We start from the raw sequence: 55,093 nt of genomic DNA, 5'->3' as shown, positions 1-55,093 counted from the left end.
CGGGTGCGCGCGCTTGAAGTCGCGCCACGCGGCGTCGCGGCGGTCGAGCGGCGCAAAACCGGCAACGTAGACGTACCCGGCCGAAAACGCGTCGCCGTTGTCCCTGACGGCCTGCCCGAGCAGCAGGTTCGCGAGGTCGCGATCGTTCTGCTCGATCTGCGGCACCTTCGGGTTGCCGAGATCGACGTCGAACGCGACGACCTTGATGCCCTTGTCCAGCGCACGCTGCACGACGTCCTTCAGCGACTCCGGCAGGCCGTGATTGACGATGATCGCGGACACCCCGACGCTGATCGCCTGCTGGATCTGCTCGCGCTGCTCGGCCGCATCCTGCCGGCCCTCGTAGATGCGCAGGTCGATGCCGAGCGCACGCGCCTGCTTCTGCGCGCCGGCCTCGTACGCCTGGAAGAAGTCGCCGGTGGACAGATAGTTGACCAGCGCGATCTTCACGCCGCCCTTGTCGAACGGCGCGGGCGCCCCCTTGAGCGGACCGGCCTGCACGGCGGGTACGCCCAGCGCAGTCGCGAAACACAGCACGAGCGCACCGATCTTCAGATCGACGCGCGATTTCCGGCGAAGCAACGAGCGCATGGCGAGCCTGTCTCCACATTGGACAATATCGGCTCAATCTATCAGCGCCGCATGCAAACTCAAACCGAGCGATTCGAAAATGGATATCACTTCGGATGGCAAACCGTTACCGTTCCGCGAGCCGGCCGATCCATGCGAGCCGCTGCGACGCATGACGGCACGTGCGTCACGCGCGCGCATCCGTCCGACGCCCGATGCCGAACGTGAACGCCAGCGCGAGCACGAGCAGCGCCCCCTTGATGAAATCCTGCATGTAGTACGGGGCATTCAGCATCGTCAGCCCGTTGAGCAGCACACCGACGAATACCGCGCCGACGACGGTCCCGAACACGTTGGGCCGCTTCGCGCCCCATACCGCGTAGCCGATCAGCGCGGCGGCCACCGCATCGAGCAGCAGCGAGTGGCCAGCGCTCACGTCGCCTCGACCGACCCGCGCGGCGATCAATACGCCGCCCAGCGACGCGATCGCACCCGATACGACATACGCGGCCACGCGGTAGCGCGCGGCGGGCGCACCGGCAAGCCGCGCGGCCGTTTCGTTGCCGCCGATCGCATAGATCACGCGGCCCCATCGGGTCGCCTCCATCGCGACACATGCGACTGCCGTGATAGCGACGAGCAGCAGCACCGGCAACGGCACCACGTCGAACACGCGCAACCGGCCGAGCGCGAGAAACGCGTCGGGGAACACGCCGGTCGCATCCGTACCGTCGGGCAGCACCGAGCCGGTCGCGAGCGAACGGCCACCGGTCGGAATCAATTGCAGGCCGGCCATCAGGAACAAGGTGCCGAGCGTCGCGAGCTGGTCGGGCACGCGCAGGCGCGTGATCAACACGCCGTTGAACCACCCGGCGGCCATGCCGAGCGTCACGCAGGCGATGACCGCCGCCAGCGTGCCGCCGTGCCACACGACCAGCACATAGCTGGCGGCCATCTGCGCGGTCGCGGCCACGCTGCCGACCGACAGGTCGAAACCGCCGGCCGCGAGCGTGATCGTCACGCCGACGCCGAGCAACGCGACGATCGACACCGACTGCAGGATACTGAACAGATTGTCGACGTTCAGGAACGCGGGTTCCCTGAGCGCGAAGCCGATCACCAGCAGGACCAGCACGAGCAGGATGCCGGTGCGCTCGAGGGCGTCGCGGATGCGGGCCGGCGCGGCGCGCGGCCGTTCGACGGGTGCGGCATCGTGCTCGGTGGAAGAAGTCACGGTTTTCATCAGGGGGCGCTCAGGGTGGAGGATGTCGAAGGCAGGTCATCGAGCGTCGCGCGATCGAACCGCACGATACGGTCGGCGATCTCGGCAGCTTCTTCCACATCGCTGACGAACACGATCGTCGCACGGGCATGCGCGTGACGCCGCAGCGTATCGACGATATCGGCCCGCGCGCCGGCATCGATGCCCTGAAACGGCTCGTCGAGCAGCAACAGCCGCGCGGGTTCGGCATGCCAGCGTGCGAGCACGACCTTCTGCTGATTGCCGCCCGACAGGCGGACCACGCGATCGTCCGGGCCGGTGCAGCGGATGCCGAACCGTGCGATCGCCTCCGCGGCGGCCGCGCGTTCACGCGCCCTGCCCACCGGGCCGCGCGCGAACCAGCGCGCCAGAAACGGAAAACCGATCGTGCCCGCGATCGACGCGAACGGCACGCTGTCGGGAAACAGCGACGTGCGCCAACGGTCCTCGCCGGCCAGGAAGACGCCGGCGCGAATCGCATCGGCCGGCGAACGCGGGCGCCACGGGCGGCCGTCGAGCGTCATGTCGCCGGACACCGCCCGCGCGGCGCCGAAGATCGTACTGGCAAGACGCGACTTGCCGCCGCCGACCGGGCCCGCGATCGCGACGATCTCGCCGTGCCGGACATCGAGGTCGAACGGCATGCTGGCCGGCGTCAGCCGAATACGCCGCATGCTGAACGTGGCGTCCGACTCGCGCGCCGCGGCGCGGGCCGGTGCCGGCTCACGCGTTTTCGGCAACGGCCGTCCGATCATCGTTTCCACCGCCGCATCGAAATCGACGGGCGCGGGCAAATCCGCGACGATCCGGCCATCGCGGACAATCGCCACGCGGTCGGCCATGCGGCGCAAATCGCCGAGCCGATGCGACACCAGCAGGATCGCCACGCCATCGCGGCGCAACGCGTCAAGCAGCGCGAAGAGCCGCTCGGCCTCCGGTTCGGACAAGCTGGCGGTCGGCTCGTCGAGTATCAGCAGCGATGGCTGTCCGCCAAGCGCGCGCGCCAGCGTCACACGCTGCTGGTCCGCCAGCGACAGCGACGCCAGCGGCGCGGCCAGGTCGACGTCGAGCCCGACCCGCTCGGCGAGCGGTCGCGCCGCGGCACGCCGTGCGGCCGGCGTCGCACGCCACGGTGACGCCCGATCGCACAGCCGGTCGAGCAGCAGGTTGTCGGCGATCGACAGCGTCGGCACGACCGCGTCGACGACCGACTGGTGGACGGTCGCGACACCGAGCCGCTTGGCGGCGTGCGGCGACGCCGGTCGATACGGTTCGCCGCGCAGTGTCAGCGTGCCGCCGTCCGGGCGCAGCGCGCCGCTCAGGATCTTGACGAAGGTCGACTTGCCCGCGCCGTTCGCGCCCATCAGCGCGACGACTTCGCCCGCGTCGATCGACAGATTCAACGCCGACAGCGCGACGGTCGCGTCGAAACGCTTCGCGATGCCAGCCGCGCGCAGGACCGGCGGCGATGCCGATCGATGTGATCGACTTTCGCGCGTCGCACCGGCAATCCCGTTTGCCGTCGCATTCATGCCGGATACCCCTGTCGGGCACGGCGTGGTTGAAACCGGAACAGCACGTCGTGATTCACGTCACGTACCTCCCCTGGTAGCAGCTCGGTATCGCCCGGCTCGTCACCGTTCGTCGGATGCGGATTGCCGGAACGACGCGCCATGCGCGGTGTCCGGCAGACGGTCGCGGCCGCTCAGCCGCGAGCGGAAGGTACCGGCCGGCGAAGTCGTCCGGTATAGGCCGCGCTTTTTCAGTTCCGGCACGATCAGTTCGGCGAAATCGTCCAGCGTGCCCGGGCTGATCAGCGGATTGAGCATGTAGCCGCTCGTGGTCGACTGCCGTGCATGCTCGGCGAGCTGATCCGCGACTTCGTCCGGCGCGCCGACGAGGATCAGGTCGGTGCCGCGCGTGACGCTCGCGAACTTGCGCCGCACGTCGCCGGCCGTGAGCGGCTTGCCGCCGCCGTCGGGCCGCACGACGTAGGACGTGAGCCCTTCCGTGCGCGTCGTCAGCGGTTCGTCGTCCGCGTAGCGGTCGATGTCGATACCGGTGTCGCCCGCATAGCTGACGAGTTGTGCGTGCTGATGGTAGTGCTGCTGCAGCGTGTGGTATTTCTCCTTCGCGTCGCTCGACGAGCGCGCGGTCACGATCCGCAGCACGGTCAGCGACTTCACGTCGTCCGCCGCCCGGCCGCGTTCGGCCGCCAGCCGGCGAATCTCGTCGAGGCCGGCGCGGATCTCGTGCGGATTCGACTTCGCGACGAATACCACCTCCGCGTGCTTCGCCGCGAACTCGCGCCCGCGCCCGGACCAGCCGGCCTGGATCAGCACGGGCGAGCGCTGCGGCGACGGCGCACAGACGTGCGGCCCCTGCACGCGATAGTGCGTGCCCTCGTGCGCGATCGGCCGCACGCGGTCGCCACGCGCATAGCGCGGCGCATGCTTGTCGGCCACGACCGCGTCGTCCGCCCAGCTCCCTTCCCACAGTTTGTACACGACGTCGAGAAATTCCTCCGCGCGCGCGTAGCGTTCGTCGTGGCCGACCATCCGGTCGAGCCCGAAGTTGCGCGCCGCACTCGTCAGGTAGGACGTCACGATGTTCCAGCCGATCCGGCCGTTGCTCAGATGATCGAGCGTGCTGAAGCGGCGCGCGAGCGCGAACGGATGCTCGTAGGTCGTGCTCGCCGTCACGCCGAACGCGAGCCGCTCGGTCTGCGCGACAAGTGCCGGAATCAGCATCATCGGATCGTTCGCGGGCGCCTCGACCGCCCATCGCAGTGCCGCGTCGGCCGACCCGCCATAGACGTCGTACAGGCCGAGCACGTCCGCGAAGAACAGCATGTCGAGATCGGCCTGCTCGGCCGTGCGTGCGAGATCCGACCAGAACGCGAGCGTATTCGCGCGCAGCCGTTCGTCGGCCGGATGGGTCCACAGGCTCGGCGCGCCGCCGCAGCCGACGCTGGCTTGTTCGTACAGGGAAAACAGCAAGGGGCGAGGATCGGACATCGTGGGGTTCGTTACCAGGGCAGGAATCAGTTGGGTGCCGCCCACGCGTTGGGCGACGCGCGGCGACGGCGTGCAGGCACGCGAGCGTGGGGGGCGCGCGCCAGATGGCGATTGACATGCCTCTCGAGACGAGAGGCCGGAATGGTGAGGAGCGCGACCAGCACGACATAGACGACGGCCGCGCCGGCCAGCGGCTCGTAGACGCGCAACGTCTCGAAGCGCAGCGTATTGGCCGTTCCCATCACGTCGAACACCGTCACGGTCGACGCGAGGACGGTCGATTTCAGCAGCAGGATCGCCTCGCCGATGAGCGCGGGCAGCGCGAGCCGCCACGCGCGCGGGCCGACGATGCGGCGCAGCACCTGCACGCGCGTCATGCCGTATGCGTACCCGGCTTCGATCTCGCCGGCCGGCACGCCGGCGATCGCGCCGCGCAGAATCGTCGCGACATACGCGCTCTCGTTCACGCTCAACGCGACGATTGCATACCAGAACGCGTCGCGCAGCAGCGGCGATGCCCAGCTGTCGCGCATCCATTCGCGCGGGACGATCTGCCCGAATCCGTAGTACAGCAAATACAGCTGAACGAGCAGCGGCGTGCCGCGAACGAGCATGATCCAGCCGCGCGCGGACCAGCGCAGCGGCGCATGGCGCGCACCAGCGGCGAGCGCGAGCGGCACGCCGAGCAGCACGCTGGCCGTGCCCGACAGCAGCGTCAGCGCGAGCGTCGTCGGCACCGCGGCGAGCAGCTTCGGCATCACCGTATCGAACAGGAACGGCAGCGAGAAGATCATGCGGTCGCGCGCCTCGTGCCACGGTTCGCGTGCCGCTCGAGCACCGCGAAGATGCCCGTCGACGCGATGCTCAGCAGCAGGAACAACGCGGCCGTGACGAGATAGAAGAATACGTAGTGACGGGTCGCGCCGGCCGCGAGCTGGCTCGCCTTCAGCAAGTCCGTGAACGAGCCGAGCACGCTGATGAACGACGCGTCCTTGGTCGCGTTCAGCCACACGTTGCCGACGCCCGGCAATGCGAGCCGCGCGGCGGCCGGCAGCCGGATGCGCGTGAACGTCTGCCATGGCGTCATCCCGTATGCATGCGCGGCTTCGATCTCCCCGATCGGCACGTTGACGAGCGCCGCGCGGAAAATGTCGGTCAGATACGCGCCCTGGATGAAACCGAGCGACAGCGCAGCAACGAGGAACGGCGGGAACGCGAAGCCGTCGGGCACCAGGCCGCCGCGGTGCAGCGCGACCTCGACGGCAGGCGCGAGCGCGTAGAACGCGAGCAGCAGGCACAACAGCTCGGGCAGCGCACGCACCAGCGTCGTGTAGAGCCGCGCGAGCCATGCGAGCGGCGCGTGGCGCGACAGCTTGCCGAGCGCGCCGGCGATGCCGAGCAGCACGCCGGTGCAGAACGACGCCGCCGCGACGCCGAACGTCAGCGCGAACGCGCCCGCGAACACGTGGCCATATCCACCGTCGTCGAATGCAAGCAGCGCGAGCAGCGAGTCGTCCGCGGCCATCGGGTCAGCGGCCCTTCTCGATCGTGCCCTTCAGGTTCGGATAGCGGGCGGTGATCGCATCCCACGTACCGTCCTGCTGCAGCTGCGCGATCGCGGTCGACAGCTTGCCGCGCAGTGCATCGCCACGGCGCACGCCCGCGCCGACCCCGAGGCCCAGCAGCGGATTGTCCGCGCAGGTCGCCTTGACCTCGAAGTCCTTGCCGTCGCGCGACGCGAGGAAGGCCGTGAACAGCCCCTTGCCTTCCTGCACGTAGTCGACACGGCCGGACACCAGATCCGCGAGCGCGTTGTCGAACTTGTCGAATGCCTTGATCTGCGCGTCCTGCTTGAAGCGGGCATCGAGGAACGCCGAGAAGTTCGTGCCGGCCTCGACACCGATCACGCTGCCCTTGACGCTCGCGGGCACCGCGCAGTCGACGCGGCGCCGGTCGCTTTTCGCGCCGACGAACACCGTCGGCGATTCGTAATAGGCACGGCTGAAATCGATCGCTTTCTGCCGCTCGCCGGTGATCGTCATCGATGACCAGATCACGTCGATCTTGCGGTTCTGCAGTGCCGGAATCAGGCCGTCCCACGCGATGTCGGTGAGCTCGCACCGCACGTTCAGTTTGCCGCACGCGGCATCGAGCACGTCGATTTCCCAGCCCTTCCACTTGCCGCCCGCGTCCTTCGAAAAGAACGGCGGATACGACTCGGCGTCGATGCCGACGCGCAACGTCGGCTGGGCCGCATGGGAAGCCGGCACGAGGCCGAGCACGAACAGCGCGGCCGCGGCACGGCGGACCCTGGAACGCATCAAACGATTCATGTGGCGAATTTCTGAAATAACGTCGGAACGACCGGCGTCGCGGCCGGCAGGAGGCGAGACTGTAATGCGTGCCGACGCGTGTACCAAATGGTTATTTTTTCGATGAATATCTGATCGCGCGATATGGCGGAACGGCGCACCGTCGAACGCGACGCACGGTGCATCGTTCGCCCGCTCACGCCTCCGCTGTTTCGCGCCGCAGCGCCGGCAGCTCCAGATTCGCGCGGAAATCGCCGCCCACGTAGTCGGTATCGAGCAGGCCGCGACGCCGCAATTCAGGCAGCAGGCCGTTGAGCAGCAGGTCTTCCTGGTCCGGCTGGCCGAGCCCGTGCAGCGACAGCACGTCGACGAGCCCCTCGCGATAGCGCGCCTCGATCGCATCGGCGAGCTGCTCGGGCGTACCGGCGACGAACCAGTGGCCGGTCTCCTGTGCGCGGATGATCAGTTCGCGCAGCGTCAGCCGCTGGCGCGCATAGGCGACGAAGATGGCGACACGCCCTCGCCGGCGATGGACGCTGTCGATAGCAGGCAGCAACGCCGCCGGCAGCGGCTGATCGAGCGGCAGGTCGCGCAAGTCGACGCTGCCGCCGAGCATGTCGGCGAGCTTCAGCCTGCCTTGTTCGTAATCGATGCGCTCATGCTTGTCGCGCAATCGTCGCGCGACGTCGGCATCGGACTCGCCGATCACCGAATGAAACGAGTTCATCACGAGCGGCGGCCGGTCGCCGCGACCGAAGACGGCGGCCTGCCGGCGCAGCTCGGCGACGAACGCGCGCGCATCGTCCTGCGTCGGCTGAGACGTGTAGACGACCTCCGCGTACCTCGCGCCGAGCGATACGCCGCTGGCCGACTGCCCGGCCTGAAACAGCACCGGCCGGCGCTGCGGCGACGGCGGCACGTTCAGCGGCCCCCGCACCTGGAAGTGCTCGCCGTGGTAGTCGATCGCACCGAGCTTGCGCGGGTCGACCGAGAGGCCGCCGCCCTGCGCGCGCCGCGTCGCACGCGGATCGTTCGCATCGAACAGCGCGTTGACGACTTCGACGAATTCGGCCGCACGGGCATAACGCCGTTCGGGGTCGGGCAACGCCGCGTCGCCGAAATTCTCCTCGCCGACCGACGACGTGACCGCATTCCACGCGGCCCGCCCGCCGCTGACGTGATCGAGCGTGCCGATCAGCCGCGCGAGGTTGTACGGATGGTGATACGTGGTCGACACCGTCGCGACGAGCCCGATCGACGAGGTCGCCTGGCTCAATGCCGCCAGCGCGACGATCGGCTCCTGGCTGCCCGTGGTGCCGGCCAGGCCAGCCGCGTCGGCCTGCAGCAGGTCGGCGGTAAAGAGGCCGGTGATCTTCTCGGCTTCCGCCTTGCGTGCGAGCGACGCCGCGCGGCGCACACCGTGCACGACGTCCGGGTCGCCGGGCGCGTACAGCACGCTCGCCGCACCGACGAGCGTCTTCAGTCGTCTGCGCGCGCCGCTCATGACGCGGCTCCGTTCGTCGCGCCACGGCGTGCGCTGCGCGTCGCGTATCGTTCGCGTGGATCGTTCATCTGCATTCCTCGTGATTCCGTTCGATCGGTGGCAGCATGCCGGCATCGCGACGGCGAGCACGCGCGCGCCGGGCCGTCCTGCATGCGCCGGGAACGCGCCGCGGGGGGCGCAACCACTGACCATAACGCAAGCGCCCGGGGCGGCAGGAACGAATATTTTCGGCTTTCGATATTCTTCTTGATTGTTTGACCGTGCGAACGGCGCCGCAAAATAATTCGGCATGCAAAACCCGTTGATCAGGCCGCCTCGACCCGCGCCGATCGCCTCATCATGACGTTCGACGCCATCCGCTCCCACTCCGATTTGTCTGCGCTACCGTTCCGCTTGAGCGTGCTCGACAAGAGCCCGGTAGCATCGGGGGACACGCCCGCCGACGCGCTGGCGCACCCGTACACCGCGTCGCTGCTCGATGCGCTGCCGGCGCTGCCTGGCGTGCATGCCGCGGCGCCGCCCGCCGTGCCGGCATGAACCTCGACCGTTCTCATTGAAGCGCCGCCATGAGACGGCGGCAGTGCCGAACCGGCAGCGTCAGCTTTCCCCGCGAACGCCGCCGCGTTCACTGCCGATGTTTTCGGCAGCCGTTCGAGCGATATGACGATAGGCCGTCGGCGCATGTCCGGACATGCGCTTGAACGCGTTACTGAATGCGCTTTCGGACGAATAGCCGAGCGACTGCGCAAGCAGGGCGACCGGGATGCTCTCGTCGCGCAAACGGCGTTCCGCAACCCGCATGCGCCACTGGCCGAGATAGGTCAGCGGCGCGACGCCAGCGCTCGCCCTGAAGTGCGCAGCGAACGTGGTTCGTGACATCGCGCACGCGGCGGCAAGCTCGTCCAGATGCCACGCGCGTGCGGGATCACCGTGCATCAATCGCAGTGCCGGTGCGATGCGTGGGTTGCTCAACGCACGCAACCATCCCGCCAACGGCGCGGACGCGTTCAGATGGGCGCGCAGTATCTGAATGAAAAGCAGTTGCGAGAGCTGGGCCGATACGAGCTGCGCGCCGGGCAGATCGGCCGCACGCTCTTCCACGAGTTGCTCGAGAAGCCAGCGCACCCTCACTGCCTGCGGCGATGCGGCCGGTACGTGAATCCAGGGCGGCAGTACGTCCGACAGCAAGTTGCCGGTTACCGGATCGAGCAGGACGTGTCCTCCGATGTGGGCGAAATCATCGCCGTTGCCCAGTTTCGCCGACGACTTGCCGGCGCCCGAGAACAACGCCATCGCATCGACGGGTGGAACGCCAGGATCACTGGCGAGGACAAAGGATCGTTTTGCCGTCAGCAGACCGACATCACCGCTTTCAAAGCGGATCGGCGTTTCCTCTTCGTCGATGCAAACCCAGCACGTGCCCTTCACCACCGCAAAGAATTTGATCTTGTCGGGTGCCGGAAAGCGAATGGCCCAGGCGCCGCCGGCCGAGAAGCCTCCCGTTGCCAGCGATTCGGCGTTCGCGAGTCTCAGGATGTCGGAGAAGGGATCGTCGCTCATCATCGTACTGTCGCGCAAGTAAATCGCACTATAAAGCATTAACAAGCGGCAGACCGGCCCTTAACCTTCCGGTTCTTCATCCCTGACATTCAACGACATGAACAGCAATACCAGCCTCGAATCGGTTCTCGTAACGGGCGGCACCGGCTTCATTGCACAACACTGCATCCTGGCGCTGCTGCATCGCGGCTATCAGGTACGAACCACCGTCCGCTCGCTCGCGCGCGAAACGCAGGTGCGCGCCCAGCTCGAAAGAGGCGGCGCGGAACCCGGAGATCGTCTGTCATTCGTCGAGGCGGATCTCCTCGCCGACGACGGCTGGCAACGGGCAACCGCCGGCTGCGCCTACGTCGTGCATGGCGCGTCGCCCACGCCCACCGGCACGCAGACGAGTGAAGACGATTGGGTCAAGCCCGCCGTGGCAGGCACGCTGCGCGTGCTGCGTGCGGCGCGGGACGCGGGTGTCCGGCGCGTCGTGCTGACCTCCGCTTTCGGTGCGATTTGCGCCGGACACGGGCCAATGAACCGCCCCTTCGACGAAACCGACTGGAGCAACCTGACGGCCGCCGATGTCTGGCCTTATCAGAAGTCGAAGACGTTGTCGGAACGCGCGGCATGGGACTTCATCGCGCGAGAAGGGCACGGCATGCAACTGTCCGCGATCAACCCGGTGACGGTTGTCGGGCCCGTGCTCGGCGACGACTATTCGCACTCCATCCGCCTGATCAGGGGCATGCTGAACGGCCAGCCCGGCAATCCGCGCATCAATTCCGGTTTCGTCGACGCGCGCGACGTCGCCGACCTGCATGTGCGGGCGATGACCCACGACACCGCGAACGGAGAGCGCTTCATTGCCATTGCCGGCGAAAGCATGTGGCTCGCCGAAGTCGCGCAGGTGCTCAAGACGCGCATGGGCGATGCCGCGCGCCATGTGTCCACCCGGGTGCTGCCCGACTGGCTGGTGCGCATCGGCGCGCTCAGGGATCCGGCGCTGCGAGGATCGTTGCCGCTGCTCGGCCGCAACCTGAACGCCACCAGCCAGAAGGCCATCGGCTTGCTCGGCTGGTCGCCCCGCCCGCGCGAGGACGCCCTTGTTGCTACCGCCGAAAGCCTCGCGCGCCTCGGACTGCTGCGCGATGCAGGCCAGCGATAACGACAGCGGATTTCATCGCCCTTCGTCGAATGACTGCTCAGTCTTGCGACGAGCGCATCGACACGTCGCCGATCTGCACGCCTCTCAACCCTTCTCGCAACGCCGTCACATTGGCCACACCGTTCAGTTGCTCGAACTCCCGTTGCGCTTCCTGCCAGAGCGGGGAGGCTCTTTCGTGCAGGCGCCGTCCCTCCTCGGTAAGTTCAACGAGGCGGCTGCGGCCGTCGGTGGGCGACGGCTTGATCGTGACGAAGCCGTCGCGCTCCAGGAAGCCAACCATCTTCCCCATCGCCGTTCGTTCGATATCGAGCCGTTCGGCAAGGGCGTTGACCGGCGTACTTCCCACTTCGCGCAGGGCGGCCAGCGTGAGGAATTGCGTGATGCGCAAGCCCGAGGGCTCGAGATGACTATCGTAGAGTCGGGAGATCTGCCTGCTCGCCTTCCTTACGGTGAAGCAGTTGCATTGATCGATGCCAAGCGGCTGGTTGACGGGCAACATCGGGTTCACTCCTGATTTCGGTTCCTTGCGCGAGCGCGACGCACACGTCGCGCAAGGGTATGGTCGTATCCATCGATGATAGCCGGGAGCGACAACGCTGGCGCACGATCCGCGCACCTCGTGTCTCGCCGCCCAATCCGGCCCGTGTCGACCGCGGTGTTCAAAGCCCTGCCGGCGGCGTGATGTAGCCGGGTATCTCGGCCGCGAGCGTGCTCTTCAGCACCGCGGTCCCCTCGTCGGCCATGACCTCGCTCTTGCCGGCGGCGAGCGCGTCGTAGGTCCGTCGTACGACGTCGCCGGGACTGGCTTTGGGCACGTCGATGCCGTTGGTCAGATCGGTATCCACGAACCCGACGTGCAGGCCGAGAACCTGGATGCCGCGCTCGCGCAGGTGAAAGCGAAGCTGGTTCGTGTAGCTCCAGGCGGCGGCTTTCGACGCGGCATACGGCGTCAGATAGGGCCGAGGGAGCCACACGATATCGGAGAGCACGTTGATGATCGCGGCATGCGGCTGGGCCGCGAGGATCTGTTCGAAGGCCTGTGTGACGCGCACCACGCCGTAGTAGTTGGTATCGAACAAGCGGGCGGACTGCGCTTGCATGTCGGCCGCCAAAGGCCCGTCGATCAGCGCGGCGATGCCCGCGTTGTTGATCAGCAGCGTCGTGTCGGCCGCCCGTTTCGCGGCCTCGGCGATCGACGCCGGATCCGTGACATCGATCCTGACCGGCACGATGCCCGGCTCGTCGAAACCGCTCGTGTTGCGCATACCGGCGTACACTTTCGCCGCCCCGCGCCGCAGCGCCTCGCGTGCAAAAGCGAGGCCCAGGCCGCGATTGGCGCCGGTGATGAAGACGGTGGCGTTCTTGATATCCATGACAAGCTCCTGTTTCAAAAGCCGCGTGCCGGGGGCGTGTCGACGCCCGCCACGAGCACGCGGGTGCCTGGCTCAGAGAAAGACGTGTTCCGGCAACTGTTTCGAAAGCGACTCCCGCAGATGGGTCGCGAGAGTCAGTACGGCGCCAAGCGGGCTCATTCGCACGCTGACTCGCGGCACCGAGCCGTCGGCGTTGCGATCGACGACCACGACCGCGCTCAGCATCTCGCCGCTCGTCAGTACGGCCTCGTATTCGAGAAAGAGCCGCGAGCCGACGGCCTGAACGAACGTGGGCGTCTGCGAAACGTAAAAGGTCCCGACGGCGTCGACGGCGAGCCGGATTTCGTCGCGCCCGGTCACGGGCGTGCGCAACACCGAGCTGACCAGTTCGGCATCGGCCGTCAGATCATCGAGAAACGGGTGACGATCAGGCTGGATGGGTGACATGTTCAAACCCCTCGATTCGTTTCAGGGACGTGTTCACACGAATGCGGCCCGATATTTCTCGACGAACTGCTGGACCGACAGCGGCGGCGTTCCGGTGATCTTCTCGACGGCGTCGTTGGTGCCCGAGAAGATGCCGTCTCGGTAGTTCTGCGCGACTTCGACCAGATGCTGCGTGAGGAACGGCGGAAACTTGTAAAGGGTCTCCATCTTGATTCGGAATGCCTCGATGGAAATCGGCGCGTATTCGATCCGGGCGCCGAGAACCTCGCTCATCGCGTCCGCGATCTCGACGTGGTTCATCTCGACGGGGCCGTGCAGCGTGTAGGTCTTGCCCCCGTGGCCTTCGGGTTTGGCGAGGAGGTGGGCGATCACGCGTCCCTGGTCGTCGCTGGAGATGGGCGCGTGACGGCCGTTGCCAAACGGAAATTCGATCTTCTTCGTGGCCCATATCTCCCGCGCAAAATGCGGATAGACGAGCCAGTCGGCAAAGAACGTCGGGCGCAAATGCATCGTCGCGACGCCCGACCAATCGAAGACCTGCTCGGAGACCCAGTGATCCTGTGCCGCGTGGCTCAGCGACGCCCGGCGCGCGGAAATCTGCGACATGTTGACGATCGCCGTGACCCCCGCCTCCTTTGCCGCCTGTGCGAAATAGGCTGCGGCCCCGATGATCCCCGGCGCGATCGGATGAAGGAAATACGCCGATCGGATGCCTTCCATCGCTGCCCGAATGTCGTCGATGCCGGTGAAGTCGCCGACCGCGACATCGACACCGCGCCGCCTCAGGGCTGCCGCCCGATCGTCATCGGTGCGCACGTAGGCACGCACGCGTTTGTGCATCTTGAGCAGTTCGTCAATCGCCATACCTCCGGTGCGACCGGTTGCACCGCTCACAAGAATCTCAGGCTCGTTCATCGCTTCGCTCCGTTCGAAAATGAGAGCATATGCTCCCTTGAGACAAAGAATAGGAGCATATGCTCTCACAGTCAAGATTTTTGGTTGGCGGGGCGACGGCGCTGGAGTTCATCAGTCAGGAGCCCGAGTATTCGACCTGCCCGCCGATTCGGCCGGGCTGCAAACCGCAAATCGCCGTTCGCGCTGGCCCTCGCCAACGATTCGCTCAGCGACGATGCGACTCATCAGCGGGATGGCCAAGGGATCGCACCATCTCTGGAGCCGACAGTTGAGTGCGCATCCGGCGGGCGCGAGCGAACAAATGAAAATGGCAGGAATCAACCGACAGCCGCCCTCCGACTGGCGACTTTCGATTGCGAATTCAACCCGTCAGCGGCCGCACGTTACGTCGACTTCCCTCTTCCCGCCTTTTGTGGCGCCCGATTGCCGAGCAGTTCGACCAGCCGCGCCTCGCATCCGGAAAGCGCGTACCCGCGCCGCTGCGAGATCATGAACGTCAGGGGACGCATGTGCCAGGCACGCCGCTTGAGCTCGACAAGGGCGCCGTTGGCGAGGTCCGCCTCGACCATGTGGCGCGGCATGTGCCCCCAGCACAGGCTGCCTTTGAGCAAGTCGTGCTTCGCGCCGAGGTCGTTTACCCACCATTGGCGTTCACTGGCGACTCCCTGCTGGGTCTTTTCCGCATCGGGCTGGTTGTCGGTGACGACGAGCTGGATGTGCCGGCCGAATTCTTCCCGCGGGATCGGCATCGCCATCGCGGCCAGCGGGTGCGATGGCCCGCAGACGGTCACCATCTGCGCATCGCATAAATGATGCCGTTCCACGGTGCCCGGGCTCAGCTCGGGCACGTCCGTGATCGTGACTGCCAATGCGCACGTCCCGTCGAGAACCAGACGCTCGCCGCCCTGCATGGTTGTCATGCGCAGATTGATTGCAACCGTCGGAAAGTCCGCCTGCACGGTGTGCAGGCATTCAATCAGGTGCGCCCGCGAAAAATAGGTGTCCACGGCGATCGAGACCTGCGGGACGCCGGTCTCGGCAATCGCCACCGCACGCATCTTCATTTCCTCGGTGCGCGAGATCACCCCGCGTGCATCAGGCAGGAGGCTGCGGCCCGCGGCCGTGAGCGTCGCTTTGCGCGTGTTGCGCTCGAACAGCACCACGTCGAACGCGCTCTCGAGCGCGCTGATCGCATGACTGACCGCCGACTGTGCACGCCTCAGCTCCCTCGCGGCGCCGGAAAAGCTTCCCTGGTCACACACGGCAACGAACGCCCGAAGTTGATTGATGGTGACGTTGTCCAGCATATCTATCTATAAAGTAGATGGTACTTATAGATATTCAGTCAATTGGCTTCATGAATCAAGTGCTCCAGAATCGGCGTGTCACTTTTGTTTCGAAGGATGCACGACATGAACAGACTGAATGGCAAGACTGCCGTGATCACCGGCGGCGCAACCGGCATCGGCCGCGCCGCGGCGCAGCGCTTCATCGAGGAAGGCGCTTTCGTCTACCTGTTCGGCCGCCGGCAGGCGGCACTCGACGCCGCGGTGGCCGAGCTGGGGCCCAATGCCCGCGCGGTGAAGGGCTCGGTCGCCGATCCGGCCGACCTCGACCGGCTCTACGCGGCGGTCAAGGCGGAGCGCGGCACCCTCGACATCGTCTTTGCCAACGCCGGAGCGGGAAGCCCGCTTCCGCTCGGCCAGCTCACCGCCGAGCACATCGACGAAATCTTCGACACCAACGTGAAGGGTTCGATCTTCACGGTCCAGAAGGCGCTGCCGCTGATGGGCCAGGGTGGTTCGATCATCCTGACCGGATCGAGCGCCGGCACCACGGGAGCCCCGGGATTCACGGCCTACAGCGCGAGCAAGGCCGCGGTGCGCAACCTCGCGCGGACCTGGGCGGCGGACCTGAAGGGCACCGGCATCCGGGTCAACGTGCTGTCGCCCGGGGCGACGGCGACCGAACTCGCCAAGGAGGCGCTGGGCGAAGCGGGCCAGAAGGCCTACGGCGCGCTGACGCCGCTCCAGCGTATGGCCGATCCGGCCGAGATCGGCGCGGTGGCGGCCTTTCTTGCGTCGTCGGACAGCAGCTTCATGACCGCCAGCGAGGTCGCCGTTGACGGCGGCCTGGCACAGCTCTGAGGAGAAAAACAGATGACGCAATCACTGAAGGGCAAGACCGCGCTCGTGACCGGGGCATCACGAGGCATTGGCCGCGCCATCGCCGAACGTCTGGCAAAGGACGGGGCGACCGTCGCACTGACCTACAACGCCAGCAAATCCGGCGCGGACGAAACGATCGTGGCCATCGAGAAAGCGGGAGGCAAGGCGTTCGCCGTCCACGCCGATCTCGTTGATCCGACGACCGTCCCGGCATTGTTCGAAAGACTCGACGACGAGTTCACGAGGCGGAACGGAAGCAAGACTCTCGACATTCTGGTCAACAACGCCGGCAATTCCGGCTGGCTCGGCTTCAAGGAAGCGACGCCGGAGAGTTGGGACACCCTGATGGCGGTCTACGCCCGCGCGCCCTTCTTCATCATTCAAGCCGCACTGGATCGCCTCGCCGACGGCGGACGCATCATCAACATATCTTCCGCGGCCGCCACGAAGCCCGTGACGGCCGCGCCCGTCTACTCGATGGCGAAAGCAGCCATCAATACCCTGACCCATACGCTCGCAATCGAGCTGGGGCCGCGTGGCATCACCGCGAACGCCGTGGCGCCGGGCTTCACGCGAACGGATGCGAACGCCGCCTTTCGGGAGAATCCCGAACTCGTCAAGGCGGCCGAGGCCCAGATCGCGCTGGGCCGCTTCGGCGAGCCTGCGGAAATCGCCGCTGTCGTGGCGTTCCTGGCGTCCGATGAGGGCCATTGGGTCACCGGCCAAACGATTGAAGCGAGCGGCGGTTACAAGCTCTGAGCACACCGGGAAACGAAGGAGAAACCCATGCGTTACGCAATCGTCGGCTTCGGCAAGATCGGCCACGCACTGGCCAGGGCGTTCGCCCGCAACGGCATCGACGTGGCCGTTGCAAGCACGCGCGATCCGGCAAGCTTCGCGTCCGATGCGGCAGCGATCGGGCGCTCGATCATTCCCGCCACGCTGGCGGAAGCGGTCAAGGCGGACATCATCTTTCTGGCGGTCCGTTTCGAGTCGCACCCGGCGGTCGCGAAAGCGCTGCCGGACTGGACGGGCAAGATCATCGTCGACGTGACGAACACCTTCGCCCCGCCCGAGGAACTGGACGGTCTTCCCTCCTCTGCGTTCGTCGCGCACGCGTTCACCGGAGCCAGGCTGGTGAAAGGCTTCAATCATCTGGCGGCGGCCATTCTCGGCCAGGACCCGGCCGTACAAGGCGGCAGGAGAGTCGTGTTCCTCGCGAGCGATGATGACGGTGCCGCGGCGGAGATCGGCGCGCTTGCGGAAAAACTGGGTTTCGCGCCGATATCACTCGGCGGACTTTCGGACGGTGGACTGCTTGTTCACGCGCGCGGAAACAACTGGGGAAAACTGATCTTCAAGGACTTGATCACGTTTGACTGACGGTCAACGGTTTCCGGATGTTCCCTGAGCCGACGAGTCGGAGGGCGCCCACGACCGAAGTATTTTGATTCGCATGACGAATCACCTCCTCCACCGATTCCAGGTCGACGACGCCGTTTCGCCGGTCGTCGTCGACCCAGGGAAGTGAAACTACCGCGAGTTCAAACGGTTGTCCGCCACACGCTCGAGTCGTCTTCCAGCGGGCATCGCCCCGAGCCTCGCGGCCGCATGCGCGTGCGTGATCGCTGGCGCCGCGCCGCATGGCGCGGCCAGCCGACCGGTTCGCGCAGATCCGTTCAGCATCCGCCCGCGCGAGCCCTCCGCTAAACCGCCATTTTGGCCGCTAAAACGTCGCGTTCCTCTGCGTAAATCGGAGGATCAGATAACGGTATGAGAATTTGTTGGTTCTTGGATGCGTTCCCCATCCCGAGAATACAGGCTCCCGACAACCGGGCGCGCGACGCTCCGCCCCGCGTCGCTCCAACAACGTTCCTCTTTCCCATGTTCAGCAGATCGTTTCGCACTACGTCGGGCCACGCGCTTTTCCTCGCCGCCCTCCTTTCCGCTTTTTCCGGTGTCGCTCGCGCGGACAGCACGCTCGATCGCATCCATCAACGTCACAAGATCTCGATCGGCGTGATCCTGTCGGGCCCGCCGTTCGGCTCGCTCGATCCCGCGACGCAAAAACCGGTCGGCTTCAACGTCGATCTGGCGAACGACGTCGCGAAGCGGCTCGGTGTCGACGCCGAGCTGACACCGGTGCAGCCGTCGAACCGCGTGCAGTTCCTGCAGCAGGGCAAGGTCGACGCGCTGATCGCCAACATGGAGCTGACGACGGAGCGCGCGGAGATACTGTCGTATGCGCCGACGCCGTTCGAATCCATCGGCGGCGCGCTGATCGCGCGCAAGGACAGCGGTATCAAGTCCTGGGCCGACTTGCGCGGCAAGCCGGTCTGCGTGTCGCAAGGCAGCAACTACACGAAGCCGCTCGCGACGGAATACGGCGCGCAGGTGAAGGCCTTCCGCGGTCAGCCGGAATCGCTGCTCGCACTGCGCGGCAACAACTGCGTGGCCGCCGTGCACGTCGCACCGACGTTGCGCATGCTCGTCGCGCGCAACCCCGACTGGAAGGACTATACGACCCCGCTGTCGAGCGACCTGATTCCGTCGCCGGCCGTGATTTGGGTCCGCAAGGGCGAGACCGATACCCAAAACGCGCTCGACCGGATCGTCCAGGACTGGCACCGCAGCGGCTGGCTGCTCGACGTCGAGCGGAAGAACGGAATGACGCCGTCGCAAGCCGTGCTCGACCTGCACGCGAAGCTCAAGGCGCAGCGCACATGACGGTGGCCGCCGCCGTCGATGCACTCCGCACGTTCGGCCTCGATTACAGCTTCGTGCTCGCCCCGGACGAACGCGCGTCGTTCGTGCACGGGATGGGCGTGACGCTCGAACTGTCGATCGCGACCGCGTTCGGCAGCCTCGCCTGCGGCATCGTGCTCGCCGCGCTGCTGGTGTCGCCGAGCGCGGCGCTCGCGCGCCCTGCGCGTGCCTTCGTCGAAGTCACCCGCAACACACCGACGCTCGTGCAATTGTTCTGCGCATTCCTCGTCGTCAACATGCTGATCAGCGCCGCACTGCGCGATCTGGGCGGCAATCCGCTGACGCCGTTCCTCTGGAGCGTCATCGTGATCTCGCTGCACAAGGGCGCGTTCCATGCTGAAGCGCTGCGCGCCGGCCTCGAAGCGGTCCCGCGCGCAACGCTCGAGGCAGCGCAATCGCTCGGCTACAGCCGCCGCCAGCGGCTCTGGCACGTGCAACTGCCGCTCGCGGTGCGCTTCGCGCTGCCCGCGCTCGTCAACAACCTGGTCGACCTCGTGAAGATGACGACGGTCGCCTCGGCGATCGCCGTCGGCGACGTCACCTATGCGTCGATCATGATCTGGACGCAGCGCGACAATGTGCTCGAGCTGATGATCCTGATCCTGCTCTTCTTCGGCGCGCTCACGTTCGCGGTCAACCTCGCGGGACGCTGGCTGGAACACCGCCTGAGGATACCCGGCTATGGCCATTGACTTGCGCGCACAGCCCGTGCGCGTCGTGCGATGGCCCGCCGTCGCGGCGACACTGGCCGCACTGGCCGTCGTCGCGCTGGCCGTCGCGGCCCGCCATCACCCGACCCTCGTCGCGCTCGCCACGTGGCTGCCGGCGCTCGGCAAGGCGATGCTGGTCAACATCGGCATCAGCGCGATCGCGATCGCGATCGGCACGCTCGCCGGCCTCGTGCTCGGCCCGCTGACGCTGTCGCGGCTCGGCATCGCACGCGTCATGGCGCGCGCGTACGTGCAAGTGTTCCGCAACGCGCCGCTTCTCGTGCTGATTTATTTTTCGACCTACGTATTCCCATTCGAGATCAGGTTCGGCCATGCGGCGCTGCCGTTTCCGGACTGGTTCAAGGTGACGCTCGGCCTCGCGCTGCCCGCGAGCGCGAACTTCGCGGAAATCTTCCGCGGCGCGATCCAGTCGATTCCGCATGCGCAGTGGGACGCCGCCCGCTCGCTCGCGTTCAGCCGCGTGCAGGTGTTCCGCTGGATCATCCTGCCGCAATGCGTACGCCGCATGCTGCCGCCGTGGATGAACCTGTATGCGAGCATTGCGATGGCGACCGCGCTCGCGTCGCTGGTCGGCGTGCACGACCTCCTCGACACCGCGCAGGTCGCGAGCAACACCGTCGCGCGTGCCGACTTCACCGTCGTCGTCTATTTCACGGTACTCGGCCTGTTTTTCGCGTACTGCTACCCGATCGCCCGTTTCACCCGCCTTCTCGAACGACGTCATGCATTCCACTGAAACTCCGCGCGGCGCGGACGAGCCGCTCGTCCGCCTGCGCGACGTGCATCTGTCCTACGGTACGACGCCCGTGCTGCGCGGCATCGATCTCGACGTGCATCGCGGTCAGGCCGTGTCCATCATCGGTCCGTCCGGCTCCGGCAAATCCACGATCCTGCGTTGCATCACCGGGCTGTTGCGGCCGCAGCGCGGCCTGATCGACGTCGACGGCACGCGCGTCGACCGGCTCGCATCGGAGCGCGACGAAATCGCGCTGCGCAAGCGGGTCGGTTTCGTGTTCCAGCAATACAACCTGTTTCCGCACCTGAGCGTGATCGACAATCTCGTCGTCGCGCCGGTACGGATTCTCGGCCGCGATCGCACCGACGCGGTGCGCACCGCACACGCACTGCTCGAACGCGTGCGTCTCGCGGACAAGGCGCATGCCTACCCCGGCGAGCTGTCGGGCGGCCAGCAGCAGCGCGTCGCGATCGCCCGCGCGCTCGCGATGCAGCCCGACCTGATCCTGTTCGACGAGGTGACGTCCGCGCTCGATCCGGAAACCGTCGGCGACGTGCTGGCGGTGATTCGCGATCTCGTGCGCGACGGCATGACCTGCGTGCTCGTCACGCACGAGATGCGGTTCGCCGAGGAAATCAGCGACGTCGTCTATTTCACCGAGGCGGGCGTGATCGTCGAGCACGGGCCGGCCGCGCAACTGTTCCGCGCGCCGCAAAGCCCGCGCACGCGGGCCTTCCTCGCCCATGCGCTCGGCCCGACCGGCCGCGCCCACGCAAGCCGCGACGACGCGCCGATCGCCCTGGACCTGACGCGCTTCGCGGTCTGACTCAACGCGCGGCGTAGCGGCTCGGCGGGCGCGCGAGCCCGAGATGGTCGCGCAGCGTCGTGCCCTCGTATTCGGTGCGGAACAGGCCGCGTCGTTGCAGTTCCGGCACGACCTGCTCGACGAAATCGTCGAGTCCGCCCGGGAAATAGGGCGGCATGATGTTGAAGCCGTCTGCGGCGCCGCCATCGAACCACTCCTCGAGCGCGTCCGCGACCTGCGTCGGCGAGCCCCACACGATCCGATGCCCGCGTGCGCCGGCGACGAGATAATAGAGTTCGCGCAGCGTGAGGTTCTCGCGGCGCGCGAGATCGGTCAGCAGCTTCGCGCGGCTCTTCAACTGGTCGGATTCGGGCAGGTCGGGCAGCGGGCCGTCGAGCGGATACTTCGACACGTCGTGGCCAAGACGGTCCGACAGCAGCGTCAGCGCGCCGGACGTATCGGTCCATTGCTGGAGCTGCGCATATTTGTCCTTGGCCTCCTGCTCGGTGCGGCCGATCACCGGGAATACGCCCGGCATCACGGCAATTGCGTCCCGGGCGCGGCCGTATGCCGCGAGCCGCCCCTTCAGGTCGCGATAGAAAGCCTGCGCTTCCTCGAGCGTCTGCTGCGCGGTGAACACGACTTCCGCGGTGCGCGCGGCTAGCTCCTGGCCGGGACCCGACGAGCCGGCCTGGATCACGACCGGATGGCCCTGTGGCGGACGCGAAGCGTTGAGCGGCCCCTTCACGTTGAAGAAGTGTCCGGCGTGATCGAGCGTGTGCACCTTCGCCGGGTCGAAATACACACCGCGCGCCTTGTCCCTGACAACCGCGTCATCGTCCCAGCTGTCCCACAGCCCCTTCACGACATCGACGAATTCGCCGGCCATCTCGTAGCGCTGCGCGTGATCCGGATGATTGCCGCGCGTGAAATTCGCGGCGGTGCGGTCGTATGACGTCGTCACGACGTTCCATGCCGCGCGCCCGCCGCTCAGGTGGTCGAGCGAGGCGAACACGCGCGCGATATGGTAAGGCTCGCTGTACGTCGTCGACGCGGTCGCCGCCAGGCCGATGCGCCGCGTATGCATCGCGAGCGCCGACAGCAGGCTCAGCGGCTCGAAGCGCATGGCCATCGACGGATGCGCGTCGGGGCCGCTCGTCAGGCCGTCGGCCAGGAAGACCATGTCGAACTTCGCGCGCTCGGCGGTCTGCACGACGCGGCGCATGAGATCGAAGTTCTCGCTGCCGGATTCGGCATCGGGGTGGCGCCAACCGGCGACGTGGTGTCCAGCGCCCTGGAGGAACAACCCGAGACGCATCTGGCGGCGGGAAAGTGTGCTGCGATCGGTGCTCATGATTGAAGCGGCGTAAAGGTGTGGAAAAGCCGGGCGAGATCGGCCGTGCTTCGCATCGTGTCGATCAGTGCCGGGACGAACGCGAGTGCGGGATCGTGAGCGGTCGCGTCCGCGAACTTCGCGGCAAGGTTATCGGCACCGACGAGGCGTTCGGTGCGTTGCCGCAGCGTGTCGCCGTTGCGCAGCGCAATCTCGACGACCGAGAAACGCGTCGCTGGATCGGTCGACGCGCGCGGCGCCGCGGCATCGTGGCGCCGCGTCACGCGTGCGGCGAGCGCGATCAGGTCGCCGCGCACGGGCACGTCGGCGAACGTCGCGACACCGGGCGGCCCCTCCGTCAGTGCGGCGGCCACCGCGTATTCCACGCTGAAGCGCGCTTCGAGGCCGGTGGCCGGCAGTCGGTTCGACAGCGGCGTATCGCCGCCGGGCGGGAACGTGACCGCGATGCCGTCGATGTCCGCCGGCGCGATGCGATGGCGGGCGCGCAAATCGAGCGCGGCCTGCACGGCGTAATGAGTTGCCGTGCAGCACGGCCACGGCTTGAAGTACAGCCCCGGCGCCACGATCTGCCACGGCGCGCCCCAGTCGGCCAGCACGCGCGCCGGTTGCGACGCGCCGCCGCCGAACACGGCGAAGAATCCCTCCGGGCCGTCGAGTGCGCCCGGTGCGCCGGCCAGGCCGGCCTCGGCGAGTTCCGCGGCGAGCAGCCCCGCGCGTGCCGCCAGGCCCGCGTGCAACGGCTTGACCTCGCTACCGAACTGCAGCCGCAGCCCGGCCGATTGCGTCGCGGCGATGCCGAGCGCGTTTTCGGTGGCCGCCGCATCGAGCCCGAGCAGACGTGCGGCGGCCGCCGCCGCGCCGAGCGTGCCGAGCGTCGCGGTGTTGTGGAAGCCGAGTTCGTAGTGGCGGCTGCCGAGCGCGAGACCGATTCGCGCCATCGTCTCGACGCCGACGACGTATGCATCGAGCAGTTCGAGCGCGCTGCGGGCGCGCACCTGCGCGAGCGCGAGCAGCGCCGGCAGCAGCACGGTGCCTGGATGGCCGCGCACGCTGCTGTGCACGTCGTCGTAGTCGAGCGCGTGGCCAGCATAACCGTTGAGCAGCGCGGCATGTTGCGACGATGCCGGAATCGCACTGCCGATCACCGCTGCCGCGCCGGTCGATTCTCGAGCGCACACCGCCAGCAGCTTGCGGTAACCGTTGTCGCGAGCGCCGGCGAACGCGGCGGCAAGAAAGTCGAGCAGGCCGCGCCGCGCGGCAGCGATCGCGGACGGATCACGCGCGGGTTCGGCGCACGCGATCGCCTCGGCCAGCCGGCGCGTGATGTCGCCGGCCGTGCCGTCGGGAATCAAGTGGGAAGACATGTCGGCAGTTGGAAAGTCGCGAATCGCCGCAACGGGCGGCGCAACCGGGAACCGTCCGGTTCCCGCTCGAATGGGAGCGTTGGATACTAGCGAAGCATCCGTGCGCGCCCAACCAAGTATTCGAGCTTTCTATATCGCGTAATCAGCGTTGCCTGGACGGAGGCAGGCTGTCGCAAAACGCGCGATCGCATCCGTCCGGGCTTCCCCAAGCGGGTCAGTTGGCCCGGATATCGAACGCGCCACCGGTGAGCGTCCGATCGCGCAACGTGACCGGTGTTTTGCCGGGCAGCAGCGGAAACACCAATTCCGCGAAACGAATCGCCTCTTCCAGATGCGGATAGCCGGACAACACGAAACTGTCCACACCGAGGTCCGCATACTCGCTGAGTCGCGCGACCACCTCTTCCGCGCTTCCGACCAGCGCCGTGCCCGCCCCTCCGCGCACGAGGCCGACGCCGGCCCACAAATTGGGACCGACCACCAGTGTTTCACGGCTGCCGCCGTGCAACGCCGCCATCCGTTTCTGCCCGACTGAATCCATGCTCGCATAGTTGCGCTGTGCCGCCGCGATTTCCTCGTCGGTCAGGTGACTGATCAGTCGATCTGCGTCCGCCCATGCCTCCTCGCTGGTTTCGCGCACGATGACATGCAGCCGCACGCCAAAACGAATCTCGCGACCATACTGCCGGGCGCGCCGACGCACGTCGGCGATCTTCTCCGCCACGGCATCGGGCGGTTCACCCCAGGTCAAATAGGCATCGACATGCTTCGCGGCCAACTCGTGCGCCGCTGGCGAGGAGCCGCCGAAATACAACGGCGGATAAGGCTGGCTCGCCGGTGGGAAGAAGTTCTGCGCGCCCTGCACCTTCAGGTGCTTGCCGTCGAAATCGACTTTCTCGCCCAGCAACAGACGACGCCAGATCGTGAGAAATTCGTCGCTGGCCTCGTATCGCTCGTCGTGGCTGTAAAACACGCCATCGGCAGCAAGCTCGGTTGCGTCGCCGCCCGGCACGACATTCAGCAACAGCCGCCCCGCGCCGAGGGCCTGGTCCAGCGAGGCCGCCTGGCGTGCGGATGCCGTCGGATTGCCAAGTGATGTCCGCAGCGCCACCAGCAGCTTGATACGCTGCGTGACCGGAATGAGGCTGGCCGCCGTCACCCACGGATCGAGACAGGAAGCGCCCGTCGGAATCAGCAGACCGTCGTAACCGAGTTCGTCGGCCGTAACCGCAATCCTGCGCAGGTAAGCGTTCGTTGCCTGACGGCCGAAATCCGATCTGCCGAGATAGCGCGTATCGCCCGAAGTGGGCAGAAACCAGAAAATATCGAGACTCATCATGTATTCGTGAAATCATCATCCGCAGCGCGCGCGGGTCGATGCCATGCCGGGTTCTCGCACGATCGGCGCCACGGCTGTCGAAACGCGGCAAGCAGGAGCGACGACGGCGAGCTCGGGACATCGCTCGGCCCGATGCTGTCGATTGCGCATCCTGTCCGACTTCCGAACGGCGGCCCCGTCATGCCGAAGTCGTCACCAACGTCCGTTGTGCCCGTCTGGCCGCATATTCGACCGGCGTACCGCCAAGATAGGCATCCCGTAAAGCATCGAGCTCCCTGAGTTCCGCCGACGTGCCATGCGCGACGACTCGACCGCTTTCCAGCACGTAGCCATAACCGGCAAAGCGCAACGCAATCGACGCGTTCTGCTCGGCGAGCAGGAAACTCACGCCCTCGTCACGGTTGAGCGTCGCGACGACCTCGAAAATCTCCTCGACAACCAGCGGCGCAAGTCCCATCGACGGCTCGTCCAGCAACACGAGTGACGGGTGCGCCATCAGCGCCCGGCCAATCGCGAGCATCTGCTGTTCGCCGCCCGACGTATAGCCGGCCAAGGCTTTCCGCTTCAACTTCAGGCGTGGAAAGATCGTGTAGATCCGCTCCAGATCCGTGTCGATCCCGATCCGCTTCGAGCGCCGCGCGAAAGAACCGATCCGCAGGTTCTCCTCGACCGACAGGTGTCCGAAACAGCGACGCCCTTCGAGTACCTGGACCAGACCACGCTCGACCAGCGTCCACGGCTCGACACGCGTGACGTCCTCGCCGCGATAGACGACGCGGCCGCTCGTCAATTCGCCGCGCTCGGCATGCACCAGGCTCGACAGTGCCTTGAGCGTCGTGGTCTTGCCCGCCCCGTTGCCGCCGAGCAGCGCAACGATCGCGCCCTCGGGGACCGTCAGCGACACCCCGCGCAACGCGGGAATGATCTGGCTGTAAGTTACGGCAATCTCGTCGACCTGCAGGATCGGGGCGCTCATGCTCACGGCTCCTTGCTGCAATCGCGCGGCGTGATGCCCTTTTCCTTCGCATAGGCAAGCGCCGACTTCTCGATAATCGGGCGCAGCAGCGCGCGATCGGCCTGCACCCAATCGCTGATCACGTGCCACTTGGCACCATCCCATTGCTGAAAACGCACCGCGCCGCCCCCTTCGTGGTCCGCGCAGGACAGCTTGAGCGGCTGCACGAGACCGAGCGCGCCGAGCTGCTTGAGCCGGGCGTCGTCGAGATTCAGATGCTCGAAGCCCCAGCGCACCTGCTCGCCCGTCAGCGGCTTGTTGCCGTACTTGCGCTGCGCGACGCGCACCGCCTCGACATTCAGGATGCCGTTCACCACGCCGAGGTTGTAGTACACGGTGCCGAAGCGCGCGGGATCCTTGAGGTTGCCGTTACCCGGTTTGATCACGAACTGGTTGATCGCCTGCAGCACCGGGTAATCCGTTCCCGACGGGTGCGTGGTGATCGAGATGAAGCCCTTGGCCGCATCGCCGGCCGGGCGCACGTCCTCCTCCGAATTGCTCCAGATGTTGCCGATGATGTGGTCGACCGGATACCCGACCTTCTGTGCGGTCTTGATCGCCACCGGGTTCATCACGCCCCAGCCGCGCAGGATCACCCAGTCGGGATTGATCTGGTGAATCTTCAGCCACTGCGAACCCTGCTCGTTACCCGGGTGCGGAACCTCGATCTGGGTCACGATGAAGCCGTATTTCTTCGCCAGCAGATCGACCACGGGAATCGTCTCGCGGCCATACGGCGAGCCGTGATAGAGCACGACGATCTTCTTCCCCTTCAGGCTCGCCAGTCCGCCCGAGCGCTGCCCGACGTAGTTGACGATCGCCGACACCTCGCTGTACGGATTCAGCTGCAGCGGAAACACGTACGGGAACACGGAACCGTCCGTGGAGTCGGTACGTCCGTGGTTGATCGTAATGAGCGGGATCCTGTCGGCCGTGGAACGGTCGAGCGTCGCATACGCGATACCGACCGACAGCGGATTGGTGGCCGCGGCCGGAGCGCCGTCGGGGCCGCTGTTCTTCAGGCGTTCGTAGCACTCGACGCCCTTTTCCACGACGTATTCGGTCTCGCACTCCTTCCACACCAGCTTGACACCATTGACGCCGCCGTCGCGCGCGTTGATCAGCTGCAGGTAGTCGATAAAGCCGCCGAAGAAGCCGCTGCCGCCCGCCGCGTACGGACCGACGCGGTAACTTTGCAGCGGGAAGTATTCCGCGCCCGCCGCGCGCGCCTGCGGCACGACCGCCGGAGAGAGCGCAAGCACGGCGGCAAAGGCGCCAACCCATTTTCTCCACGCCAACCCTGAAAATCGTTTTCGAACATTTCTCATATTCTTAGCATTCCTTGTTGATATAACTAAAAAAATTCCCCGTCGACACGGCTTCATTTCCTGTGCAGGAATCGCTCCCACGCCACCTGGACCAATCGTACGAGCCCGTCCGGTTCCTTGATCAGAAACACGATGACAAGGCTGCCGAATACGATCTTCTGCAGGTTCTGCAACTGTTCGCCGCCGATTCCGACTCGCGCGAGCTCGCCGCCCGCGTTCGACAGCAGGATCGGGAGCAGCACGATGAAGGCGGCGCCGAGGAAGTTTCCGCCGATGCTGCCCATGCCGCCGATGATGATGATGAACAGGATCTGGAACGACAGGTTGAGGCTGAAGCCGTCCGGTTCAATCGTGCCGAGGTAAGCGAAGGCCCAGAGTGCGCCGGCAATCCCCAGCACGAAGGAACTCAGCGCAAACGCGAGCAGTTTGGTCCGGCCGATCGGAATGCCGATCACGCGCGCCGCCGTATCCATGTCGCGCACCGCCATCCAGCGCCGCCCCAGCTCGCTTTTCACGACGCTCGCTCCCAGTGCGAATAGCACCGTCGCGACGCCGAGCACCAACAGATAGCGCGACGCCGGCTTGTCGATGTGCCAGCGACCGATCTCAAGCAGCGGCGCGCTCAGCACACCCGACGTATCGTTGTTCGAAAACCAGCTCACGCGGGTAAACAGCCAGACCACGAAAAATTGCGCGGCCAACGTGGAGACGATCAGATAGAAACCCTTGATGCGCAGGCTGGGCAACCCGAATAGCACGCCGACCGCGGCACTCACGCCCCCGCCAAGCAGCAGACTCGCCGGCAACGGCAGCGCCGGCACGCGCACGAGCAGGTTGTAGCTCGCGTAGGCCCCGATCGACATGAATGCCGCCGAACCCAGCGAAAGCTGCCCCGCATAGCCGGTCAAGAGGTTGAGGCCGAGTCCCGCGATCGACAGGATCAGAAACGGCACCAGAATCGCATTGAGCCAGTAATCGTTCGCCCACAGCGGCACGCCAACGAACGCGACGAGCGCAAGCACACCCGGCGCGATCCACCGGCGCGGGTTCACGCGACGCGATACGGGGACCGAAGCGGTATTCGTCAATTCCATGTGACTTCCCTCAGACACGCTCGACGGGCGGCTCGCCGAACAGGCCGTACGGCCGCGCCAGCAGGAACAGCATCGCCATCAGATAGGGGAACCAGTTCTCGATGCCGTCGCCGATCAGCCCACCCGCGTAAACCTCGGCCAGCTTCTCGGTGGCACCGACCAGCAGCCCTCCCGCGATCGCGCCGCCGATCGACGAAAAGCCGCCGATGATCAGCACCGGCAGCGCCTTGAGCACGACCAGCGAAAGCGAAAACTGCACGCCGAGCCGAGCGCCCCACAATAGCCCGGCGACGAGACTCGTGAACCCCGCCAGCGCCCAGACGACCGCCCATACGCGCGGCAGACGCACGCCAACCGCCAGTGCGGCAAGCGGATCGTCGGCCACCGCACGCAGCGACAGGCCAAGGCGGGTTCCTCGCGCGAACAGCGACAGTCCAAGCACCAGCGCGCCCGCCGTCGCAGCCGCGAACAGATCGAACTGGCTGACCATGACGCCGGCCAGATGCAGCGGCTTGTCGTCGATGCCGAGTTCGAGACCGTGCACCTGCGCGCCCCAGAGCAGTTGCGCCCCGCCCTCGAGCACTAGGCTCAGGCCAAGCGTCGCCATGAACAGCACGATGGGCGGCCGGTTCACGAGCGGACGCAACACCAACCTCCCCGTCAGGATCGCGATCACGACCAGCGCGCCGAGCGTGGCGACAAACGCGAGCCATCCGCTCCAGCCGCGCTCGACAAGGCTCACGTAGGTCAGCGCGCCGAACAGCACGAGCGCGCCCTGCGCAAAGTTGAAAATGCCGGACGCCTTGTAAATCAGCACGAAACCGATCGCGACAAGCGAGTACATCACGCCCGCAAGCAACCCGCCGGTCAGCACCTCGATGAAGAACTCCATTACCCCCCCGTTGTCGTCCGTTCCCGTCAGTGACGGGTGCCCAGATAGGCCGCCAGCACATCCGGATGCCTGCGCACCTCGTCGGGCCTGCCGTCGGCGATTTTCCTGCCGTAATCAAGCACCACCACGTGATCGGACACGCCCATCACGACGCCGATGTCATGCTCGATCAGCACCACGGTCACCCCGAGATGCGCGTTGGCATCGAGCACGTATTCGGCCATCGCATGCTTCTCGTCGGCGTTCATCCCGGCCATCGGCTCGTCGAGCAACAAAAGGCGCGGCGCGGCCGCGAGCGCGCGCGCCAGTTCAACGCGTTTTTGCAAGCCATACGACAGCGTGCCGACCACCGTGTCGCGATGGGCCTGCAGGTCGAGTTTCTCGATCACACGTTCCGCGTACCTGCGTTGTTCGGCCTCGTCATGGCGTGCGCGTCCGACATGCAGCGTCTGCTCCAGCCAGGTGCTGCGTCGATGCAGGTTGCGCCCCGTGAGCACGTTGTCGAATACGCTCATCCGGCGAAACAGCGCGAGATTCTGGAACGTGCGCGCGATGCCTCGGTGCGCGGCGCGATACGGATCCATGCGCCGGTACACCTGCCCGTCGAACCGGACGGCACCCTGCTCCGGCCGATATACGCCGTTGATCACGTTGAGCAGCGAACTCTTGCCCGCGCCGTTGGGTCCGATCAGCGCGCAGATTTCGCCCGCCGCCACCTCGAAACTGATGTCGGTGACGGCCTTGACGCCCTTGAACGACAGCGAGATGCGCTCGAGCGCGAGCAGCGGCGGTGCGGTCTGAGTCATGCGTCTCGCTCCGGGTCAGGCCGCGACCGGCTGCTGGCGGCTTTCGAGTTCGCGCACGAGCGGCAGCACCTTCTTGCCGAAGTACTCGACTTCGTCGATGAAATGCAGGAACCCGGCCAGCACCAGATCGACGCCGATCGCCTTCAACGCGACAATGCGCTCCGCGATCTGCTGCGGCGTGCCGATCAGGTTCGTGCGGAAGCCGTCGTTGTACTGCACGAGATCCTCGAACGTCGATTTCGCCCAGTTGCCCTCGCCTTCCGGCGACGCCTTGCCCGCCTGCTTCACCGCGTCGCCGAACGCATTGACCGCCTCGACGTGCGCGTGCGCAATGATGTCGTCGAGCACGGCCTTCGCCTCTTCCTCGGTGTCGCGCGCGATCACGAACGCGTTCACGCCGATCCGCACGCGATGGTTGTTCGCGGCGGCCTTCGCACGGATATCGTCGATCTGCGCCTTCAGGTTCTCCGGCGTATTGCCGTTGGTGAAATACCAGTCCGACACGCTCGCCGCGTTGTCGCGCGCCGCCCGCGAGCTACCGCCCTGGAAGATTTCCGGGTGCGGCTTCTGCACCGGCTTCGGGCTCAGCGTGTAATCGTTGAAGCGATAGAAGTCGCCCTTGAACGTGAAGTTGTCCTGGGTCCAGATGCCCTTGAGCGCCTGGATGAATTCCTTCGAGCGCCGATAGCGTTCGTCGTGCTCGAGCCACGGCTCGCCGATCGCGGTGAATTCGCCCTTGAACCAGCCGCTCACGACGTTGATCGCGATGCGCCCGTTCGAAATGTGGTCGATCGTCGCGAGCTGCTTCGCGACCACCGCCGGATGCCACGGCCCCGGCAGGATCGCGGCGAGCACCTTGAGCTTCGTCGTCGCATGCAGCAGCGCCTGGCTGAACGACACCGACTCGTGCTGGTATTCGGCGCCGTAGCCGGCCGTGAAGCGGATCTGGCTCAGCGCGTAGTCGAAGCCGGCCGCCTCGGCCGTGCGTGCGAGCTTCTGGTTGTATTCAAGGCTCCAGTCGGTACGCTGCTCGATCGTGCTGACGACGAGGCCGCCGCTGACGTTCGGCACCCAGTACGCGAATTTGACGGCATCGCCGGAGGAAGTCGTGTTGCTCATGGAAATGTCCTGGTTGGAAAATGTCGAGATTCACGCGACCGGCACGGCCGCGGAAGATTCAAATCCGCCGACTTCGCGAACGAGCGGGACGGCCCGCTCGATGGCCAGCCGAATGCGCCCGCGCAACTCGGGGCTCGTAATCGTGTAGTTCTGGAAATCCCGTTCGGACGCGTACACGCCGATCGGCAAGGTACGCGCCTGGAAAAAACTGAACAGCGGTCGCAATTGATGGTCAATGACCAGCGCATGACGTTCGCTGCCCCCCGTCGCAGCCAGCAGAACGGGCACGTCGATCAGCGCCTCGTGATGCACAAGATCGAACAGATGCTTGAAGAGCCCCGTATACGAAGCCCGATAGACAGGACTTCCTACGATCAATGCATCCGCCTCCTCGATCGCGCGCAACTGTCGCTCCAGTTCGTCGCCGGCATCCGCTCTCGACAGCACACCGGACAGCACCGGCGCGATCGCCCCGAGTTCGATCAAATGCGGCTCGACAGGCAACTCGGCACGCAAGCCGGACAGCAACGCCTCCGACAGCGCGAGCGTTCGTGACGGCCGCGAGGTGTTGCCCGATACCGCAACGACCTTGTATGTCTTCTTTCCCATCAAGCATTCCTCTTCATCTGTCGCACGAGTCCGATAACGTCGACCAACCATCTAGCGAATACCGTGCCAAACACGCCTCTTCCGTTCCGCAACGGACAAAATGGGCTCAATCTACGGTCACGCCGCGACATTTCGCGGATCGCAAGCCGATCCTTAAATCATTCCGAACGGACTGGAATCCATATCTCCGATCCAGATGACTGACCCGCAGCATCCCTGCTTCCGGGCCGCGTCACGAGCAGCATCAGGAGTAAAAAGAAGGCGTCGGAAAACGCTCGTTGAGGGCCCAGTCCCCCAACTCGCGAATCTTGTAGTCGATCGGATCGTGCAGGGTATGAACACGCAGGTTCCGCCAGAACCGATCGAACCGCAGCGCGGCCGTCGTTGCCCGCGCGCCGGTCACTTCGAACATGCGCTGCGTGATATCGAGACCAGCCTGCGCAGACGAAACCTTCGCCGCCGCGACGGCTATCGCCACCTCGCCCCGTTCGCGTTCCGTCAGCGCCGCCTCGCGCCGCCAGGCCACATCGAACGCGCCCGCGGCGCGCTCGACCAATGCGCTTGCCCCCTCGATGGCAAGCCAGAACCGACCGTAGTGACCCTGCACATACAGATCCTCCGTCGGATGCGATGCCGGAGACGCGACCCACGATCGCGTACTCTCCCGCGTAAAATCCCGTGCGGCGCCTATCGCGCCTTCGCCTAGACCAAGATAGATATGCGCCAGAATCAACTGGGCCAACAGCGGCCGCAAGCATGCAAACGGCGAAGACAAAGGCCCCGGATCGGCTAGGATCTCGTCGCCGGCCACCTTCACCTGTTCGAACAGCACCGTCCCGCTATCCGTCTGACGCTGCCCCATGTTGTCCCAATCGTCGAGGATCGCGATCCCTTCGCGCGCGGTCGGCACCACGCCGATCAGCAAACGTCCCTGCGCATCGAAAGCCGACGCCAGCAGGCGATCCGAATCGGCCGCGCCGGAGCAGAAGCTCTTGCGCCCGACGAAAACCCATCCGTCCGCCCCATCCGATTCCGCGCGCGTACCCTTGTCGAGCGGATTGAGCGCGTTCCCCCAGAACCAGCGTTGCGAAACGGTCTGCTCCAGCCAGGGTTCCCACTGCTGCGGGCGCCCGAACAAGCGCACTGTCGCGAGATGCAGGTGGTGAAAGGCGAAGAGATGCGCGAGCGAGCTGTCCACCCGAGCGAGACGCCGTACGACGGCCAGCGTGTCGGACCAGGTCGCCCCGTGCCCCCCGTATGCGCGGGGCACGCTCAGCGCAAGCAAGCCGCTATCGCGAAGTACTCGACGCTCGTGCAACGCCGTTCCACCCGCCCGGTCGCGCGCTATCGCCGTACGTGCCAGCTCCTGCACGACGGACTCCACCACGGGCTGCCACGCGGCCATTTCGACTGTCTCCGCACCGATATGCTTCATGAGCGAAACACCTTCTGATCGACATTGTTCGAGCAGACGCTCACGCATGTTCCATGCCATGGGCGAATGGAATCAAAAGCATCAGAACCAGCAGGCGCCGCTCGTGCCCCGTAACGGGCTTGCACACGACCGATGACGGTTGCAATCCAAGCAGTGCCAAGCTGATGACGATCGATGCGCGTATGGCCTGCACCGCGCCGCCGCCCGTCGGGAGAAACTCATTCGTGGCGTTGCCCGCTCTGACGAGCCGATCGCCGCGCGTGCTCATCAATCAGCATTCCGTCAGCAGGATGCTGACCACCAAGCAACCGCGCCCCTTCCCGCTGCCTGAAAATCAAGCTTCTGATTTGGATATGAAAATTCGTTGCTTTCCAGGAAGCATCGACGCAAAGAGAATCCCTCATACCGGAACACTACGCCGCACTTCACTCCTACCTTTCACATGGCAACACTCTCGACCTATCCGGATACGATCGGGCTTCGCGGCACGCCCTCCGATACCTCGGCAGTACGCGTCATCGCCGAAGAACTGGCTGCCCGATTCGGGCAGACCGCCGCCGAGCGAGATCGTGCGGGCGGCACGCCAAAGGCCGAGCGCGATGCGCTACGCGCCAGCGGCCTGTTGCGACTCAGTATTCCAGCCGTCTATGGCGGACTCGGTGCGAACTGGCTGACCACGCTGGACGTCGTGCGTACGCTCGCGCGTGCCGACGGCTCGCTTGCCCACCTGTTTGGTTTTCATCATCTACTGCTTGCCACCGTCCGTCTGTTCGGCGCCGCCGAGCAATGGGAGCCATGGTTCCAGCAGACGGCCGCCCACGACTGGTTCTGGGGCAACGCGCTCAATCCGCTCGACGAGCGCACGATCAGTTCTCCGGGCAACGGCTGGCTCGAGTTCAGTGGCCAGAAAAGCTTCTGCTCCGGCGCACTCGATTCCGAAATGCTGATCGCTTCCGCTCGGGACATCGACACCAACGCGCTGCTCATCGCGGCTGTCCCGACGCACCGCAGCGGCATTTCCATCTCCGAGGACTGGAACAATATCGGCCAGCGCCAAACCGACAGCGGCACCGTGACCTTCGAACGGGTGCGCGTCGAGCATCACGAAATCCTCTCTGATCCCGGACCGCTCTCCACACCGTTCGCCTGCCTTCGCCCGTTGATCGCGCAGCTCGTTCTCACGAACGTCTACCTGGGCATCAGCGAGGGCGCTTTCAACGACGCACGACACTACACCTTGCACGAGGCCCGACCCTGGCCCTCGTCCCGTGCGGAAAGAACCGACGACGACCCCTATATCCTCGGCCAGTATGGAGAGTTCTGGGCTGGCCTCGAGGCCGTCCGCGTTCTGGCCGACCGCGCCGCCGCCCGACTCGACGATGCATGGGCACTCGGCGCGGCACTCAGCGACGATGAGCGTGGAGAAGTCGCGATTGCGGTCGCGAGCGCAAAAGTCTCGGCGATACGGACCGGGCTGGACGTTTGTACCCGCATGTTCGACGTCGCGGGCGCACGCGCCACCCACGGCGCACTGGGTCTGGACAGACACTGGCGCAACCTGCGCACCCACTCGCTGCACGATCCGTTGGCCTACAAACTGCGGGAACTCGGCGAGTGGGCACTCAAACGAACCTACCCCCAACCGACCTTCTACTCATGAACCGCCCGCTCCCTCCCGCCCAACCGGGCGACCCGGATGACACTGCCGACCCGGACGTGCTGACCTTGCCGGACCGGCACGCGCTCACCACCTCGATCCGTGCACGCGCGCAGGTCTTCGTCGATCCGCGCTCACTCGCGTTGCTCAACCAGATACGCATGATCGCGCCCAGCGACGCAAGCGTGCTCATCATCGGTGAAACCGGAACCGGGAAAGAACTGATTGCCCGCCACGTACACAATCTGAGCCATCGCAAGAATCAGCCGTTCGTCGCGGTCAACTGCGGCGCGTTTTCGGAAACGCTGGTGGAGAGCGAACTGTTCGGCCACGAGAAGGGGGCGTTCACGGGCGCGTTCAGCGCCAAGCCCGGATGGTTCGAGGCGGCCAACGGCGGCACGTTGTTCCTCGACGAGATCGGCGATCTCCCGCTGTCGATGCAGGTCAAGCTCCTGCGCGTGCTGCAGGAGCGCGAAATCGTCCGGCTCGGGGCGCGTCACAGTATTCCGATCAATGTGCGCGTGGTCGCGGCCACCAACGTGCATCTCGACGATGCCGTCGCGGCAGGTCACTTCCGCGGCGATCTGTTCTACAGGCTCAACGTCGTCCAGCTCGCGATCCCCGCACTACGCGAACGCCCGGGCGACGTCCTTCCGCTCGCGCGATACTTCATCGAAGACTATCGCGGTCGTCTTGGCTACGGACCCGCGGATATCGACAGACGAGCCGAACAGAAGCTGCTTGCGCATCACTGGCCCGGCAATATCCGCGAACTGGAGAACGTGATCCACCACGCACTGCTGGTCAGCCGCCATGATCTGCTCCAGGATTCCGATCTCCAGATCCGGTATGGCGACACGACGTTCGCCCGCCGTCACGAGTCGACGCCACACCTTGATCCTCAGGAAACGTTCGAGCAGGCGCTACGCTGCCTGTTCGACGCGGAACACGACAATCTGTTCGAGCATATCGAGGATACCGTGATGCGCGTTGCCTTCGAATTCAGCCACCGCAATCAGATCCAGGCAGCGAAGCTGCTCGGCATCAGCCGCAACGTATTGCGTGCACGCCTGATCCGGGCAAAGGAAATCAACGCCTTGAAGTAGCACGCGCCGAAGCGATGCCGTGCATGACATGCATTGCGTCGCCGGCTCATGCGCGAAAGCATCGGAATACAAGAATCGCTCGCAGTCGTCGCTCACGTGCACGCATACCGAAAAGCAGCGATGCCGAACATGTACACGTTACGCAGCAATCCTTTTCAATTCGGCAAGTCCTGCTTGAAGAAGTAAAGGGAGCGGGATACACCTAGTCCGCTCCTCGCACGCGTTCAGGCGGCAACCGTGGAAGTGCCTTGCGCACCCGGCCCGCTGCCGATGGCCCAGACATACGGCGGCTCGGTCCCGTTGATTTCCCGATCGCCGACGATGCGGGCCTTGAACACCAGCGGATTGTGCGAGGCCGCCGTGCGCGCGTTGCGCCAGTGGCGATCGAGGCCCTTCGCGGCACTCGAGCCCGATGCGCCAAGCGCGTTGAACAGATCGGTCGTCGCGCGCAGCACGAGGTCCGACACCACGATCTGAGCACGCGCCGAATCCAGTTCCGCGTCGACATTCGCACGGTGCTCGGCTTGCTCGTCGCCGCCAAAACGTGCCTCGTACGCACGCTGCGACGCCTCGCTCGCGCGCACCGCCGTGGCCTCGGCCGCGAATACGCGCGCAGCCACCTCTCCCACCACCTGCTGGATCTGCGGATCCTGCGCGAACGACGAGGCGTTGCCGTGGCTGAAGATGCGCTTGCGCGAACTCACCTCGCGCGCGATGTCACGCAGCGCGGCGCGCCCGGTGCCCGCGAGCACCGCGAGCAGCACGAGCTGGTAGAACGCCGTCTGATACTTGAAGCGCGTCGCGAAGTCGAACACGTTCTGCGCATCGACTCGCGCCGCGTCGAAGCGGGTCGTGCCGCTACCGGTCGTGCGCTGACCGAAGCCGTCCCAGTCGTCGCTGCGTTGCACGCCGGGTTGGTTCGTCCGGACGGCCGCGATCACGTCTCGGCCGTCTTCATCGCGCGCGAACACGTCGATCCAGTCCGCGAAGATGCTTCCGGTCGAATAGTATTTCTCTCCGTCGAGGATCCAGCCATCCCCGTCGCGCCGCACACGGGTAATCACATCGCCTATCGCGACGCTGCCAACCTCGGTCCACGCGTTGCCGACGAGTTCTCCGGCGACAAAGCGCCGGAACCATTCGTCACGCGCCACATCCGGCGCGGAATTCAGCCGATCCTCGACGAAAGCGAAGTGGCCTCGCAACGCCTGCGGCAGGTTCGAATCGGCGGCGGCCAGTTCGATGAGAAGCTGTATCAATTGCGGCAACGACGCGCCCGCGCCGCCATGCTCGACCGGTACGCGAACCGCGCCGAACCCACTTTCCCTGAGCCATTCGATCGGGTCATACGGCAACGTGCGGGAACGTTCACGTTCGAGCGCCCCGTCTGCGATACGCGCGAAAACCGGGCGGAAGCGCTCCGCCAGGCGTTCGTAATCCGTGCCCCGCGACAGTTGGGCATCGGAATGATGGACGGATTTCAGATGATTTGAAGCGGTCATGTCGGCTCCGGCAGATTGGAAATGGCGTCGAAAGCATCACCCGATGCAGAAACCGTGCCATACCGCACAAGCACCGCCCGGCATTGAAATCCCCTCACCGCAATTTCAATGCTGCTGATTCCGCAGCAAACATGCTGACATGCTGCTGGCGGACAGCGGACATCGGGTGTGTCGCTTCATGATCTCCGTCGCCGCGCCTCCATATCGCCGGAACGGAGCGCCGTCAGGACGCCGGATCCGCCGGCACCGCGTGCGCATCGCGCGGCAAATTGACGGGTATGAGGCATCAACGGATGCGGCTTCGATGTCGCGTGCGGCGCCGTGACGCGCACGTCGGTCCCCGGCACGCCGTAATGGGCGTGCGGCGTCGACTCGTCGAGGCCTTCCAGAGACGCGCGAAATAGCGCCAAACCAGAGTCCGGGATCGCCCAGGCCCGTCGTGATGATCGGTATCCGCAGACGGTTGATGACGTCCAGCGTCCTGTTCGCGTCTTTTGCATGTCGACAACCTCGGTACGCGCGAGCCCCCGCGGAACGCCCGGCCCAAGTGACCCTCTTTACATCATAAGATTGCATTTTCACATTTAATGTGATTTTATTATCAAAAACTACAGTCGCCGCCCCATGCTCGCGGCGCACCTCATATCAAAGGAAGAGACGCAGATGGAGACAATCGCCGTCATCGGCAGCAACATGGTCGACCTCGTGACCTACGTCACACGCATGCCCGGCCGGGGCGAAACGCTCGAGGCGCCGAACTTCGAGCTCGGCTGCGGCGGCAAGGGCGCGAACCAGGCCGTCGCGGCCGCGCGCCTCGGCGCGCGTGTCGTGATGGTCACGAAGGTCGGCGACGACGTGTTCGCCGACAACACGATCCGCAACTTCGAGCGCGAGGGAATCGACGCCACGCACGTGCGCAAGGTCGCCGGCGTACCGAGCGGCGTCGCGCCGATCTTCGTCGAACCCGATTCGAGCAACAGCATCCTGATCGTCAAGGGCGCGAACCGCCACCTGCGGCCGGCCGACATCGACGCGGCCGCGCCGGCGCTCGCCGAATGCACGCTGATCGTGCTGCAGCTCGAGATCGAGCTCGACACCGTCTATCACGCGATCGAATTCGGCGCACGGCACGGCATCCCCGTGCTGCTGAATCCCGCGCCGGCGGTGGCCGACCTCGATTTCGAACGGATCCGCTCCGTCGAATTCTTCGTGCCGAACGAAACCGAGCTCGCGATCGTGTCGGGCATGCCGGTCGATTCGCGCGAAAGCGCCACTCGCGCCGCCGAAGCGCTGGTCGCACGCGGGCTGAAGCACGTGCTCGTCACGCTCGGCGACCAAGGCTCGCTGCTCGTCTCGCGCGACGGCGCCCGGCACGTGCCGTGCGTCCCGGTCGACGCACGCGACACGACGGGCGCGGGCGATGCGTATATCGGCTGCTTCGCGCGCTGCTACGCCAGGTCGCGCGATGCCGTCGACGCGATGCGCTACGCATCCGCGTACGCCGCGCATTCGGTCACGGGCCTCGGCACGCAGAAGTCGTACGCCGACGCCGCGACGTTCGAACGCTTCCTCCACGACGCCGGCCTCTGAACGGCGCCTTCATCGACGAGACATTGGGAAGGAGACACCCATGAGCCGAGCCAGGATCGAACACACACCCGACGGCTACTACCTGAACCGCACGCCGCTCTTCGCGTTCACGCTGCTGTGCTGCCTGTTCGCGCTGTGGGGCACCGCCGCGAACCTGAACGACGTGCTGATCGCGCAGTTCAAGAAGTCGTTCTTCCTGTCCGATTTCGAATCGGCATTCGTGCAGTCCGCGTTCTATCTCGGCTACTTCTTCCTCGCGATTCCGGCCGCGACCGTCGTGAAGAAGTTCAGCTACAAGACGACGATCCTCGTCGGCCTGCTGCTCTACACGACCGGCTGCCTGCTGTTCTTCCCGGCCGCGTCGATGGCGAAATACGGGATGTTCCTCGTCGCGCTGTTCGTGATCGCCGCGGGCCTGTCGTTCCTCGAGACGGCGTCGAACTCGTATTCGACGCTGATGGGCCCGCGCGACACCAGCACGCGGCGGCTGAACATCTCGCAGACGTTTTATCCGTTCGGCGCGATGGCCGGCGTCTACATGGGCAGCTTCCTGATCTTCAAGGAAGGCGACGCGTCGCATGCGCAGCTCGCGGCGATGTCGGCCGCCGACGCACACGTACACCAGCTCGCGATGATCCAGGCGACACTCGAGCCGTACAAGTGGCTGATCGTCGTGCTCGTCGCGGTATTCATCGTATTCGCGCTCACGCCCTACCCGGCCTGCAAGGGCAACGGTCCCGGCGCGGTCACGCACCGGATCGACGCGCGCGGCACGCTCGCACGCCTGTTCGGCAACCGGCGCTTCGTCGCGGGCGTGGTCGCGCAATTCCTCTATGTCGGCGCGCAGGTCGGCGTGTGGAGCTTCACGATCCGGCTCGCGATGCAGATCGGCGGCCTCACCGAGCGCGGCGCGTCGCGCTACCTGCTCGCGACGTTCTTCGCGTTCTTCGTCGGCAAGCTGGTCGCGACACTCGTGATGAAGCGCGTCGGCCCGGCCAAGGTGCTGATCGTCTACGGCATCCTGTGCATCGCGCTGCTCGCGTATACGATCAGCGTGCACAACATCACGGCCGTCTATGCGGCCGTGTGCGTGAGCGTGTTCCTCGGCCCGTGCTGGCCGACGATCTACGGCCTGACGATCGACGGCCTCGGCAAGGACACCGAATACGGCGGCTCGATCCTCGTGATGAGCATCGTCGGCGGCGCGGTCGTGCCGCTGATCCAGGGGCTGATCTCCGATCACACCGGCGGCAACATGCAGCTCGCGTTCGTCGTGCCGCTCGCATGCTTCGTCGTGATCGTCTACTACGGCTTCCACTGCCTGCGTCACCTGCCGGCCGCGACGCCCGACGCAGCCGCCGACGGCCGTGCGCCCGCGCGCTACGCCGCATCGCGCAACACGTCGGGAGCGTGACCATGCGAGGCGAAATCGAACTGCGGCGCGACGACTTCCGCGAAACGCCACGCACGCTGTACCGCACCGACGGCCTCACCGTCACCGCGTTCGCGTATCCGTCGGGCGTCGAGGCGCTGAAGCTCGAAAACCGCCGCGGCCATCTCGTCGTGCTGCCGTATCTCGGCCAGATGATCTGGGCCGCCGAATTCGACGGCCGCGACCTGACGATGAAACACATGTTCCGGCAGCCGAAGCGCGCCGCATCGATCATCGATACCTACGGCTGCTTCATGTTCCACAGTGGGCTGCTGCGCAACGGCTGCCCGGGGCCGGACGACACACATGCGCTGCACGGCGAGATGCCGTGCGCGCCGATGGACCGTGCGAGCCTCGTCGTCGGCACGGATGCGCGCGGCGCGAGCGTCGAAGTGACCGGCGAATACGAGTACGTGCAGGGCTTCGGCAGCCACTATGTCGCGCGTCCGTCGGTACGGCTCGCGGAGCACGAGGCGCGGATGACGATCGCGATGGGCGTGACGAATCTCGGCGGCACGCCGATGGACCTGATGTACATGGCCCACCTGAACTACGCGTACGTGCCGGGCGGCCGCTTCGTGCAATCGCTGTCGCGCGGCGGGTTGCGGCTGCGCGACAGCGTGCCGGCACACGTGAAGCCGACCGCCGCGTGGCGCGACTACACGGCCACGCTCGCGCGCGAACCCGAGCGGCTGACGACGCTCGATACGCCCGCGCTGTACGACCCCGAGATCGTGTTCTTCATGAACGGTGCGGAAACGGACGCCGATGGCATCGCACATTTCCGGCTCGCGCATCCGGATGGCGGCGCATTCCACACCGCGTACCGCCCCGGGCAATTCCCGCATGCGACGCGCTGGATCCTGCACAACGCGGACCAGCAGGTCGCCGCGTTTGCGCTGCCGTCGACCTGCGAGCCGGAGGGATATGAAGCGGAGCGCCGCAAGGGCCATGTCGCGGCGCTCGCGCCGGGCGCGACGCGCCGCTTCGACGTGCTCACCGGCTACCTGAGCGCGGCGGAAGCACGTGATGCCTGATGCGATGCAACGCGCGACGCATGGCCGCGGGTCATCAGGTCACGAGCGCGATGCCGTGTTCGCGGATCGCCGTTTCGTAGCGGTGGCTCAGTTGCCCGTCGGAGATCACGTAGTTGAAATCGGTCAGCTCGGCGAAATAGGCCGCGCGCACTTCGTCGAACTTCGTGTGGTCGACGAGCAGGAAGCGGTTCTGTGCGCGCGCCATCACCTTCTTCTTCGCGTCGACCTCGTGGAAGTTGAAGCACGTGACGCCGCAGCGCTCGCTGACGCCGGCCGCCGAGATGAATGCCTTCGACACGCGCACCGAGTCGAGGATGCCCGTTTCGGCGACCGATTCGAACACCATGTTCTGACGGTGATACGCGCCGCCGCACAGGATCACGTTGCAATGCGGCTTCTGCTGCAGCTTCGCGAATACGTTCAGCGAGTTGCAGACCGCCGTGAACTCGAGGTCGTCCGGGATGAAATCGACGATGAACGGCGTGGTCGAGCCGCAATCGACGAAGATCGTGTCGCCGGTCGTCACGAACTGAGCGGCCAGCTTGCCGATGCGGCGCTTTTCCTCGGTCTGCCGGTTGTTCTCGGCACTGATCAGGTACTCGCCGATGTCGCTGCGCTGCGCGGCGAAATGGCGCGTTACATAGCCGCCGATCAGGCTGAGGCCGTGCGGGTTGTCCGCGAGATCGCGGCGGATCGTCATCTCGGAGACGCCGAACAGCTCGGCGACTTCCTTCAGATGAATCGCGTTCTGCCCTTGCAGCACGTTCATCAAGGTCTTGATCCGTTCGCCCTTCTTCGTTTCCATGCCAGTATCCTGCCTACCCGTCGCGTGTCGTGCCGGGCGCCCAGGCCCGGCCGGAATGTCGTATTTGTAACAAACTGATGTGAAAACATCAACTTTCCGTGTGCCCTTCCGGCACACGAACCGTGGAGTCCTGACACATGCCGCTTTCCAACGCCCAACTCGCCCACACCATCGATCACACGCTGCTCGCGCCCGACGCGCGCGACGCGCAGATCCGCGAACTCTGCCGCCAGGCGGCCGAGCATCGCTTTTACTCGGTCTGCGTGAATTCGGCGAACGTGCCGCTCGCCGCACGCGAGCTGGCCGATACCGGCGTACTCGTCTGCGCGGTGGTCGGCTTCCCGCTCGGTGCGGGGCTGTCGGCCGCGAAGGCATTCGAAGCCACCGCCGCGATCGACGCGGGCGCCGGCGAGATCGACATGGTGATCAACATCGGCGCGCTGAAGAGCGGCCGCGCCGACGACGTGAAGGCCGACATCGCGGCCGTCCACCGCGCATGCGGCGCGGTGCCGCTCAAGGTGATCCTGGAAACCGGGCTGCTGACGGACGACGAGAAGGTGCGCGTGTGCGAGATGTGCCGCGATCTCGGCGTCGCGTTCGTGAAGACGTCGACCGGGTTCGGCCACGGCGGCGCGACGCTCGCGGATGTCGCGCTGATGCGCCGCACGGTCGGCCCGGCACTCGGCGTGAAGGCCTCGGGGGGCGTGCGCGATCGCGCGGCCGCACTCGCGATGCTCGAGGCCGGCGCGACGCGGCTCGGCACGAGCTCGGGCGTCGCGATCGTCACCGATCAGGCAGGCGGCGGGGCGGGGTACTGACGACGCCAACGGCGCACGGCCGCATCGGGCCGACGGGCGTCGTCACGCGCGACGTTGCGCCCCGTTCAACCCGTCCGCCGAATCGGCCCGCCCTCTTCGGCGCCGCGTTCGTCCGCAAGCCGCCCCGCGTAATCGCGTGCGAACTGCACGGCGATGCGGCCCGAGCGCGCACCGCGTTCCAGCGCCCACTGCAGCGCGGGCTCGCGCGCCGCGCGGATTGCTTCGTCGTCGAAGCCGGCCGCGCCGAGGCGGCTCTCGACGACGGCCAGGTATTCGTCCTGCGTAAAGCCATAAAACGTGACTCAGATCCCGAAGCGCTCCGACAGCGAAATCCGCTCCTCGACCGCGTCGCCCGGATGCAGTTCGCCGTTCTCCGCGCGCGTCACGTTCGCGTTGTCGCTCGCCTGCTCGGGCATCAGGTGGCGGCGATTGGAGGTCGCATACACCAGCACGTTCGACAGGTCGCTCGCGACCGAGCCGTCGAGCACCGTCTTCAGCCCCTTGTAGCCGGTCTCGCCGGCCTCGAACGACAGGTCGTCGCAAAACACGATGTAGCGCTCGGGCCGCGCGCGTACGAGCTCGACGATCGCAGGCAGGTCGCTCAACCCTTCCTTGCTGACCTCGATCAGCCGCAACCCGTGCACCGCGAACGCGTGCAGGCACGCCTTCACGATCGACGACTTGCCGGTACCGCGCGCGCCGGTCAGCAGCACGTGATTGGCCGCGAACCCGCGCACGAATTGCCGCGTGTTCCGTTCGACGATCGCCGCCTGCCGGCCGATGTTGCGCAGCGCGTCGAACCCGACGAGCGCGGGCGTGGCGATCGGCTCGAGCGGCGCCGTTCGAGGGCCGCCGCCGAAGCCGCGCCAGCGAAACGCGACGGCCGCCTCGAAATCGACGTCGGCCGGCCGCCCGGTGTGCGCCATTGCTTCGAGCGCGGTCGCGATACGTTCGAGCTGGCGCGCAAGCGACGGGTCGGCAACCGGCGCAGGTCCGTCCGGCAGCGCGGCAATCAGGTCCCGCATGTCGAATCCGGCGCTCATTGGCGGACCTCTTGCGACGCCCTGGCATGGAACGGAAACCGCTGCGCGATCGCCACGCCGACGAGCGCGACTCCGCCGCCGACCAGGTGATACAGCCGCAGCGATTCGCCGAGCAACACGATCGCGCCGGCGGCCGTCATCACCGGCAGCAGGTTCATGAACATCGCGCAGCGGCTCGGGCCGAGCAGCCGCACGCCCTGCATCCACAGATACGGCAGCACCACCGACGCCAGCACGCCGGCGTACAGGATCAGCGGCACGCTCGCGCGCGTCGGCCAGGCGGCCTGCGCGGGCAACCGCAGCAGCATCGGCAGCATGAACACGAGCGCGGCCAGCGCCTGCACGTAGGTCGACTGCCATGCCGGCAGCGCGCCGATGCGCCAGCGCTTGAGCAACACGCCGTACAGCGCGTACGCGGCCGACGCGGCCAGCATCAGCAGGTCGCCCATGTGCACGCCGCGGGCGGCGATCGCCGTCGGGTGCCCTTCGGCGATCAGGTAGACGACACCCGCGAGCGACAGCCCCCCGCCGCCGATCATGCCCGCGCCCGGCGGATCGCCGAGCAGCAGCGAGCTGAGCACCATCGTCATCAGCGGCACGAGCGCGGTGATGATCGCCATGTTGGTCGCGCTGGTCGTCTTCGCGGCCTCGTAAGACAGGCTCTGGAACAGCGCCATCGCGAGAAAGCCGAGCGCCGCGAGCTTCGGCAGGTGCGCGACGAGTACCGCGCGATTGCGCCATGCGGGGGCGAGCGTGAAGACGCTCATCAGCACGACCGCCAACAGCAGCCGGTAGAACGTGATGGCCGACGGGTCGATCGTCGACGCCGACAGCTTCGACACCACGACGTTGCCGGCCCACAGCGCGATCCCGCAGAAGGGAAACAGAAAAGGTGACTTGTTCATCGCGTTCGACGGATTAATATCCTGACAGGGAATCTGGCGTGAATCGGAACGCCATCGTGCCCGTCCGCCCAACTGCCTGTCTCACGCCAAAATGTCAGGACTTATCGCCAATCGGACATTCGAGTCCACCCAGCCCTTCGCGCACCTGCGCTACGAATCGACGCCGATGCCGGTGTCCGCGATGGCGGCGGCCTATACGCACGGCACGTCGATCCCGGCGCACCGGCACCGCCGCGCGCAGCTTCTCTACGCGATCGAAGGGGTGATGCACGTGCAGTCTGAGGGTGCGTCGTGGGTCGTGCCGCCGACGCGCGGCGTGTGGCTCGAAGCCGGCCTCGACCATACGGTGCAGATGAGCGGCGACGTGCAGATGCGCACCGTGTTCGTCGAACCGGGTGCGGTCGAGCACCTGCCCGCGCGCAGTTGCGTCGTGGAAGTACATCCGCTGCTGCGCGAGCTGATCCTCGCCGCGGTCGAGGTACCGCTCGACTATGCGCCGGGTTCGCGTCACGATCACCTGATGCACCTGCTGCTGGCCGAGGTGACGGTCGCACCGCTGCTGCCGCTGTACCTGCCATGGCCGCACGACGCGCGCCTGCGGACGATCTGCGACACACTCGTCGCCGCGCCCGACGACCTGCGCACGATCGCCGAATGGGCCGACCTGCTCGGGCTGTCGGTGCGCACGCTGCATCGCGCGTTCCGGCGCGAGACGGGGCTCAGCTTCCGCCGCTGGCGCGAGCAGGCGCGGCTGCTGCTCGCGCTCAAGCGTCTGGCGCACGGCGAGAAGGTGGTCACCGTCGCGATGGATCACGGCTACAGCAGCCAGAGCGCGTTCTCCGCAATGTTCAAGCGGCACTTCGGCGTGTCGCCGTCGGCGTTCTATGCGTAGCGCGGGTCGCCCCGGCCCGACTCACTGGCCGCCGTCGAGATTCACGACTTCGACCCGCCGGTTCACGGCCGCACGCGGATGCGCCGGGTCTTTCGGGCGCGCACTGCCCACACCCTCGACTGCGAGCCGCGTGCCGTCGATCCCGAAGGTCGACACGAGGTAGTCCGCAACGGCCTGCGCGCGCCGCCTCGACAGAGAGAGATTCGTGCTCGGGTTGCCAGACGCGTCGGTGTGCCCGACGATCCGGAACCGGGCGTGCGCGAGCGCGTCGTCGCTCAGCGCATGACCGAGGTTGTCGAGCAACACCCGGCTGCCCGGCGTGAAACGGGCCGACGAGAAATCGAACTGGATCGCGAGGTTCACGGACGGCGGGCCCGGCGTATCATCCTGCGTGCGCACCGGTGCCCGTTCGACGACGATGCCGCGCAAGCTGCGGCTCGCGCCATGCGGCGCAAGCTGACGCACGATTTCGTCGGCAGACGGCCGCATGTCGGCTACATCGCCGGCATGGACAGGCAACGCGGCAAATCCGCCAGCGCACCACAGGCAGGCCGCGATGCGCGCGGCAAGCATCGTCTTCATGCGTTCACTCCTTCGCCACCGTCTTCAAAGGCAACACGGCAACCGCCACTACGTCGTGCGCGGAGGCCGCCGGATCGGGGTCGAGCAGCGGCATCCGGAATTTCGTCAGGAATTCGCGATCGACCTCCTTGTCGGGCAGTGTGCCCACGACGAGCCGCCGGCGCGACGCGATCACGACGACGATCTCGTCGCCAAAAGGTTTCGCGACGCGATACACGGGCTGACCGTTCCTGCCACCGCCGAACACGAGCCGGCTGCGCGGTGGAACAGGGCGCGGCGACGCGCCTTCCGGCCAGCTCAGATAGACGACTTCGCCGCTCGCCTGCAGGTACGCGACATACAAGTAGCTCGGATAGCCTGGACTCGTCACCTGCAGCGCGAGCGAATCGCCTTCCCGATAGCGCTCGGCCGGGTGTCCGACCGCTTTCACGTCGAGCCCGCCCGCATGGCGCAGCCCCTGGTCGAAACTCAGGTAGACCTCGCATTGCGGCCACGGATGCACGGTCACGCGATTGTCGACGCGCCCTGAATCCGGCATCGCAGCAACGGCCTTCAGCAATGCGTCGAGATCGCCCTGCGAGCCGACGAAGCCCGTTAGCGCCACGCTTCGGTCAGCCGCCACACCGGCGTCAACGCGCGCGCACTGCAGTTTGTCCACGCGGCGCCGGATCGCATCGCGCAGCGCATCAGGCGACACGTTCTGTCGAATCACCGGCGGCACCGGCGGCGGCTCCGGTTCGACATGCGCGGCGGTCAGCAACCGCCGAATCCCGTCCGGGTCGATTTCATCGATGACGAACGGGCCGTTCGACAAGTTCGTGAGCAGCGTCTGGTAGTCGATGCGCAGCAGCCCCTGTTCGCCCCAGTGCTCGCCCCATGAGTTGACGACAGTGAAGGTCTGGCTCGCGTCGTCATAGCCGGCGATGACCATCGCGTGCGCATTCTCCTTCGGCAGCACGTCGCGGAAAACCCCGCCGCGGTATCGCTGCAGCGCGCTCGTGATGTCGCCCGAATAGATCCCGATCACAACCGGCTTGCGCGCGAAGATCGCGCCGCGAATCTTCTCAAGGACGTCGCGGTCATCCTTGTCGATCAGGCTGTAGGTAAGCAGGCGATTGTTGCGCGCGTCGCGCATGCGCAGGTCGTCGGGCAGCGCCGAACACGTCTTCGGGTCGTACGGCAAGCCGTCGAACGTGACGAGGCCGTTGTCGTGAATCGCATCGAGGGCGGCCGTGACGGACGTGCCGCCCTCGCAGCGGCCGCGATGCAGCAGGTTGAACAGGTAGGCCGGGCTGAAGGCAACGCGACGCCGCTCACCGCCCGCCGCGCCCTGCCGTTCGAGCTGCAGGTTGAAGGCGGCACTAAGCGCGTTGTAGCCGGTCGCCCAGGCCGTACAGGAACCCTGCTCGCCCTGCGAGCGCACGAGCGGGAAATAGCGTGTGAAATCCGAGCGCGGCGGCAGGTACGCGCGATAAGCAGGCTGGCGCGGCACGGCCGCGAGCACGGCGGGCGGGTCGTCGACGAGCCCCGTGGCATGACCGGTCTGCGCGGACACGGGCCGCGCGGCGGCCGCAAGCAGAACGCACGCGATGGAGAAACGGAGGCGTCGGCACATGATCGTACTCCCCGGCAGCCGGATACGTGTGTCACGTTTTCGTGAACGACATCAGTTCGCGGCGCTCGCTTGCGGACATGACGCCGTGCCGGTCGTAGTTCACGGTATCGATCGCGACGAAGCGCGGCACCTTGCCCGGGGCGACCCAGTACGTCCGGGCGCGCCGCGACGGCACATACAGCCGCCAGCCGTTCGCCTCGACCCGAAACGCGTCGAAGCGACCGGCCGGCACGTCGATCGTCTCGCGCGCGACCACCCTGCATGTCAGTTCGACGACGTCCACCTTGCCATTCGGAAACGTGTAGTCGAAGCGCGTGATCCATTCCTTGCCGATCGAGTACTCGCTCGCGAACAGCTGGTTGTCGCCAAGCACGCCGCCGTCGGCCTCTCGGCGCGGATTGCCGAGCAGATCGGTCACGAATTTTCCGCCGTTGAATTCGATCCGGTCGCCGACGATACGCGTTACGCGATGCACGAACACCCGCTCGTCCTGATGAAGACGATCGACGAACCGGTAAACGTAACGGTCGCCAAGCGCGATCCTGCCGGCTTCCGCACTGCCCTGGCTGTACGGATTCGCGGATGAGGTCTGAACCCTGATCCGTTGCTCGCCGCTCTCTGCCAGCAGACGATCCAGTTCGACCTGGGCGATTTCGCTGAAATGTCCGTTCGGATGCGCTTTCAGGTACGCGAAGATCGCTTGCGCGGTGCCGGACTGCTGCGCCGCCTGCCAGTCATCGCGATCCTTGCCGAACGCCGCGTCGCGCTCCGCCTGCGTCGGCACATGTGCGTCGGCCGGCGGCACGAAAAAGAAGTTGTCTTCGAGCGACGTGCTCTCCCACGGAATCTGCCGCCCCTGCGAGCGCTGCCGCACGGACAGCCGCACGCGCTTGAACACGTCCTCGATCTGCACGCCCGGGCGCACGATTTCCTTGAGCAGGTTCTCGGTGTAGAGACCGTTTCGGCCATCGCCGTCCGACGCGACATTGCCGGGTGCGGTTGCATACGCGAGCAGCGTGCGTGTCGGCGCGTCCATCTGGCTCAATCCCGATCCCGTCTTGCCCGCCGCACCGAACGGATTATCGCGGCACGCATCGAGAATCACGACACTTGTCGGCGTGTCGGCCTTGCCGAGGCCGTCGAGCAGCGTCGCGACATCGACGGACTGCCGCATCACGTCGTCCGCGCGCGCGAGCCGGACATCGATGGGCAGCAAGTAGTTACGCCAGTCGATCTGTATCCCGTGCCCGGCGAAATAAAAAAGCGCAACGGATTGCGTACGCGTGACCTTCGCGCAGAATTCGCCGATCGCGTCGACCATCGACTGGCGCCCTGCATCGAGGCGGCGATCGATCGAAAAACCGAGTCTGCCCAGCACGTCGGCGATCGCGGTTGCATCGTTGACGGGATTGTCGAGCGCCGCGCGCGGATACGCGGCATTGCCGATCACGAGTGCCGCACGCGGCGCATCGCGAAGCGCCGCCTGCACTGCCGGGCCATCGAGCCACGGCAGCGCGGCTAGCGCGGACAAACGGCCGAGCATCACACGACGCCGTGGATCGAATCGTAATTGCGAACCCGGCCGCATGTCTCCTCCCTTCGCCTAGCGAGCGGCCGAGGTCGGCGCGGCAATTCGCGCGAATGGTCTGACGATTCCGTTCACGGCACCTCCCCGGTACATCCCCGACACGCGGTCGGTCGCGTGCCCGATGTTTGTCCACATATCATCCGGGGAAAGCGTATTCCGTTCAAATCGGGTGTTTCGCCAATGCGGCCGGAGCACGATGCTTCAATATCCTGACGATTGACGGCGATACGGTCCCCGTTGCATCGGCCGTGGCGCCTCGCCCGCACTCTGTCGCTACCGCGCCGCAATCCCCGCGATGAAACACACGCACGCAACCGCCGACGCGACCGTGCGCACGTGATTCCACATCGTCCAGTCGCGCAGATAGCGCGTCCAGAGCGCCGCGCCTTGCGCGGTCGCCGGATCGGCCGCGGCGAGCGCGTCGTTGAGCGGCACGTTGACGGCCATCGTCACCGCGAACATGCCGAATACATAGAGCACGCCACCCGCGACCGCCGCCATCGCGCCCGGCTGGCCGCGATCGAACAACGCGATCACGACGAGTGCGAGCGCCATCAGCGTCGTGCCGAGGAACAGCGGCATGAACGGCGAGCGCACGATGTCGACGTTGATCGCGTTCATCGCGGCCGCGCCGGCCTGTGGCGCGAGCCGCCCGAGCGACGTCATCGCGAACGTCGAGAACGCGAAGTACACGCCGGCCATCAGCCCGCAGCCGATGGCCGAACCCCACAGCAACGCGGCAGTCACGAACGCGATCATGATCAGGCGCTCCACACGCCGGTTGCGGCCGTCGCCCGCGCGTAGTCGGCGAAATCGCGCGCCGGCCGCCCGAGCGTCTCCTCGATGCCATGGGCCACCGCGCTGTTGCGCCCGTCGAGCACCACGCGGAACAGATCGTCGAGCAACGCGACGACCGGCTCCGGCACCCCGACCTCGTGCAGTTCGGCGACGAACGCGCCGTGTGAAATCTCGCGATAGGTAACCGGCCGGCCGGCGGCGCGCGCGATTTCGCCGACGGCTTCGGCAAACGTCAGCGCGCGCGGGCCCGTGACTTCGATCACGCGGTCAGCGAACCGCACGTCGGTGAGCGCCGCCACGACCACGTCGGCGATGTCGTCCGCATCGACGAACGGCTCGCGCACGGCGCCGGCCGGCAGCGCGACTTCACCGGCCAGCACGCCGTCGAGCAGATAACCTTCCGAGAAGTTCTGGTTGAACCAGCTTGCCCGCGCGACACCCCAGCCGATGCCAGATGCCTGCAATGCAGCCTCGGCCGCTTGCGCGCCGGGCTCGCCGCGCCCGGACAGCAGCACGACGCGCGCGACGCCGCGTTCCCGCGCGAGCCGCGCAAAGGCCGCGATCGCTTCCACAGCGCCTTCAACGGACAGGTCGGGCTGGTAGGTCACATATGCAGCCGACACGCCCTCAAGCGCGGCCGGCCAGGTCGCCGGCGCCGTCCAGTCGAAGCGAACGGCCGACGTGCGCGATGCGGGCCGCGTCGCGATGCCGCGCGCGCGCAGCCGTGCATCGACGCGGGCGCCCGTCTTGCCCGAACCGCCGACGACGAGGATGGGAAGTGCCGACATGTGCGTCTCCTTTGACCAAAATGCGAGAATTTCTCGCGTTTTAAAAACACGATAGACTCTCGCATTAGCAACGTCAAGTTTTTCCGGAGGCGGCATGGGCCGACAAAAATCGGGGCAAACCACCGAGCCCGAAGCGGCGGCAGCGGACGCACCGGCGCGTGCACGGCTCGTCCCGACGCAGCAGCGCAGCCGCGAGCGGTTCGAGCGCATCCTGGCGTGCGCGTCGGAAGTGATGATCGAGAAGGGGTGCGACGCGTTCCGGATGAGCGACATCGTCGAACGCACGGGCATCTCATTCGGTTCGCTGTATCAGTACTTTCCGGACAAGGCGGCCGTGATCGGCACGCTCGCGGAGCGCTACAACGCGGCCGGGCATGAATGCGTGCGGCGCGACCTCGCGACGCTGAAGACGCTGGGCGACCTGCACGACACGCTCGCGCGCATCACGGACAGCTACTACCGGATGTTCGTCGACGAGCCGCTGATGCGCGACATCTGGCGCGCGACGCAGGCCGACCGCGCGCTGCAGGCGCTCGACCGGGCGGACGGCGAGTTCCTGGCCGGCCTGCTCGCGGACGCGTTGGGAGAAGTGGCGCGCGACACGACACACGCACAGCGGAGCGCGTTCGCCGAGCTGATGATGATCCAGATCGCGGCGGCCGTGCGTCATGCGATCACGCTGCCGCCGAAGGCCGCGCGGCAGATCCTCACGATGTTCAAGCACACGCTGCCGCGCGATCTGGCGGTGCTCGACGCGTAACCGCGCCGCTCAATGCACACGGCCGCCCGAAGGCGGCCGCGCGAAGTGGCATGACGTGCCGCTTACTTGCTGTAGTCGTACACCCCGCGCCCGGTCTTGCGCCCGAGCCGCCCTGCCGTCACCATCTCGCGCAACAGCGGGCATGCGCGATATTTAGGATCGCCGAAATCCTTCAGGAACACGTCCATCACCGCGAGGCACACGTCGAGGCCCACGAGGTCGGCCAGCGCGAGCGGCCCGATCGGGTGGTTCGCGCCCAGCTTCATCCCCGCGTCGATCTCCTCGGCCGACGCGATGCCTTCGGCCAGCACGAAGAACGCTTCGTTGATCATCGGCACGAGAATGCGGTTCACGACGAAGCCCGGCGAGTTGCGCACGCCGATCGGCGACTTGTCGAAACGCTCGGTCAGCTCACGTACGGCCGCCGCGGTCGCGTCGCTCGTCTGCAGCCCGCGGATGATCTCGACGAGCGGCATCAGCGGCACCGGGTTGAAGAAGTGCATGCCGAGAAAACGCGACGGATCGGCAAGGCGCGCCGCGAGCGCGGTGATCGAGATCGACGACGTGTTGGTCGCGATGATCGCATCGGGCCGCGCGACGGCCTCGATCTGCGCCAGGATGCGGCCCTTCAGCTCGACGTTCTCGGTCGCGGCTTCGATCACGATGTCGACCGATGCGAGCTTCGCGTAGTCGGTCGACGTCGTGATGCGCGCCAGCGCCGCGTCGCGTGCGGCCGCGTCGAGCTTGTCCTTCGACACGAGCCGTTCGAGGCTGCCCTTCAGCGTCGCGACGCCCTTGTCGAGCGCGGCGTCGCTGACGTCGATCATCACGACGTTGAGTCCCGCAACGGCCGCGGTCTGCGCAATGCCGTTACCCATGGTTCCGGCGCCCACGACGCCGACGATTTCGATGGCCATGTAGTTCCTGTGTGTTCGGGTGTTGAGGGTTCGATTATCAGATGTTCTCGAAGATCGCAGCAATACCCTGGCCGCCGCCGATACACATCGTCACGAGCGCGTAACGCCCGCCGATGCGCTTCAGTTCGTACAGCGCCTTCACCGTGATCAGCGCACCGGTCGCACCGATCGGGTGACCGAGCGAGATGCCCGAGCCGTTCGGGTTGACCTTCGCGGGATCGAGGCCGAGTTCCTGCGTGACCGCGCAGGCCTGCGCGGCAAACGCCTCGTTCGCCTCGATCACGTCGAGATCGGTGATCTTCAGGCCCGCGCGTTCGAGCGCCTTGCGCGTGGCCGGCACCGGGCCGATGCCCATGTAGGCCGGATCGACGCCCGCGTGCGCATACGCGACGAGGCGGGCCAGCGGCTTCACGCCCTGCGCGCGCGCGGCATCCGCGCTCATCATCAGCACGGCCGCGGCTGCATCGTTGATGCCCGATGCGTTGCCGGCCGTCACGGTGCCGTTCTCCTTCGCGAACACCGGCTTGAGCTTCGTGAAATCGTCCGCGCTGGCATCGTGGCGCACGTGCTCGTCGGTATCGAACGCCACCTCGCCCTTCTTCGTACGGATCGAAATCGGCAGGATCTGGTCCTTGAAGCGCCCTTCCGCGATCGCGCGCGCCGCGCGACGATGCGATTCGAGCGCCAGCGCATCCTGCGCGTCGCGCGAGATGTCGTATTGCTTCGCGACGTTCTCGGCCGTCACGCCCATGTGGATCGTCTGGAACGGGTCGTGCAGCGCGCCGAGCATCATGTCGATGAGCTTGCCGTCGCCCATGCGCTGGCCGAAACGCGCGGCCGGCACCGTGTACGGCGCGCGGCTCATGCTTTCCGAGCCGCCGCCGATCGCGACGTCGGCATCGCCGAGCATGATCGTCTGCGCGGCCGATATGATCGCCTGCAGCCCCGAGCCGCACAGGCGGTTCACGGTCAGTGCCGGCGCGTGCTGCGCGACCCCGCCGTTGATCGCCGCGACGCGCGCGAGATACATGTCCTTCGGCTCGGTGTTCACGACGTGGCCGAACACGACATGGCCGACCGCATCGCCCGACACGTTCGCGCGCGACAGCACTTCGGCCACCACCTTCGCGCCGAGATCGGTCGGCGAGAAATCCTTCAGGCTGCCGCCGAAATCACCGATCGCGGTACGAACACCGCTCACCACCACGACTTCCTTCGCTGCATTGCTCATCGTCTCACTCCGGTTCGTTCGCGCCCGCGGGCGCGGGGATGCGTTGCGTTACATGTTCGGGTAATTCGGCCCGCCGCCGCCTTCCGGCGTGACCCACACGATGTTCTGCGTCGGGTCCTTGATGTCGCAGGTCTTGCAGTGCACGCAGTTCTGCGCGTTGATCACGAGGCGATCGCTGCCGTCGTCGTTCTTCACGAACTCGTACACCGCCGCCGGGCAGAAACGCCCCTCCGGTCCCGCGTACGTGCGCAGGTTCACGTTCACCGGCACGCTCGCATCCTTCAGCGTCAGGTGCGCCGGCTGGTTCTCCTCGTGGTTCGTGTTCGAGATGAACACCGACGACAGCCGGTCGAA

The 55,093-nt window shown here is 66.2% G+C and carries 54 protein-coding genes and 1 pseudogene (1 of these 55 cut by a window edge); 17 read left to right on the top strand and 38 right to left on the bottom strand.

Features of this window, described 5'->3' with window-relative positions:
* From AC0KUR_RS32530 to AC0KUR_RS32495, 8 genes are all read right to left on the bottom strand, one after another.
* Nucleotides 1–591, bottom strand: the 5' portion of a protein-coding gene (locus tag AC0KUR_RS32530) for a substrate-binding domain-containing protein (RefSeq protein ID WP_473376919.1). 480 nt of this gene lie to the left of the window's left edge; only the first 591 of its 1,071 coding nucleotides appear in the window; its start codon is at nucleotides 589–591; its stop codon lies beyond the left edge, outside the window.
* Between the two features lie 166 nt (nucleotides 592–757).
* On the bottom strand, nucleotides 758–1,813 hold the full coding sequence (locus tag AC0KUR_RS32525) for an ABC transporter permease (RefSeq protein ID WP_473376918.1): 1,056 nt from the start codon (nucleotides 1,811–1,813) through the stop codon (nucleotides 758–760).
* Nucleotides 1,813–3,363: a sugar ABC transporter ATP-binding protein gene (locus AC0KUR_RS32520; RefSeq protein ID WP_473376917.1), complete on the bottom strand. Its 1,551-nt coding sequence runs from the start codon at nucleotides 3,361–3,363 to the stop codon at nucleotides 1,813–1,815. Before AC0KUR_RS32520 ends, AC0KUR_RS32525 begins: the two co-directional genes overlap by 1 nt.
* Nucleotides 3,364–3,465: 102 nt before the next feature.
* Nucleotides 3,466–4,848, bottom strand: a complete 1,383-nt coding sequence (locus AC0KUR_RS32515; protein ID WP_049036652.1) for an LLM class flavin-dependent oxidoreductase — start codon at nucleotides 4,846–4,848, stop codon at nucleotides 3,466–3,468.
* Between the two features lie 26 nt (nucleotides 4,849–4,874).
* Nucleotides 4,875–5,642: an ABC transporter permease subunit gene (locus tag AC0KUR_RS32510; RefSeq protein WP_034190419.1), complete on the bottom strand. Its 768-nt coding sequence runs from the start codon at nucleotides 5,640–5,642 to the stop codon at nucleotides 4,875–4,877.
* Nucleotides 5,639–6,373 (bottom strand): ABC transporter permease, encoded by a 735-nt coding sequence (locus AC0KUR_RS32505; RefSeq protein ID WP_059562182.1) that lies wholly within the window; start codon nucleotides 6,371–6,373, stop codon nucleotides 5,639–5,641. The genes AC0KUR_RS32510 and AC0KUR_RS32505 overlap by 4 nt, the downstream gene beginning before the upstream one ends.
* 4 nt (nucleotides 6,374–6,377) lie before the next feature.
* Nucleotides 6,378–7,181, bottom strand: coding sequence for a transporter substrate-binding domain-containing protein (locus AC0KUR_RS32500; protein ID WP_049036649.1), 804 nt, complete (start codon nucleotides 7,179–7,181; stop codon nucleotides 6,378–6,380).
* A gap of 175 nt (nucleotides 7,182–7,356) precedes the next feature.
* Nucleotides 7,357–8,664, bottom strand: coding sequence for an NtaA/DmoA family FMN-dependent monooxygenase (locus AC0KUR_RS32495; protein ID WP_069706453.1), 1,308 nt, complete (start codon nucleotides 8,662–8,664; stop codon nucleotides 7,357–7,359).
* Between the two features lie 339 nt (nucleotides 8,665–9,003).
* Here AC0KUR_RS32495 and AC0KUR_RS32490 point away from each other — a divergent pair, with 339 nt between their 5' ends.
* Nucleotides 9,004–9,201: a hypothetical protein gene (locus AC0KUR_RS32490; protein WP_082744785.1), complete on the top strand. Its 198-nt coding sequence runs from the start codon at nucleotides 9,004–9,006 to the stop codon at nucleotides 9,199–9,201.
* 60 nt (nucleotides 9,202–9,261) lie between these two features.
* On the opposite strand, the gene AC0KUR_RS32485 is transcribed toward AC0KUR_RS32490, so the two are convergent.
* A complete protein-coding gene (locus AC0KUR_RS32485) occupies nucleotides 9,262–10,263 on the bottom strand; it encodes an AraC family transcriptional regulator (protein ID WP_059562187.1) in 1,002 nt (333 codons plus the stop codon).
* Between the two features lie 58 nt (nucleotides 10,264–10,321).
* Between AC0KUR_RS32485 and AC0KUR_RS32480 the strand changes: the two genes are divergently transcribed.
* Nucleotides 10,322–11,377: an SDR family oxidoreductase gene (locus tag AC0KUR_RS32480; protein WP_473376916.1), complete on the top strand. Its 1,056-nt coding sequence runs from the start codon at nucleotides 10,322–10,324 to the stop codon at nucleotides 11,375–11,377.
* Between the two features lie 37 nt (nucleotides 11,378–11,414).
* On the opposite strand, the gene AC0KUR_RS32475 is transcribed toward AC0KUR_RS32480, so the two are convergent.
* The 5 genes from AC0KUR_RS32475 to AC0KUR_RS32455 form a co-directional block, all read right to left on the bottom strand.
* The gene (locus AC0KUR_RS32475) at nucleotides 11,415–11,876 is read right to left on the bottom strand and encodes a MarR family winged helix-turn-helix transcriptional regulator (protein ID WP_034190413.1); all 462 of its coding nucleotides are present in this window, start codon (nucleotides 11,874–11,876) and stop codon (nucleotides 11,415–11,417) included.
* A 160-nt stretch (nucleotides 11,877–12,036) separates the two neighbouring features.
* Entirely contained in the window at nucleotides 12,037–12,750 is a 714-nt protein-coding gene (locus tag AC0KUR_RS32470) for an SDR family oxidoreductase (RefSeq protein ID WP_069706427.1), read from the bottom strand.
* A 72-nt stretch (nucleotides 12,751–12,822) separates the two neighbouring features.
* Entirely contained in the window at nucleotides 12,823–13,197 is a 375-nt protein-coding gene (locus tag AC0KUR_RS32465) for a hypothetical protein (RefSeq protein ID WP_124609944.1), read from the bottom strand.
* A 33-nt stretch (nucleotides 13,198–13,230) separates the two neighbouring features.
* Complete coding sequence (locus AC0KUR_RS32460) at nucleotides 13,231–14,112, bottom strand: NmrA family NAD(P)-binding protein (RefSeq protein WP_473376915.1); 882 nt, start codon at nucleotides 14,110–14,112, stop codon at nucleotides 13,231–13,233.
* Between the two features lie 383 nt (nucleotides 14,113–14,495).
* The gene (locus AC0KUR_RS32455; protein WP_034190410.1) at nucleotides 14,496–15,419 is read right to left on the bottom strand and encodes a LysR family transcriptional regulator; all 924 of its coding nucleotides are present in this window, start codon (nucleotides 15,417–15,419) and stop codon (nucleotides 14,496–14,498) included.
* 105 nt (nucleotides 15,420–15,524) lie between these two features.
* Here AC0KUR_RS32455 and AC0KUR_RS32450 point away from each other — a divergent pair, with 105 nt between their 5' ends.
* From AC0KUR_RS32450 to AC0KUR_RS32420, 7 genes are all read left to right on the top strand, one after another.
* The gene (locus AC0KUR_RS32450; protein ID WP_124609942.1) at nucleotides 15,525–16,259 is read left to right on the top strand and encodes an SDR family NAD(P)-dependent oxidoreductase; all 735 of its coding nucleotides are present in this window, start codon (nucleotides 15,525–15,527) and stop codon (nucleotides 16,257–16,259) included.
* 12 nt (nucleotides 16,260–16,271) lie between these two features.
* Nucleotides 16,272–17,039 carry an SDR family NAD(P)-dependent oxidoreductase gene (locus AC0KUR_RS32445; RefSeq protein ID WP_069706430.1) on the top strand — a complete coding sequence of 256 codons (768 nt, stop codon included), beginning with the start codon at nucleotides 16,272–16,274 and terminating at the stop codon, nucleotides 17,037–17,039.
* Between the two features lie 27 nt (nucleotides 17,040–17,066).
* A complete protein-coding gene (locus AC0KUR_RS32440) occupies nucleotides 17,067–17,663 on the top strand; it encodes an NADPH-dependent F420 reductase (protein WP_059562196.1) in 597 nt (198 codons plus the stop codon).
* A 501-nt stretch (nucleotides 17,664–18,164) separates the two neighbouring features.
* A complete protein-coding gene (locus tag AC0KUR_RS32435; RefSeq protein ID WP_049036066.1) occupies nucleotides 18,165–19,007 on the top strand; it encodes a transporter substrate-binding domain-containing protein in 843 nt (280 codons plus the stop codon).
* Entirely contained in the window at nucleotides 19,004–19,738 is a 735-nt protein-coding gene (locus tag AC0KUR_RS32430) for an amino acid ABC transporter permease (protein WP_124671283.1), read from the top strand. The genes AC0KUR_RS32435 and AC0KUR_RS32430 overlap by 4 nt, the downstream gene beginning before the upstream one ends.
* Nucleotides 19,728–20,513: an amino acid ABC transporter permease gene (locus AC0KUR_RS32425; protein ID WP_175027788.1), complete on the top strand. Its 786-nt coding sequence runs from the start codon at nucleotides 19,728–19,730 to the stop codon at nucleotides 20,511–20,513. The genes AC0KUR_RS32430 and AC0KUR_RS32425 overlap by 11 nt, the downstream gene beginning before the upstream one ends.
* Nucleotides 20,500–21,339, top strand: coding sequence for an amino acid ABC transporter ATP-binding protein (locus AC0KUR_RS32420; protein WP_034190404.1), 840 nt, complete (start codon nucleotides 20,500–20,502; stop codon nucleotides 21,337–21,339). Before AC0KUR_RS32425 ends, AC0KUR_RS32420 begins: the two co-directional genes overlap by 14 nt.
* A 1-nt stretch (nucleotide 21,340) precedes the next feature.
* Here AC0KUR_RS32420 and AC0KUR_RS32415 read toward each other — a convergent pair whose 3' ends face one another.
* The 12 genes from AC0KUR_RS32415 to AC0KUR_RS32360 all read right to left on the bottom strand — a co-directional run bounded on the left by AC0KUR_RS32415 (nucleotide 21,341) and on the right by AC0KUR_RS32360 (nucleotide 33,941).
* Nucleotides 21,341–22,672: an LLM class flavin-dependent oxidoreductase gene (locus AC0KUR_RS32415; protein WP_473376914.1), complete on the bottom strand. Its 1,332-nt coding sequence runs from the start codon at nucleotides 22,670–22,672 to the stop codon at nucleotides 21,341–21,343.
* Nucleotides 22,669–24,036 (bottom strand): MmgE/PrpD family protein, encoded by a 1,368-nt coding sequence (locus AC0KUR_RS32410; RefSeq protein ID WP_473376913.1) that lies wholly within the window; start codon nucleotides 24,034–24,036, stop codon nucleotides 22,669–22,671. The genes AC0KUR_RS32415 and AC0KUR_RS32410 overlap by 4 nt, the downstream gene beginning before the upstream one ends.
* A gap of 214 nt (nucleotides 24,037–24,250) precedes the next feature.
* Nucleotides 24,251–25,372, bottom strand: a complete 1,122-nt coding sequence (gene ssuD, locus AC0KUR_RS32405) for an FMNH2-dependent alkanesulfonate monooxygenase (RefSeq protein ID WP_473376912.1) — start codon at nucleotides 25,370–25,372, stop codon at nucleotides 24,251–24,253.
* A 181-nt stretch (nucleotides 25,373–25,553) separates the two neighbouring features.
* Nucleotides 25,554–26,351 carry an ABC transporter ATP-binding protein gene (locus tag AC0KUR_RS32400; RefSeq protein WP_034190401.1) on the bottom strand — a complete coding sequence of 266 codons (798 nt, stop codon included), beginning with the start codon at nucleotides 26,349–26,351 and terminating at the stop codon, nucleotides 25,554–25,556.
* A 2-nt stretch (nucleotides 26,352–26,353) separates the two neighbouring features.
* Nucleotides 26,354–27,718 carry an ABC transporter substrate-binding protein gene (locus AC0KUR_RS32395; protein ID WP_301742876.1) on the bottom strand — a complete coding sequence of 455 codons (1,365 nt, stop codon included), beginning with the start codon at nucleotides 27,716–27,718 and terminating at the stop codon, nucleotides 26,354–26,356.
* A 53-nt stretch (nucleotides 27,719–27,771) separates the two neighbouring features.
* Nucleotides 27,772–28,812 (bottom strand): branched-chain amino acid ABC transporter permease, encoded by a 1,041-nt coding sequence (locus AC0KUR_RS32390; protein WP_124609935.1) that lies wholly within the window; start codon nucleotides 28,810–28,812, stop codon nucleotides 27,772–27,774.
* A gap of 10 nt (nucleotides 28,813–28,822) precedes the next feature.
* Nucleotides 28,823–29,704: a branched-chain amino acid ABC transporter permease gene (locus tag AC0KUR_RS32385; protein WP_034190398.1), complete on the bottom strand. Its 882-nt coding sequence runs from the start codon at nucleotides 29,702–29,704 to the stop codon at nucleotides 28,823–28,825.
* Nucleotides 29,705–29,730: 26 nt separating this feature from the next.
* Entirely contained in the window at nucleotides 29,731–30,510 is a 780-nt protein-coding gene (locus AC0KUR_RS32380; RefSeq protein WP_034190397.1) for an ABC transporter ATP-binding protein, read from the bottom strand.
* Nucleotides 30,511–30,525: 15 nt separating this feature from the next.
* Nucleotides 30,526–31,629: a dimethylsulfone monooxygenase SfnG gene (sfnG, locus tag AC0KUR_RS32375; protein WP_473376911.1), complete on the bottom strand. Its 1,104-nt coding sequence runs from the start codon at nucleotides 31,627–31,629 to the stop codon at nucleotides 30,526–30,528.
* Nucleotides 31,630–31,659: 30 nt separating this feature from the next.
* Nucleotides 31,660–32,238, bottom strand: coding sequence for an FMN reductase (msuE, locus tag AC0KUR_RS32370; protein WP_034191103.1), 579 nt, complete (start codon nucleotides 32,236–32,238; stop codon nucleotides 31,660–31,662).
* Nucleotides 32,239–32,482: 244 nt separating this feature from the next.
* Complete coding sequence (locus tag AC0KUR_RS32365) at nucleotides 32,483–33,673, bottom strand: acyl-CoA dehydrogenase family protein (RefSeq protein ID WP_124610156.1); 1,191 nt, start codon at nucleotides 33,671–33,673, stop codon at nucleotides 32,483–32,485.
* A 40-nt stretch (nucleotides 33,674–33,713) separates the two neighbouring features.
* Entirely contained in the window at nucleotides 33,714–33,941 is a 228-nt protein-coding gene (locus AC0KUR_RS32360; protein ID WP_473376910.1) for a hypothetical protein, read from the bottom strand.
* Nucleotides 33,942–34,115: 174 nt separating this feature from the next.
* Here AC0KUR_RS32360 and AC0KUR_RS32355 point away from each other — a divergent pair, with 174 nt between their 5' ends.
* Complete coding sequence (locus AC0KUR_RS32355; protein ID WP_473376909.1) at nucleotides 34,116–35,333, top strand: acyl-CoA dehydrogenase family protein; 1,218 nt, start codon at nucleotides 34,116–34,118, stop codon at nucleotides 35,331–35,333.
* The gene (locus AC0KUR_RS32350) at nucleotides 35,330–36,436 is read left to right on the top strand and encodes a sigma-54 interaction domain-containing protein (RefSeq protein WP_059557401.1); all 1,107 of its coding nucleotides are present in this window, start codon (nucleotides 35,330–35,332) and stop codon (nucleotides 36,434–36,436) included. The genes AC0KUR_RS32355 and AC0KUR_RS32350 overlap by 4 nt, the downstream gene beginning before the upstream one ends.
* 224 nt (nucleotides 36,437–36,660) lie before the next feature.
* Here AC0KUR_RS32350 and AC0KUR_RS32345 read toward each other — a convergent pair whose 3' ends face one another.
* Complete coding sequence (locus tag AC0KUR_RS32345) at nucleotides 36,661–37,938, bottom strand: acyl-CoA dehydrogenase family protein (RefSeq protein ID WP_473376908.1); 1,278 nt, start codon at nucleotides 37,936–37,938, stop codon at nucleotides 36,661–36,663.
* Nucleotides 37,939–38,601: 663 nt separating this feature from the next.
* Here AC0KUR_RS32345 and rbsK point away from each other — a divergent pair.
* Genes rbsK through AC0KUR_RS32330 form a run of 3 tightly spaced genes read left to right on the top strand, consistent with a single transcriptional unit; the run spans nucleotide 38,602 to nucleotide 41,997 of the window.
* Nucleotides 38,602–39,528 carry a ribokinase gene (gene rbsK, locus AC0KUR_RS32340; protein WP_473376907.1) on the top strand — a complete coding sequence of 309 codons (927 nt, stop codon included), beginning with the start codon at nucleotides 38,602–38,604 and terminating at the stop codon, nucleotides 39,526–39,528.
* Nucleotides 39,529–39,568: 40 nt separating this feature from the next.
* Complete coding sequence (gene fucP, locus AC0KUR_RS32335; RefSeq protein ID WP_034191098.1) at nucleotides 39,569–40,942, top strand: L-fucose:H+ symporter permease; 1,374 nt, start codon at nucleotides 39,569–39,571, stop codon at nucleotides 40,940–40,942.
* 2 nt (nucleotides 40,943–40,944) lie between these two features.
* A complete protein-coding gene (locus AC0KUR_RS32330) occupies nucleotides 40,945–41,997 on the top strand; it encodes an aldose 1-epimerase family protein (RefSeq protein WP_124671301.1) in 1,053 nt (350 codons plus the stop codon).
* Nucleotides 41,998–42,031: 34 nt separating this feature from the next.
* On the opposite strand, the gene deoR is transcribed toward AC0KUR_RS32330, so the two are convergent.
* Nucleotides 42,032–42,802 (bottom strand): DNA-binding transcriptional repressor DeoR, encoded by a 771-nt coding sequence (gene deoR / locus AC0KUR_RS32325; RefSeq protein ID WP_034191096.1) that lies wholly within the window; start codon nucleotides 42,800–42,802, stop codon nucleotides 42,032–42,034.
* Between the two features lie 137 nt (nucleotides 42,803–42,939).
* On the opposite strand from deoR, the gene deoC reads away from it, so the two are divergent.
* Nucleotides 42,940–43,620, top strand: coding sequence for a deoxyribose-phosphate aldolase (deoC, locus tag AC0KUR_RS32320; RefSeq protein WP_124671302.1), 681 nt, complete (start codon nucleotides 42,940–42,942; stop codon nucleotides 43,618–43,620).
* Between the two features lie 65 nt (nucleotides 43,621–43,685).
* On the opposite strand, the pseudogene AC0KUR_RS32315 reads toward deoC, so the two are convergent.
* Together AC0KUR_RS32315 and AC0KUR_RS32310 are read right to left on the bottom strand one after the other, a co-directional pair.
* Nucleotides 43,686–44,663, bottom strand: a pseudogene (locus AC0KUR_RS32315) (ATP-binding protein).
* Nucleotides 44,660–45,568, bottom strand: a complete 909-nt coding sequence (locus tag AC0KUR_RS32310) for a DMT family transporter (protein WP_473376906.1) — start codon at nucleotides 45,566–45,568, stop codon at nucleotides 44,660–44,662. The pseudogene AC0KUR_RS32315 and the gene AC0KUR_RS32310 overlap by 4 nt, the downstream one beginning before the upstream one ends.
* A 91-nt stretch (nucleotides 45,569–45,659) precedes the next feature.
* Between AC0KUR_RS32310 and AC0KUR_RS32305 the strand changes: the two genes are divergently transcribed.
* Nucleotides 45,660–46,460, top strand: a complete 801-nt coding sequence (locus AC0KUR_RS32305; RefSeq protein ID WP_059557410.1) for an AraC family transcriptional regulator — start codon at nucleotides 45,660–45,662, stop codon at nucleotides 46,458–46,460.
* A 21-nt stretch (nucleotides 46,461–46,481) separates the two neighbouring features.
* On the opposite strand, the gene AC0KUR_RS32300 is transcribed toward AC0KUR_RS32305, so the two are convergent.
* The 5 genes from AC0KUR_RS32300 to AC0KUR_RS32280 all read right to left on the bottom strand — a co-directional run bounded on the left by AC0KUR_RS32300 (nucleotide 46,482) and on the right by AC0KUR_RS32280 (nucleotide 51,831).
* Nucleotides 46,482–47,042: an OmpA family protein gene (locus AC0KUR_RS32300; RefSeq protein ID WP_051701087.1), complete on the bottom strand. Its 561-nt coding sequence runs from the start codon at nucleotides 47,040–47,042 to the stop codon at nucleotides 46,482–46,484.
* A gap of 4 nt (nucleotides 47,043–47,046) precedes the next feature.
* Nucleotides 47,047–48,657 carry a C1 family peptidase gene (locus tag AC0KUR_RS32295; protein ID WP_473376905.1) on the bottom strand — a complete coding sequence of 537 codons (1,611 nt, stop codon included), beginning with the start codon at nucleotides 48,655–48,657 and terminating at the stop codon, nucleotides 47,047–47,049.
* Nucleotides 48,658–48,688: 31 nt separating this feature from the next.
* Nucleotides 48,689–50,200, bottom strand: coding sequence for a caspase family protein (locus tag AC0KUR_RS32290; protein WP_473376904.1), 1,512 nt, complete (start codon nucleotides 50,198–50,200; stop codon nucleotides 48,689–48,691).
* 318 nt (nucleotides 50,201–50,518) lie between these two features.
* Nucleotides 50,519–51,004: an anthrone oxygenase family protein gene (locus AC0KUR_RS32285; RefSeq protein WP_473376903.1), complete on the bottom strand. Its 486-nt coding sequence runs from the start codon at nucleotides 51,002–51,004 to the stop codon at nucleotides 50,519–50,521.
* A gap of 2 nt (nucleotides 51,005–51,006) precedes the next feature.
* Complete coding sequence (locus AC0KUR_RS32280; protein WP_473376902.1) at nucleotides 51,007–51,831, bottom strand: Rossmann-fold NAD(P)-binding domain-containing protein; 825 nt, start codon at nucleotides 51,829–51,831, stop codon at nucleotides 51,007–51,009.
* 94 nt (nucleotides 51,832–51,925) lie between these two features.
* Between AC0KUR_RS32280 and AC0KUR_RS32275 the strand changes: the two genes are divergently transcribed.
* Complete coding sequence (locus AC0KUR_RS32275; RefSeq protein WP_059557415.1) at nucleotides 51,926–52,591, top strand: TetR/AcrR family transcriptional regulator; 666 nt, start codon at nucleotides 51,926–51,928, stop codon at nucleotides 52,589–52,591.
* A 62-nt stretch (nucleotides 52,592–52,653) separates the two neighbouring features.
* Here the strand turns inward: AC0KUR_RS32275 and AC0KUR_RS32270 are convergent, their stop codons facing one another.
* The 3 genes from AC0KUR_RS32270 to AC0KUR_RS32260 all read right to left on the bottom strand — a co-directional run.
* On the bottom strand, nucleotides 52,654–53,508 hold the full coding sequence (locus AC0KUR_RS32270) for a 3-hydroxybutyryl-CoA dehydrogenase (protein WP_034191089.1): 855 nt from the start codon (nucleotides 53,506–53,508) through the stop codon (nucleotides 52,654–52,656).
* A gap of 37 nt (nucleotides 53,509–53,545) precedes the next feature.
* On the bottom strand, nucleotides 53,546–54,739 hold the full coding sequence (gene bktB / locus AC0KUR_RS32265) for a beta-ketothiolase BktB (RefSeq protein WP_473376901.1): 1,194 nt from the start codon (nucleotides 54,737–54,739) through the stop codon (nucleotides 53,546–53,548).
* A gap of 48 nt (nucleotides 54,740–54,787) precedes the next feature.
* On the bottom strand, nucleotides 54,788–55,093 hold a 306-nt coding region (locus AC0KUR_RS32260), incomplete at its 5' end, for a 4Fe-4S dicluster domain-containing protein (protein WP_226119166.1).

This window comes from Burkholderia sp. YHN3-13 (genome assembly GCF_055810675.1).
The sequence above is the reverse complement of the archived record's forward strand: the minus strand, read 5'-3'. Positions and strand labels throughout refer to the sequence as shown.

Excerpts from the sequence above, each read along its gene's own strand:
- AC0KUR_RS32525 (WP_473376918.1), bottom strand. The coding sequence starts at position 1,813 with ATGAAAACCGTGACTTCTTCCACCGAGCACGATGCCGCACCCGTCGAA.
- AC0KUR_RS32520 (WP_473376917.1), bottom strand. The coding sequence starts at position 3,363 with ATGAATGCGACGGCAAACGGGATTGCCGGTGCGACGCGCGAAAGTCGA.
- AC0KUR_RS32515 (WP_049036652.1), bottom strand. The coding sequence starts at position 4,848 with ATGTCCGATCCTCGCCCCTTGCTGTTTTCCCTGTACGAACAAGCCAGC.
- AC0KUR_RS32510 (WP_034190419.1), bottom strand. The coding sequence starts at position 5,642 with ATGATCTTCTCGCTGCCGTTCCTGTTCGATACGGTGATGCCGAAGCTG.
- AC0KUR_RS32505 (WP_059562182.1), bottom strand. The coding sequence starts at position 6,373 with ATGGCCGCGGACGACTCGCTGCTCGCGCTGCTTGCATTCGACGACGGT.
- AC0KUR_RS32500 (WP_049036649.1), bottom strand. The coding sequence starts at position 7,181 with ATGAATCGTTTGATGCGTTCCAGGGTCCGCCGTGCCGCGGCCGCGCTG.
- AC0KUR_RS32495 (WP_069706453.1), bottom strand. The coding sequence starts at position 8,664 with ATGAGCGGCGCGCGCAGACGACTGAAGACGCTCGTCGGTGCGGCGAGC.
- AC0KUR_RS32490 (WP_082744785.1), top strand. The coding sequence starts at position 9,004 with ATGACGTTCGACGCCATCCGCTCCCACTCCGATTTGTCTGCGCTACCG.
- AC0KUR_RS32485 (WP_059562187.1), bottom strand. The coding sequence starts at position 10,263 with ATGCTTTATAGTGCGATTTACTTGCGCGACAGTACGATGATGAGCGAC.
- AC0KUR_RS32480 (WP_473376916.1), top strand. The coding sequence starts at position 10,322 with ATGAACAGCAATACCAGCCTCGAATCGGTTCTCGTAACGGGCGGCACC.
- AC0KUR_RS32475 (WP_034190413.1), bottom strand. The coding sequence starts at position 11,876 with ATGTTGCCCGTCAACCAGCCGCTTGGCATCGATCAATGCAACTGCTTC.
- AC0KUR_RS32470 (WP_069706427.1), bottom strand. The coding sequence starts at position 12,750 with ATGGATATCAAGAACGCCACCGTCTTCATCACCGGCGCCAATCGCGGC.
- AC0KUR_RS32465 (WP_124609944.1), bottom strand. The coding sequence starts at position 13,197 with ATGTCACCCATCCAGCCTGATCGTCACCCGTTTCTCGATGATCTGACG.
- AC0KUR_RS32460 (WP_473376915.1), bottom strand. The coding sequence starts at position 14,112 with ATGAACGAGCCTGAGATTCTTGTGAGCGGTGCAACCGGTCGCACCGGA.
- AC0KUR_RS32455 (WP_034190410.1), bottom strand. The coding sequence starts at position 15,419 with ATGCTGGACAACGTCACCATCAATCAACTTCGGGCGTTCGTTGCCGTG.
- AC0KUR_RS32450 (WP_124609942.1), top strand. The coding sequence starts at position 15,525 with ATGAACAGACTGAATGGCAAGACTGCCGTGATCACCGGCGGCGCAACC.
- AC0KUR_RS32445 (WP_069706430.1), top strand. The coding sequence starts at position 16,272 with ATGACGCAATCACTGAAGGGCAAGACCGCGCTCGTGACCGGGGCATCA.
- AC0KUR_RS32440 (WP_059562196.1), top strand. The coding sequence starts at position 17,067 with ATGCGTTACGCAATCGTCGGCTTCGGCAAGATCGGCCACGCACTGGCC.
- AC0KUR_RS32435 (WP_049036066.1), top strand. The coding sequence starts at position 18,165 with ATGTTCAGCAGATCGTTTCGCACTACGTCGGGCCACGCGCTTTTCCTC.
- AC0KUR_RS32430 (WP_124671283.1), top strand. The coding sequence starts at position 19,004 with ATGACGGTGGCCGCCGCCGTCGATGCACTCCGCACGTTCGGCCTCGAT.
- AC0KUR_RS32425 (WP_175027788.1), top strand. The coding sequence starts at position 19,728 with ATGGCCATTGACTTGCGCGCACAGCCCGTGCGCGTCGTGCGATGGCCC.
- AC0KUR_RS32420 (WP_034190404.1), top strand. The coding sequence starts at position 20,500 with ATGCATTCCACTGAAACTCCGCGCGGCGCGGACGAGCCGCTCGTCCGC.
- AC0KUR_RS32415 (WP_473376914.1), bottom strand. The coding sequence starts at position 22,672 with ATGAGCACCGATCGCAGCACACTTTCCCGCCGCCAGATGCGTCTCGGG.
- AC0KUR_RS32410 (WP_473376913.1), bottom strand. The coding sequence starts at position 24,036 with ATGTCTTCCCACTTGATTCCCGACGGCACGGCCGGCGACATCACGCGC.
- ssuD (WP_473376912.1), bottom strand. The coding sequence starts at position 25,372 with ATGAGTCTCGATATTTTCTGGTTTCTGCCCACTTCGGGCGATACGCGC.
- AC0KUR_RS32400 (WP_034190401.1), bottom strand. The coding sequence starts at position 26,351 with ATGAGCGCCCCGATCCTGCAGGTCGACGAGATTGCCGTAACTTACAGC.
- AC0KUR_RS32395 (WP_301742876.1), bottom strand. The coding sequence starts at position 27,718 with ATGAGAAATGTTCGAAAACGATTTTCAGGGTTGGCGTGGAGAAAATGG.
- AC0KUR_RS32390 (WP_124609935.1), bottom strand. The coding sequence starts at position 28,812 with ATGGAATTGACGAATACCGCTTCGGTCCCCGTATCGCGTCGCGTGAAC.
- AC0KUR_RS32385 (WP_034190398.1), bottom strand. The coding sequence starts at position 29,704 with ATGGAGTTCTTCATCGAGGTGCTGACCGGCGGGTTGCTTGCGGGCGTG.
- AC0KUR_RS32380 (WP_034190397.1), bottom strand. The coding sequence starts at position 30,510 with ATGACTCAGACCGCACCGCCGCTGCTCGCGCTCGAGCGCATCTCGCTG.
- sfnG (WP_473376911.1), bottom strand. The coding sequence starts at position 31,629 with ATGAGCAACACGACTTCCTCCGGCGATGCCGTCAAATTCGCGTACTGG.
- msuE (WP_034191103.1), bottom strand. The coding sequence starts at position 32,238 with ATGGGAAAGAAGACATACAAGGTCGTTGCGGTATCGGGCAACACCTCG.
- AC0KUR_RS32365 (WP_124610156.1), bottom strand. The coding sequence starts at position 33,673 with ATGAAGCATATCGGTGCGGAGACAGTCGAAATGGCCGCGTGGCAGCCC.
- AC0KUR_RS32360 (WP_473376910.1), bottom strand. The coding sequence starts at position 33,941 with ATGAGCACGCGCGGCGATCGGCTCGTCAGAGCGGGCAACGCCACGAAT.
- AC0KUR_RS32355 (WP_473376909.1), top strand. The coding sequence starts at position 34,116 with ATGGCAACACTCTCGACCTATCCGGATACGATCGGGCTTCGCGGCACG.
- AC0KUR_RS32350 (WP_059557401.1), top strand. The coding sequence starts at position 35,330 with ATGAACCGCCCGCTCCCTCCCGCCCAACCGGGCGACCCGGATGACACT.
- AC0KUR_RS32345 (WP_473376908.1), bottom strand. The coding sequence starts at position 37,938 with ATGACCGCTTCAAATCATCTGAAATCCGTCCATCATTCCGATGCCCAA.
- rbsK (WP_473376907.1), top strand. The coding sequence starts at position 38,602 with ATGGAGACAATCGCCGTCATCGGCAGCAACATGGTCGACCTCGTGACC.
- fucP (WP_034191098.1), top strand. The coding sequence starts at position 39,569 with ATGAGCCGAGCCAGGATCGAACACACACCCGACGGCTACTACCTGAAC.
- AC0KUR_RS32330 (WP_124671301.1), top strand. The coding sequence starts at position 40,945 with ATGCGAGGCGAAATCGAACTGCGGCGCGACGACTTCCGCGAAACGCCA.
- deoR (WP_034191096.1), bottom strand. The coding sequence starts at position 42,802 with ATGGAAACGAAGAAGGGCGAACGGATCAAGACCTTGATGAACGTGCTG.
- deoC (WP_124671302.1), top strand. The coding sequence starts at position 42,940 with ATGCCGCTTTCCAACGCCCAACTCGCCCACACCATCGATCACACGCTG.
- AC0KUR_RS32310 (WP_473376906.1), bottom strand. The coding sequence starts at position 45,568 with ATGAACAAGTCACCTTTTCTGTTTCCCTTCTGCGGGATCGCGCTGTGG.
- AC0KUR_RS32305 (WP_059557410.1), top strand. The coding sequence starts at position 45,660 with ATGTCAGGACTTATCGCCAATCGGACATTCGAGTCCACCCAGCCCTTC.
- AC0KUR_RS32300 (WP_051701087.1), bottom strand. The coding sequence starts at position 47,042 with ATGAAGACGATGCTTGCCGCGCGCATCGCGGCCTGCCTGTGGTGCGCT.
- AC0KUR_RS32295 (WP_473376905.1), bottom strand. The coding sequence starts at position 48,657 with ATGTGCCGACGCCTCCGTTTCTCCATCGCGTGCGTTCTGCTTGCGGCC.
- AC0KUR_RS32290 (WP_473376904.1), bottom strand. The coding sequence starts at position 50,200 with ATGCTCGGCCGTTTGTCCGCGCTAGCCGCGCTGCCGTGGCTCGATGGC.
- AC0KUR_RS32285 (WP_473376903.1), bottom strand. The coding sequence starts at position 51,004 with ATGATCGCGTTCGTGACTGCCGCGTTGCTGTGGGGTTCGGCCATCGGC.
- AC0KUR_RS32280 (WP_473376902.1), bottom strand. The coding sequence starts at position 51,831 with ATGTCGGCACTTCCCATCCTCGTCGTCGGCGGTTCGGGCAAGACGGGC.
- AC0KUR_RS32275 (WP_059557415.1), top strand. The coding sequence starts at position 51,926 with ATGGGCCGACAAAAATCGGGGCAAACCACCGAGCCCGAAGCGGCGGCA.
- AC0KUR_RS32270 (WP_034191089.1), bottom strand. The coding sequence starts at position 53,508 with ATGGCCATCGAAATCGTCGGCGTCGTGGGCGCCGGAACCATGGGTAAC.
- bktB (WP_473376901.1), bottom strand. The coding sequence starts at position 54,739 with ATGAGCAATGCAGCGAAGGAAGTCGTGGTGGTGAGCGGTGTTCGTACC.